Below are 57,671 nucleotides of genomic sequence, written 5' to 3'. Positions count from 1 at the left end.
CCGTCTGGCTATGACAAGTCCGCCGCTATTACCCCGCGGCATGGTCTGAAATTAGCGTTTGTCTTCTTAGTAACATAATGCCTCATCCCCTGACGCGCGCAGTACGGCGCACACGAAATCCAAACACATTGATATAGAGTCCAGCCATAATCAGTACTGCGCCCGCAAGCTGCATCCCGGTCAACGTTTCCCCGAGTAACACCGCGGCGCTCGCCAGCCCGACTACCGGCACCAGCAATGATAACGGCGCCACGCGCCAGGTCTCATAGCGCCCCAGTAACGCGCCCCAGATGCCGTAGCCAAGTATAGTGGCGACAAAAGCCAGATAAAGCAGCGACAATATCGTCGTCATATCGATGGTAATAAGGCTTTGCGTAATGTGATCCGCCCCCTCCAGTAGCAGCGATGACAGCAGGAACGGCAGGATCGGGATCAGCGCGCTCCAGACCACCAGCGACATCACCGCCGGGCGCGGACTATGTTGCATAATTTTTTTATTAAAGATATTGCCGCAGGCCCAGCTAAATGCCGCCGCCAGAGTCAGCATAAATCCCGACATCGCTATATGCTGTCCGTTGAGACTGGCTTCAATCAATACCAATACACCTATAATCGCCAGGGCGATCCCCGCTAACTGCTTACGTTGTAACCGCTCGCTAAAAACAAACGCCCCCAATGCCATGGTAAAAAAGGCCTGCGCCTGTAATACCAACGACGCCAGTCCTGCGGGCATACCAAACTTTATCGCGCAAAAGAGAAAGGCGAACTGCCCAAAGCTTATCGTCAGGCCATAGCCCAGCAACAGCGTAAGCGGGACTTTAGGCCGGGCGACAAAGAAAATTGCCGGAAACGCCACCAGTAAAAATCGTAATCCTGCCAGCAATAATGGCGGCATATGGTGCAGGCCTACTTTGATGACAACAAAATTGAGCCCCCATACGACAACCACCAGTAACGCCAAAAAACCGTCTTTACGCGACATCATCGGCCCCTGTCATTATTAAAATTTTGTAAAAAGGTAAGTTATCGGAAATCAGTGCGCCATAACAGGACTTTTCTTTTTACCGTGAGCATGGCATTGAACAACACACGATGGGCAAAATCCTGCGTTATGGTATGTTAAGACTACGCTATAGCGTACAGACATCATGCTTTTGCGGGCACGGTAGATTAAAACGTCCCGATACGTAACCTCCATTTCAGGCAGGAAAAATGAATCCAGGATTGAGACGTTCGACGTTGGCTCTACTCGCCTCATCGCTGTTATTGACAATTGGACGCGGTGCCACGCTCCCCTTTATGACCATCTATCTTAACCGTCAGTACGGTTTAGGCGTGGATCTGATTGGCTACGCGCTGACCAGCGCGTTAACGATCGGCGTCATCTTTAGTCTTGGCTTTGGGATTCTGGCGGACAAGTTTGATAAAAAGCGCTACATGTTACTCGCGATTATCGCCTTCGCCTGCGGATTTATCGCCATCCCAATGGTGCATAATGTCGTACTGGTTGTCCTGCTTTTTGCGCTTATTAACTGCGCCTATTCGGTTTTTTCTACCGTCCTGAAGGCCTGGTTCGCCGATAACCTCACCGCGACAACAAAAACACGGATTTTTTCGCTCAATTATACCGTACTCAATATCGGCTGGACGGTTGGCCCGCCGCTCGGCACGCTGCTGGTGATGCAAAGCATCAATTTACCCTTCTGGCTTGCCGCTATCTGTTCCGCATTTCCGCTGGTCTTCATTCAGGTATGGGTGACACGATCGGTTGCCGCCAGCGAGGGGAAAAATGCCGCTATCTGGTCTCCCTCCGTTCTGCTGCGCGACAAAGCACTATTGTGGTTTACGCTTTCGGCATTTCTGGCCTCCTTTGTGGGGGGTGCCTTTGCGTCCTGTATTTCACAGTACGTTATGGTCGTTGCCGATAGCGGCTTCGCGGAAAAAGTGGTAGCCGTCGTCCTGCCGGTTAATGCGGTTATTGTGGTCAGTTTGCAATACGCCGTGGGCCGTCGACTTACCGCCGTCAATATTCGACCAATGATGACGACCGGCACCGTCTTTTTTATCGCCGGGCTCATCGGATTTATTTTTTCAGGCGACAATCTGTTTTTTTGGGGGCTTTCAGCGGCAGTATTCACGATTGGCGAAATTATTTATGCCCCCGGCGAATATATGTTAATTGACAACATTGCGCCTGCCGGGATGAAAGCCAGCTATTTTTCAGCGCAATCGCTGGGCTGGCTGGGTGCGGCGGTAAACCCGCTGGCCAGCGGCGTCATCCTGACGACGCTTCCCGCCTGGTCGCTTTTCGTTGTCCTGATAATCACCATTGTGTTCGCCTGGGCACTGATGTTAAAAGGAATGCGGATTACCCCTACGCAACAGGCTATCACCTGTTAATTATCTGCAGCCAGTGATGTGCGCAGTTTCTGGCGCACTGGGTTAACCCTATATATTGCAGGCTAATTATCTGCTGTAACTGCGGTAATTCAGGAATATTCCTGGGCGCTGACGAAAATATTCTAATGCTTTACCCTTCCAGTAAAATAAATACGCAATTCAGACTTTGCTTAAGTATAAATTAGTACTATAGTCTGTACGAGGTTTTTTAAAAAAGAGGATGCACGCTAAAATAAGGAGAAACGAGATGTTAGGCAGTATTAACCTTTTTATCGTTGTATTAGGAATTATTTTATTTTCCGGATTTCTGGCCGCCTGGTTCAGTCACAAATGGGATGATTAATGAACGGAGATAATCCCTCGCAGAGCCGGCCCCTTGCTGCATCGTTGCGCAAGGGGCCGCTTTTGTCTGGATGGCAGGCAAAAAAAAACCGCCGGTTCACCAGCGGTAAATGCTTGCATGGATAGATTTGTGTTTTGCTTATACGCTACCGGGCAAATTCTTGCGAGGATAACGGATCGCTAACGACTGTAGCACCGTCAATATCAATGAAGCTTAAACGATACGCAACCAGACCTGAATAAGACATTATGGGACCTTTTGTCCCCAGGGCGCTTTTACAAGACCCATGGTATCAGGCCAGCCGCGTACCCCGTATGGCTGACCTGGAGATTGTCGGTAAGCGCGCGTTATTTTTGCAGTCGGTTCACGCGAACAAGCGGTTCCTTCGCTTTCTTGTCCAGACTACCGTTAATGTTGATCATTTGATCCGGCTGAACTTCCCGCCCATCAAATACGGCGGAAGGAATTATCACGTTAATCTCGCCGGATTTATCACGAAATACATAGCGATCGTCGCCTTTATGATCAATAAGGTTGCCGCGCAGCGAAACGGTCGCGCCATCATGCAGGGTTTTTGCCTGTTCGATGGTCATTTTTTCTGCATCATCCGTACCGCGATAACCATCCTCAATAGCATGAGGCGGCGGCGGTGCCACGTCTTTTTTTAATCCCCCCTGATCTTCCGCTAGCGCGTAAGGCATTATCAGAAAACTTAAAAATGCAGCCACCTGTAGTTTCATGCTCTCTCCTTAATAACGTCTATTTGACGTATTAAGTCTGGCCGCTATTTTTAGTTTTTACAAACATGAATTTACCCGCAGAATATTAAGCAATAAAATCAACCCATCCGGATTAATATGCAACCGACATCAGCGCCGGTGAGCGCGAAAGCGTAACGGCGTAATAGTTAACTTGCCACATAGCTGAAGTCATATGCTTCAACGTCTGGATAGCAATTCAGAATAATCGGCTTTATTTTTTGAGGATAATGGCCTTACGCATAATCAATGACAGTCATCGCCGCAGAAAAGTAAGCAAGATATGCAACAGCGGGTTTGTTGGTAAGTGGATAAAATAATCATTCACTGACAATGTCATAAAATAAATATGCCATACTTGAGAAGAACGAACAGATTTCTTTTGTCTCTGGTAACGGAAAAATAAACGATGAGATTAGAACAGCACGATATTGTCACCCTTGATGAAGCCGAATCCGTCGATAGCCTGACAAAAAAACTTGGTGATTTACTGGTTAACCAGAAACTCCGTCTGACCACTGCAGAATCCTGCACTGGCGGGAAACTGGCTTCAGCATTGTGCGCAGCAGAAGATACGCCCTCATTTTACGGTGTGGGTTATGTCACCTTTACTGATGAAGCCAAAGCAAAAATCTTACGCGTACAACGCCACAGTCTTGCCGAACATACCGCCGTCAGCGAAGCGGTCGTTACTGAAATGGCAAAGGGCGCTAAGGATCAGGCTGAGGTCAATATCAGCATAGCGATCAGCGGCTATGGCGGTCCGGAAGGCGGCGAAGATGGCACGCCGGCGGGCACCGTTTGGTTTGCCTGGAATATTAACAATACAACTTTTACAAGCCGACAACATTTCAACGGAGATTGTCAGGAAGTATTGGAAAAATGCGTACGCTTCGCCCTCGCTGAATTGCTTTTTCTGTTAACGAAGAAAGCATAAACAATAATTTCATCTGACCGGTCAGAATAACTCTCGGTCAGAATAAAAAAATGCGAGCCTATGGCCCGCATCGTATGCGCAATATTTCAGAATATATTTACGAAATATCAGGAGTAAAATTAATTGCCGGATTTCCGTCCGCCACTGTGGCTGTTCTGGCCACCTTTTTTACCCGCTTCAGATGCACGCTGTGGGTCGTTTTTAAAGTTCCCACCGCTATGCTGGCCGCCTTTACGACCTGCTTCTGAGGCTTTCTCTTTATCTTCTGCAAAATTACCGGAACCGCCGCGATGTTCTGCCATAATATAATCCTCATGATGATGTTGCGTTTTAAATATGATATGTCTTCTCATATCATGTGATACAGTTCTAAATCTAGTCGCCCTGTGCGCAGTGTCAAATTCATTTCTGCATTATTTACATAATACAGACGCATGGCGGAAAATATATTTTTTGAAAACGTTAATAGCGAAGCGGTAATAAATCTTTGGCAATCAAGCCACCACAGGAAAATAAGTAGAAAAATCCGAATGCATGCCCTCTTTATATTCAGACAATTTAACCCCATAAATTTAACTGGCTGTCATCAGAAGTGCAGGATTCATTTTCAGGCGGTTGTTCGACAGTGCCGAACAACCGTATCAGCTTAGCGATCGAGCCCTCGATATTGCAACATGGGGTCAATATGCGGTTCATGTCCACGCCAGGCTGAATAAAGCGTTTCTAAATCAGTACTATTCCCCCGGGAAAGGATAGCATCACGAAAACGCTGCCCGTTTTCACGCGTCAGGCCGCCCTGCTCTACAAACCATTGATAACCGTCATCCGCTAACATTTGCGTCCACAGGTAGGCGTAGTATCCCGCTGCGTAGCCGCCGCCGAAGATATGGGCAAAATAACTGCTGCGATAGCGGGGCGGCACTGCCGGTAAATCAAGATGCTCGGCGGCCAGCGTCTGCTGCTCGAACTCAGCGACAGACTGCTCTGCTACGCTCTCCTCCAGCATATGCCAGCGCATATCCAGCAATGCGGCGCCGAGCAATTCAATCATATCGTAACCTTTATTAAATAAACTCGCCTTGCGCATTCTTTCCTGTAAATCAGCAGGCATTTTTTCACCGCTGTCGACATGACGCGCGTAGCGTTCGAACACACGCGGATGGCTCGCCCAATGCTCATTAATCTGGGAGGGAAACTCAACAAAGTCGCGGGGCGTATTGGTACCTGAAAGCGTGGCATAGCGTTGGACGGCAAACAAACCATGTAACGTATGACCAAACTCATGGAAGAGCGTAATAACGTCGTCCCAAAGCAGTAATGCAGGCTGCCCATCAACCGGTTTCTGATAGTTACATACGTTGTATATAACGGGCCGGGTTTCGTTGAGTGTGGATTGCTCGACAAAATTCCCCATCCACGCGCCACCGCTTTTCGAGTCCCGCGCGAAGAAGTCGCCATAAAATAACGCCATGCCGACACCATCGGAGTCGAAAATCTCCCACACCCGAACATCAGGGTGGTACACCGGAATGTCAAAACGCTCGACGAAGGTGATGCCGAATAGCTGGTTGGCGGTCCAGAAAACCCCCTCTTGCAACACCGTATTTAAGGCAAAATAGGGTTTCAGTTGCGCTTCATCTAACGCATATTTTTCCCGTCGTACCTGTTCGGCATAGAACATCCAGTCCCAGGCCTGAACGGTGTAGCCGCCCTGCTCACCATCAATGACGTTCTGAATTTCCGCCTGTTCATTGAGTACCCGCTGACGCGCTGGCGGCACAATGCCACGCATAAAGCTCAGTGCGGCTTGCGGCGTTTTCGCCATCTGATCGGCCATTTTCCATGCGGCATAATTGGGGAAACCCAGCAGTTTTGCCTGACAGCGACGAATCTCTACCAGACGCTGAACGATAGCGCGGGTATCGTGGGCATCTCCTTTTTCCGCCCGAGTCCATGACGCTGCGAATAAATTTTCGCGGGTCTGGCGATCGCGCAGCGTAGCAAGCGCAGGCTGTTGCGTCGTATTAAGGAGCGGAATGAACCAGCGCTCCTCCAGGCCTTTTTCACGCGCCGCTTCAGCAGCGACGGTCATTTCTTCCGGGCTTAATCCTGCCAGGCAATGCGCGTCATCGACCGCCAGCCCGCCCGCTTTACTTGCCGCCAGCAGACGCTGATTAAACTGACTCATTAAGGTCGCGGATTCAGTATTCAATACCTTCAGTCGCGCTTTATCCTCTTCGGCCAGCTGCGCGCCTGCCAACACAAAACGCTGATGGATAACATCGACCAACCGTAGCGACTCATCATCCAGCCCCAGTGAGTGACGCTGTTGCCAGACGGCATCCACGCGAGCGAATAACGCGCTATTCAGATAAATATCGTTGGAGAGCGCCGCCAGCTCGGCAGAAAAGGCCTCATCCAACCGCTGGAGTTCATCGTTAGTGTGCGCGGCCGTCATTGCAAAAAAAACGCTGGTGACGCGTGACAGAAGCGCCCCGCTTTGCTCCAGCGCCAGAAGCGTATTCGTAAAGTCAGGGGCCGCCGGATGATTGACGATGGCCTCGATTTCCACGCGTTTTTGCCGCACGCCCTCATCAAAAGCAGGACGATAATGGCAATCTTTGATCCGATCAAAACGCGGTGCCTGATAGGGCAACATACTCTGGTCTAACAAAGGATTCGTCGACATTTTTCACTCCTGAAAATAGGTTGATCATAAGAGTAAGCTTCCCCCTATGCTGACCGCAACCGTGTTAACCAGGATTACCCTTTCATAAACGCCGCGTGCTATGGTAATACAACACAAAAAGCGTTGAGGAACTGTGTGATGATCGTTTTAGTAACTGGAGCAACCGCAGGGTTTGGCGAGTGTATTGCACGCCGTTTTGTTGAGAATGGACATAAAGTCATTGCCACGGGACGTCGTCATGAACGCCTGCAAGCGTTAAAAGATGAGCTTGGCGAGAACGTATTGACCGCCCAACTGGACGTGCGCAACCGCGCGGCCATCGAAGAGATGATGGCCTCTCTGCCTGCGCAGTGGCGCGATATTGATGTGCTGGTCAATAACGCCGGTCTGGCGCTGGGTCTTGAACCGGCGCATAAGGCCAGCGTAGAAGACTGGGAAACTATGATCGATACTAATAATAAAGGCTTAATTTATATGACCCGCGCCGTGCTGCCAGGAATGGTCGAACGTAATCGCGGTCATATCATTAACATCGGTTCGACCGCCGGCAGTTGGCCTTATGCTGGTGGCAATGTCTATGGCGCGACGAAAGCCTTTGTGCGCCAGTTTAGCCTGAATTTGCGCACGGATTTACACGGCACGGCGGTTCGCGTGACCGACATTGAACCGGGTCTGGTTGGCGGTACCGAGTTTTCCAGCGTCCGTTTCAAAGGCGACGATGAGAAAGCGGGTAAAACTTACGAAAATACCACCGCGCTCACACCAGAAGACATTACCGAAGCGGTATGGTGGGTGGCCACGCTCCCCGCGCATGTGAATATTAATACCGTTGAAATGATGCCTGTTACCCAATCCTTCGCAGGGCTCAGCGTCCACCGTAGCTAAGGGGTTATACCCGGTCTGCGGGCCGGGTAATCCCTGGCAAACGTATCTGCAACCAGAAACATGAAAGGTATAGACCACCACGGAAAAGTGGTAGAGTATCCGGGTCAACCGCCTAAAAAGTAAGAATGAATGACCGTCGAAACGCAGCTTAACCCTACACAGCCAGTCAACCAGCAAATTTACCGTATTCTTCGGCGTGATATCGTGCATTGTCTGATCCCGCCTGGCACGCCGCTATCAGAAAAAGAGGTCTCAACCCGTTTTAACGTTTCGCGTCAACCGGTGCGCGAGGCTTTTATAAAGCTGGCGGAAAATGGGTTGATTCAAATCCGCCCTCAGCGCGGTAGTTATGTAAATAAGATTTCGCTTTCTCAGGTACAGAATGGCTGCTTTGTTCGGCAGGCGATCGAATGCGCGGTGGTCCGCCGTGCGGCGGCGATGATCACCGACAACCAGTGCTATCAACTGGCGCAAAATCTGCACCTGCAACATATTGCTATCGAGCGCAAACAGATTGATGATTTTTTCCAGCTTGATGACGATTTCCACCAAAAGCTGGCGCAGATCGCCGATTGCCAGTTAGCGTGGGATACCATTGAAAATATCAAAGCGACAATCGACCGGGTTCGCTATATGAGTCTGGATCATGTTTCTCCGCCAGAGATGTTGTTGCGCCAGCACCATGATATTTTCTCCGCGCTGGAAAATCGTGACGGCAATGCGGTTGAGAGCGCAATGACCCAGCATTTGCAGGAAATTAGCGAATCCGTCCAGCTTATCCGTCAGGAAAACAGCGGCTGGTTTAGCGAAGAGTAACTCCCTTTAACGTCGGGGTGAGACGCCTTCTCCGCTTTCTCACCCTGCACATTCCCGCCTAAAAAGCCGTGAGCTTGATCAAAAACAAAAAAAATCCGTAACGATAAGCGTATTTATATGTCGCCCGTCATGCGGGGAAACCTGCGGGCTTTGGCAGTAAGTTTGAAAGGAGAAAACACCATGATGACATACGATCGTAACCGTAACGCAATCACTACCGGTAGCCGGGTCATGATCAGCGGCACGGGCCATACCGGGATTATCAAAGCCATTGAGAGCGAAGGTCTGGATGCAGGTCAAATTCGCCGCGGCAAAACGGTGATTGTCGAAGGTTGTGAAGGTAAATTCGCGCCGGTCGAACTGATTCGTCTTGGTATGAACTGATACCACTGGCCGCTAAGAACCGCCCCGGCCTTCCCGGTAGCATAATGCTACCGGGTCTCTGTTGCGCTATTTCAACCGCTCGGCATATTTCGCCACGCTCGCTTTCGCGCCATATCTCAGTAAACTGTCATAGGCTTCTTGCACTTTTTGCGTAAACCGCGCCGCCTGCGGCAAATCGTTGCCGAAAATTTCAGCCATTCCCAGCAGCGCCTTAACACGACTGGCGCCTTCTTCACTGTTTGCCACGGCGCGCTGAATAACCGGCAATAGCGGATCGCTAATGTCGATCGCCTTGCCCTGTTCATCCACGCCGCCAACGTAACGCATCCACCCCGCCACGCCCAGCGCCAGCAAATCAAAATCGCTATGATTAGCAAGATGCCAGCGAACGGAGTCCAGCATACGCTGCGGAAGTTTCTGGCTACCATCCATCGCAATCTGCCAGGTACGATGACGCAGCGCCGGATTACAGTAACGCGCAATCAACTGATCGGCATAACGCTGTAAATCTACCCCCTGGACTTTCAGCGTGGGCGCCTGCTCGCGTAACATTAACGCCTGCGCGGTCAGACGATAGTTGTCGTCAGCCATGCAGTCATTAATATGCTGATAGCCGGCAAGATACCCCAGATAAGCCAGGAAAGAATGACTGCCGTTAAGCATTCGCAGTTTCATCTCTTCAAACGGAATCACGTCGGCGACCAACGTCGCGCCCGCGTTTTCCCACTGCGGACGACCCGCCACAAACGTATCTTCTATCACCCACTGACGAAACGGCTCACAGGCGACGCCCGCCGGATCGCGCACGCCGGTCAGTTGTTCGATTTTATCCAGCGTCTCCGGCGTGACCGCAGGGACAATCCGGTCAACCATCGTTGACGGAAATGTCACGTTTTGCTCGATCCATATCGCCAGTTCCGCATCCACCTTCCGGGCATAAGCCGTCACAACCTGACGCGTCACATGCCCATTTTCCGGCATGTTATCGCAGGACATCACGGTAAATGCCGGTAAGCCTGCGGCTTTACGACGCGCTAATGCTTCAACAATAATACCCGGTGCCGTTAGCGGTTGATGCGGATTTTGCAGGTCGGCGGCAATCATGGGATGTTCCAGCAGAAGTTGGCCCGTGGCTGGCGAATGACAATACCCTTTCTCGGTAATGGTCAGAGACACAATCGCTATTTGCGGTTCGCACATCGCCGCCAGCACACGTTCCAGACCATCAACCTGGACATGCAACGCCGCTTTGACGACGCCCACCACTCGCGCCGTCCAGGCTTCCGCCGACATCTCCGCCACGGTATAGAGGTTATCCTGCTGCTTTAGATCGGCAATCTGCTGTTCGCCGCCAATAAGGTTAACCTCATAATAACCCCAGTCGCTATGCTGCTCCGCAGCCAGAATATCTGTATAAACCCCCTGATGCGCGCGATGAAACGCGCCAAAACCGAGATGGACCATCCGCGCCGCCAGCGCCGCGCGATCGTAATCAGGAAGCGTCGCCTTTGCTGATAAAAGCCTGTTTTGCATTTTATAACCTCTATATTCTGAAAGCGGAACAGTCGCAGAGTAACGCCTGCCCTGGTACATTTGGATTTACGCTAATGACATAAAAGTGACCTGACAGCATGGCCGAAACCGCATTAGCGTTCCGGCCATACCGTCGACACGATTTAACTCGTCTGGGTTACGGAGTGGCGTAACTTCTCTGCCGCTGTCGCTTCCGCCGCATCCTCAGGCAAACTCAGGTCGCGATCTCTGACCTCCGGCATCAACAGCGCAGAAATCAGACCAATACACGAGTAGAGCACCAGCATAATTAAGATGGGCAGCCAGGAATCGGTCATGTTACAAAAGATCCCTGCGAGGACGGGGCCAAAGCCAACCGCCACCAGCCCCCCTGCTTCTTTTGAAATCGCCATCCGGGTGAAGCGATTACGCGATCCGAAAATTTCCGCCATGGTGATGTTTTCCAGCGCAAATAATCCCAGCACGGCAAAGTTATGAATAACAATGAGCGCCGCCATAATTACGCCAGGGCTATACGTTTTATCTACCACAATAGACAGCATCGGCCAGGCGAGAATAATCGCGGAGATATTCAATATTATATACGGCAGCCGACGACCGTATTTATCGGACAACCACCCCAAGAGTGGGATAGTGATAAAACCAATTACGGAACTTATCATTAACGCATCGGTTGGGATAGATTTGTTAAATAATAACGTCTGAACTAAATATCCGGCAAGGAAGGTTTGAATAAGCCCCGAATTCCCAGCTTGTCCAAAACGTAAACCGGTGGCCAGCCAGAAAGATTTGCTGGTAAACATCGCGCCCAATGTATTTTCTGACGCAGGCGTTAACGCTGGCGATTTTTCGCCTTCGCTTACTTTTTCGAATACCGGGCTTTCTTTCAGATTCATTCGCAGCCAGATCGCAAATATCATGACAACGACGCTCGCCAGGAAAGGAATACGCCATCCCCAGGCGACCAGTTGTTCGCGGTCAAGCGCAAAGAACATCACCGCCCAGATCGCCGTTGCGCTTAATGTACCGCAGTTGGTGCCCATCGCGACCAGCGAGGAAATGATGCCACGCTTTCCTTTCGGCGCATACTCGGCCAGCATAGTACCTGCCCCGGAAATTTCCGCCCCGGCACCCAGCCCCTGTATAATGCGCAATGTCACCAGTAATACTGGCGCAAAAATGCCGATTTGCGCATACGTCGGCAGTACGCCAATCAGCGTGGTACAGATCCCCATCATGGTGATGGTAATAAACAATACTTTTTTTCTTCCGACCCGGTCGCCCATTTTGCCAAAAACAAAGGCGCCGATAATTCTGGCTATATAACCTGCACCATAGGTGCCCATTGCCAGAATAAGCGCCATCGCGGCAGACTGTTCCGGGAAAAATATTTCATGGAAGACCAGAGCCGCGCCTAGCGAATATAACTGAAAATCCATAAATTCAAGCGCGGTGCCTAACCAGCCAGATACGGCAGCGCGCACTAAATCCTGAGTCGATCGTTCATGCTTTATTTGTGTCATATAGGCAATCTCTAAGAGGTAAGATGCGTACTACTTACTCGCAATTATTTATATTATTTCGCAAACGTGAGTAAGACTTTGCAGCATTGACGCTGGTCTTTCTCGAAAAGCTCAATCGCATCAGTAACATGTTGATAATCAAATGTATGCGTTATCAGCTTATCCGGATCAATAAGCCCTTTATTCAGCCAGTCAATCACGACCGGGAATTTATTGGCATTAAGACGCGATGAATAAATAGCCAGCTCTTTTCCGGTAATACCCTGCTGTACAATCTCACACGGGTCGCTGGAAAATCCCATCAGGACAATGCGTGCCGCAGGCGATGCAAGGGTAATCGCCTCTTGCAGGATAGCGGGATGACAGGCGGCATCGACAATCAAGGTCGGTTTTAGCGCCTTCTGCTGTAGAAATTCCGCCAGTGAATGTTGACCATTATTGAGGGTCCAGTCAGCGCCGCTCTGCTTCGCCATCGCTAAACGCTCTTCAATGCGATCAACGACGATGACCGTTTTAACCTGATAAACCCCCTTCAGCGCCTGTACGGTCGTCAATCCCATCGGGCCTGCGCCATAGATAAGCGCCACGTCCTGCTCGGTCGGATTCACCTGCCCCGTCACATTTGCCGCAATGGTAAACGGCTCAACCATGACGGCATGATGATCTGCGATGTTGTCCGGTATGCGATGAGCATTACGGGCCGGCGCCACCGCATACTCGCTGAAACCGCCGTCACGATGCACGCCCAGCACCACCAGCGAGGTACACACATTGGGTTTACCGACTGAACAAGGGTAACAATGCCCGCAACTGATCACCGGATCGACGGATACGCGTTCTCCTATCCGGTCACGATTGACGTTGTCGCCTACCGCGTCGATGACACCGAAAAATTCATGGCCTATGACACGGGGATATTTTGCAAAGGGATTATGTCCCCGATAAATATGACTGTCGGAACCGCAGATACCCGCCAGTTTCACTTTAATACGAACTTCACCCGGCGCAGGCTGCGGAAGCGCGCGCGTTTCGATAGTTAATGTATTCGGTTTTTCGATTACGATGCTTTTCATTCTTCGCTCCTTACCAGTTCCACAGTGTGCCGTCTTCCAGGCGGGCCACCGGCAAATAGGCTGGATCGTACGGATATTTCGCCGCCAGTTTTTCATCGAACTCAATGCCCAGTCCTGGCTTGTCGCCCGGATGCATATAGCCGCCCTCGAACGTCCAGTTATGCGGGAAAACCTCCAGCATCTGTTCGGAGTAGCCCATATACTCCTGCACGCCAAAGTTAGGCACCCACAGGTCGAAATGTAATGCCGCGGCCATACAAACCGGCGACAGATCGGACGGCCCATGCGAACCGGTACGCACCTGGTAGAGCGAGGCAAAATCGGCAATGCGGCGCATCCCGGTAATACCACCGGCATGGGTAATCGTGGTGCGGATATAGTCAATCAATTGCTCTTCAATGAGCTGTTTGCAATCCCAGATACTGTTAAAGACTTCGCCTACCGCAATCGGCGTGACCGTATGCTGGCGGATGAGGCGGAAGCACGCCTGATTTTCAGCCGGCGTCGGATCTTCCATCCAGAACAAACGATAGTCTTCAATACATTTGCCAAAGCGGGCAGCCTCAATAGGTGTCAGCCGGTGATGCATATCGTGCAGAAGATGTTCATTAAAACCAAACGTATTACGCACGGCGTCAAACAGCTTTGGCGTAAAATCGAGATACTTTTCCGTTGACCACAATTGTTCTTCCGGCCACTGGCCTTTTGTCGCGGGCTCATAGGCCAGCCCCTTGCCTTTCGCCATGCCGTAGGTGGTTTTCATCCCCGGAACGCCGCACTGCACGCGGATTGCTTTGAACCCTTGCTCTTTATGACGCGCGTAGTCTTCCAGCACATCGTCGATGGTGTGGCCTGTGGTATGGCAATACACCATGACGCCTTCACGAGAAGCGCCGCCGAGTAACTGATACAACGGCATATTGGCGGCTTTGGCTTTAATATCCCATAGCGCCATATCAACCGCGGAAATGGCGGACATGGTGACAGGGCCACGGCGCCAGTACGCGCCTTTGTAGAAGAACTGCCAGATATCTTCGATGCGGCGAGCATCCCGCCCGATGAGCTGTGGGCACAGGTGATCGGTAAGGTACGAGGCCACCGGGAGCTCGCGTCCGTTCAGGGTGGCATCCCCCAGACCGGTGATCCCGTCTTCCGTGGTTATCTTTAAGGTGACGAAGTTACGCCCTGGACACGTAACAAAAACTTCAGCCCCTACAATCTTCATGTTTATTCCTTACATCGCATTATGGGATGCAGGAAATTTACCCAACTGAGCTACTACCATACAAGTATATTAATGTAAAAAGCGCTGCCAGATCACAAAATGTTCTGGTCGCGCGGCAATGTTACGTACGTCCCCATCCGACGACGATAATCAGCATTCCACACAGCGCGATCAGCGCGCCGCACCAGTCATAAACCGTGAGCCGGACGCCATCGACAACACGTAACCACAGGAGCGCAGTACAGACATATACCCCACCGTAAGCCGCATAAACCCGCCCACTCGCCGCCGGATGCAAGGTCAAAAGCCAGACGAATAACGCAAGTGACGCGGCGGCGGGCAGAAGCCACCACACGCTGGCGCCGCGCTTAAGCCATAGCCAGGGAAGAAAACATCCAATGATTTCACAGAGGGCGGTGACAAAGAAAAGCAGAGTCGTCTTTAGCATGAGATTCATTTGGTTACGAAATGATAAGTGATAATACAACAGAATATCGTTACGGTTATCCGGCCATTCTTGTGTATATGCCAGGCATAAGGATTGGTGTAGAATTTACAGGTGGTTTACCGCTTTTTCCCCTCTAATGAAAGGATGTTGTGATGAACAATACGCTGAGCAAACGCCTGTGCCTGACGGCAATGCTTACGTTGGCGGCCGTTGTATATACTACTTCCGCATTCGCTGAAACCAGTAAACTGGTGATTGAATCGGGAGATAGCGCACAAAGTCGTCAGGAAGCGGCGATGGAAAAAGAACAATGGAACGACACTCGCAGTCTGCGTCAGAAAGTGAATACCCGCGCAGAAAAAGAGTGGGACAAAGCCGATGCCGCCTTTGATAACCGCGATAAATGCGAGCAAAGCGCCAACATCAACGCCTATTGGGAACCCAATACGCTGCGGTGTCTGGATCGTCGTACAGGTCGCGTTATTACGCCCTGATGCAGGATAACTAAAAGGAAGTGTAAGGATACAGTATGACAAGTGACTACAAGGTCAGACTGCGCCCGCTTGAGCGTGAAGATTTACGATTTGTCCACCAGCTTGATAATAATGCCAGCGTTATGCGTTACTGGTTTGAAGAGCCATATGAGGCTTTTGTCGAACTGTCGGATCTCTACGACAAACACATCCACGACCAAAGCGAACGGCGCTTTGTCGTCGAATGTGACGGTGAAAACGCCGGGCTGGTAGAACTGGTGGAAATTAACCATGTGCATCGGCGGGCGGAATTTCAGATTATTATCTCGCCGGAGTACCAGGGAAAAGGCCTGGCGTCACGCGCGGCCAAACTGGCGATGGATTACGGATTTACCGTACTCAATCTCTATAAATTGTATTTGATCGTCGATAAAGAGAATGAAAAAGCGATTCACATCTACCGTAAACTCGGGTTTAGAGTAGAAGGCGAGCTGATTCATGAGTTCTTCATTAACGGCGAATACCGTAACACCATCCGCATGTGTATCTTCCAGCAGCAGTATCTGGATGAACATAAAACGTCCGGTTCTACGCTCCTGAAACCCACCGCGCAGTAAACGCGGCGCGGTAGTCACGGAGAATCGCACCGCGCCCGGTTTAGTAGTAATCGATACGATTTTTAATGGTGTAATGGTGGGACACTGCCGGCTTAACGCTCTCATCGACGATAACAAGCCGGCAGTCAACAGGGTTCGCGTACGCATCATATTCGCAGCTCTGTGTGACGTTGCCGACCTGTCGATCATCCACCCGGCTGACTGCCGTGTAATCCAGTTTTTTACGGGGGTCCGCGGAGGGTTGTGCCGTCACAGAGAGCGTATTCTGCGAGTTTATCGTTGTCTTACCTAGCGGATAGCCTTCGCTATCATAGCGGTACTCGACTTTCATCTCTTTGCCCGTCGCCGATACCACAAAACCGTTGTCGTCCGTCTCCCAGGTCACGCCCGCCGAAGGCAACGCCGCCAGCTGACACTTCCCCTGTAACTGCACCTTTTTTTCCAGCGTCTGAGCATCCCGGTAATAATTGGCATCCAGCACGAGCGCCAGCCCCGTGTTATTCTCCAGATCGTGTAACTCAAGCGTATCAAAACAGCCTTCCTGTGAAAGCGTACCGGTGACCTGCTTCGCCACTTCACCATTCTCACTCATCAATGTCTGGCTGAAATCCTTTACCGGACCACGTAATGGATCAAAATCAAATTCGTTCGAAAAACTGGCCATTTCCGGCGTAAAAGCCTCAGGGGATTTCGGATTATCACAACCTGCCAGTATCATGCACAATAACGTCAGTAAAAGGGGTTTCTTCACGCGTGTCACCAGGATGAAAAGATATTTATCATCATATTAGCAAATACAGTTATTTACACGAAAAATGCTAAGCTTAGAACATCGTCATTAATCACAGGAGTTCATGATGAAAATCGCAACTGCAATAGCCGCTCTGGCGTTAGTTAGCGCCCCCTCGCTGGTGATGGCGGCACCGGGATCGTGCGAGAGAGTAAAAAGCGATATTGAACAACGTATCATCAATAACGGCGTGCCGGCGGATAATTTTACGCTCACTATCGTTCCTAACGACCAGGCCGATCAGCCGGACTCACAGGTGGTGGGCCATTGCGCGAACGACACGCATAAAATTCTTTATACCCGCACCAGCAGCGGCAATGCGCCAGCCAATACCTCTCCCGCTCAGGACGGTTCATCCGCCGAACCGCAATAACTTCCTCCTGCCCTCCGGGTCCGGAGGGTAACGCTCTTTGACATGGATTAATAATACTTACTCCCAAAGGGGTAAACTCATTACATCATTAGCATGTTAATAATTTCGTTATAGTTATCAATATATAGCGAAACAATAACGACAATGGAGTGAGTGATGCCCGGAGAAAAGCAACAAACAGGCGTTAGCCGCAGGACGTTAGTGAAATCAGCGGCGCTTGGCACACTGGCGCTGGCTGCCGGAGGCGTATCTTTACCGTTTGGGATGCGTACCGCGGCCGCGGCGGTGCAGCAGGCCATGCGCAACGAAGAAGATAAAATCGTCTGGGGCGCCTGTTCGGTCAACTGCGGCAGTCGCTGCGCCCTGCGTCTGCATGTAAAAGATAATGAAGTCTGGTGGGTTGAAACTGATAACACTGGCGACGATGTCTACGGCAATCATCAGGTTCGCGCCTGTCTGCGGGGCCGTTCAATCCGTCGGCGCATTAACCATCCGGATCGCCTTAACTATCCCATGAAACGCGTTGGCCGCCGCGGCGAAGGCAAATTTGAACGCATTAGCTGGCAGGAAGCTCTGGACACCATTAGCGCCAGCCTGAAAAAGACCGTAGAGACCTACGGCAATGAAGCCGTCTATATCCACTATTCATCCGGCATCGTAGGCGGCAACATAACCCGCTCGTCGCCTGCCGCCTCGCCGGTGAAGCGCTTGATGAACTGCTACGGCGGTTCGTTGAATCAATACGGCTCATACAGTACCGCGCAAATTTCTTGCGCCATGCCCTACACCTATGGCTCCAACGACGGCAACAGCACGTCTGATATCGAAAACAGTAAACTGGTGGTCATGTTCGGCAATAATCCGGCTGAAACACGCATGAGCGGCGGCGGCATTACCTGGTTTCTGGAGCAAGCGCGTGAACGCTCAAATGCGCGCATGATCGTGATAGATCCGCGCTATACCGATACCGCTGCCGGACGTGAAGACGAGTGGATACCGATTCGCCCCGGCACCGATGCCGCGCTGGTGGCGGGAATTGCCTGGGTATTGATTAACGAAAATCTCGTTGACCAGCCTTTTCTCGACAACTATTGCATCGGCTACGATGAAAAGACCCTTCCGGCTGACGCGCCCCCCAATGGCCATTATAAGGCTTATATTTTGGGCCAGGGCGAGGACGGTATCGCCAAAACGCCGCAGTGGGCATCGCATATTACCGGCATCCCCGCCGATCGGATTATCAAACTGGCGCGCGAGATAGGTAGCGTCAAGCCGGCCTACATCTGTCAGGGTTGGGGCCCGCAGCGTCAGGCGAACGGCGAACAAACCGCTCGCGCCATCGCCATGTTACCGATTCTGACCGGCAACGTCGGCATTCATGGCGGTAATAGCGGCGCACGCGAATCCACTTACACCATTACCATTGAACGTCTGCCGGTCCTGGAGAATCCCGTTAAAACCGCCATCTCCTGCTTTAGCTGGACGGACGCCATTGCGCGCGGCCCGGAAATGACCGCCCTGCGCGACGGCGTACGCGGCAAAGATAAGCTGGATGTCCCGATCAAATTTCTATGGAACTACGCTGGCAACACCCTGATTAATCAGCATTCGGATATTAATAAAACCCATGAAATTCTTCAGGATGAAACGAAATGCGAAATGATTGTGGTCATCGACAATTTTATGACCTCTTCCGCGAAGTACGCCGATATTTTACTGCCGGATCTCATGACCGTCGAACAGGAAGATATCATCCCCAATGATTACGCCGGCAATATGGGATATCTGATTTTTATTCAACCGGCGACGACGCCTAAGTTCGAACGCAAGCCCATCTACTGGGTACTCAGCGAAATCGCCAGACGCCTCGGCGACGATGTGTATCAGCGGTTTACCGAAGGCCGTACCCAGGCGCAATGGCTGCAATATCTGTACGCCAAAATGCAGGCAAGAGATCCGGCATTGCCCGCGTATGACGAGCTAAAAAAAATGGGCATCTATAAACGCAAAGATCCCAACGGCCATTTTGTCGCCTATAAAAAATTTCGTGAAGATCCGCAGGCCAATCCGTTAAAAACACCGTCCGGTAAAATCGAAATCTACTCAAGCAAACTCGCCCACATCGCCAGTACCTGGGAGCTGGCGGAAGGCGACGTGATAAGCCCACTGCCGATTTATACCCCTACTTTTGAAGGATGGGACGATCCGAAACGGAGCACCTTCCCGCTACAGCTGTTTGGCTTTCACTATAAATCCCGTACCCATTCAAGCTACGGCAATATTGATGTTCTGCAGGCCGCCTGTCGCCAGGAGGTGTGGATAAATCCGCTCGATGCGCAAAAACGCGGTATCGCGAATGGCGATAAGGTTCGCGTCTTTAACGATCGTGGAGAGGTGCGTCTACCCGCCAAAGTCACGCCGCGTATTCTGCCGGGCGTCAGCGCGATGGGTCAGGGCGCATGGCATAATGCGGATATGGCTGGCGATAAAATTGATCACGGCGCCTGCATCAATACGCTCACGACGCTGCGTCCTTCCCCCCTGGCAAAAGGGAATCCTCAACATACAAATCTGGTGGAAATCGAAAAAATCTAAGCCGCCTGCTCCGGGACGTTTTTACGCGCCCGGAGCTCCCCGTTTTGCGAACACAACAACATTTAAAACTCTTTTTTTTTGGATGAGCATAGTGAGCTGTTATGAAAATCACCAACCCTGAGGCATTAATGGCGGCCAGTATCAGCCGACGAAGCCTGGTGAAAACCTCCGCTATCGGTAGCCTTGCGCTTGCCAGTAGCGCTTTCACCCTTCCGTTCTCCCGCATCGCCCACGCCGCAGCAGACCTCGCATCTGGCAATGTGGCAGAAAAAGCGGTCTGGAGTTCATGTACCGTTAACTGCGGCAGCCGCTGCCTGCTGCGCCTGCACGTAAAAGATGACACCGTATATTGGGTTGAATCAGATACCACGGGCAATGATGAATATGGCAACCATCAGGTACGCGCCTGCCTGCGTGGTCGCTCTATTCGTCGCCGGATGAATCATCCCGATCGCCTGAAATATCCGATGAAACGCGTTGGTAAACGTGGAGAAGGCAAATTCGAACGTATCAGTTGGGATGAAGCGTTGGATACCATCGGCGATAACCTGAAACGTATCCTCAAGGACTACGGCAACGAAGCGGTACATGTGCTTTACGGTACCGGCGTGGACGGCGGCAATATTACCAATTCTAACGTACCGTATCGCCTGATGAACGCCTGCGGCGGCTATCTCAGCCGTTACGGTAGCTACAGCACCGCCCAAATCAGCGCGGCCATGAGCTATATGTTCGGCGGCAACGACGGCAACAGTCCGGATGATATCGCCAATACAAAACTGGTGGTGATGTTTGGCAATAACCCTGCGGAAACACGTATGAGCGGCGGCGGCGTGACATACTATGTCGAACAGGCGCGCGAACGCTCCAACGCCCGGATGATCGTCATTGACCCGCGTTATAACGACACTGCCGCCGGCCGCGAAGACGAGTGGCTGCCGATTCGCCCAGGTACCGATGGCGCGCTGGCGGCGGCAATCGGCTGGGTGCTGATTACCGAAGATCTTATTGATAAACCGTTTTTGGATAAATACTGCATCGGCTACGACGAAACCACTCTGCCCGCCTCGGCCCCGCGTAACGCGCACTATAAAGCCTATATTTTGGGTCAGGGCGACGACGGTATCGCCAAAACGCCGCAATGGGCCGCGCAGATTACCAGTATTCCGGCGGAAAAAATCATTCAACTGGCGCGGGAAATCGGCTCGGCGAAACCGGCTTACATTTGCCAGGGCTGGGGACCGCAACGCCACTCTAACGGGGAGCAGACCGCACGCGCAATCGCCATGTTGTCTGTACTCACCGGTAACGTCGGCATAAATGGCGGTAATTCCGGCGTGCGCGAAGGCACCTGGGATCTGGGCGTCGAATGGTTTTCTATGCTTGAGAACCCGGTAAAAACCCAGATTTCGGTCTTTACCTGGACCGACGCTATCGATCATGGCGCGGAAATGACCGCCACACGCGACGGCGTGCGGGGAAAAGACAAGCTCGACGTGCCGATCAAATTTTTGTGGTGCTACGCCAGTAATACGCTGATCAATCAGCATGGCGATATCGCCCACACCCACGAGGTGCTTCAGGACGACAGTAAATGTGAAATGATCGTCGGCATCGAGCACTTTATGACCGCGTCGGCAAAATATTGCGACATTCTGCTGCCTGATTTAATGCCGACCGAGCAGGAAGATCTGATTTCCCACGAATCCGCAGGCAATATGGGCTATGTCATTCTTGGTCAGCCCGCCACCTCGCCGAAATTTGAAAGAAAGCCCATTTACTGGACGCTCAGTGAAGTGGCTAAACGGCTTGGTCCGGACGTATACCAGACCTTCACAGAAGGCCGCACGCAGCATGAGTGGGTCAAATACCTGCACGCAAAAACCAAAGCGCGTAACCCGGAAATGCCGGATTACGAAGAGATGAAACAGACAGGGATTTTCAAGAAAAAATGCCCGGAGGAGCACTACGTCGCTTTCCGCTCATTCCGCGAAGACCCTGCCGCCAACCCACTGAAAACGCCGTCCGGTAAAATCGAAATCTATTCCGAGCGTCTGGCAACCCTCGCCAACACGTGGGAGCTGAAGAAAGATGAGATTATCCATCCTTTACCCGCCTATACGCCAGGCTTTGACGGTTGGGACGATCCGCTTCGTCAGCGCTACCCGCTACAGCTAACCGGCTTCCACTATAAAGCGCGTACCCACTCCAGCTACGGCAATATCGACGTCCTGCAACAGGCGTGTCCGCAGGAGATCTGGATCAACCCGATTGATGCGCAAGCGCGCGGCATTCAGCATGGCGACACCGTGCGGGTCTTTAACCAGAATGGAGAGATGCTCATTCTGGCAAAAGTCACGCCGCGCATATTGCCTGGCGTCACCGCTATCGGCCAGGGCGCCTGGTTAAATGCCGACATGTTTGGCGACAAAGTCGATCGCGGCGGCTCCATTAACATTCTGACGTCGCACCGGCCTTCCCCACTGGCGAAAGGTAATCCGTCACACAGTAATCTTGTTCAGGTTGAAAAGGCGTAAGGAGTAACCGATGACAACCCAGTATGGATTTTTTATTGATTCCAGCCGTTGCACCGGTTGCAAAACCTGCGAACTGGCCTGCAAGGACTACAAAGATTTGACCCCGGATGTCAGCTTCCGCCGCATTTATGAGTATGCGGGCGGCGACTGGCAGGAAGATAACGGCGTCTGGCACCAGAACGTCTTTGCCTATTATCTCTCCATTTCATGCAACCACTGCGAAGACCCGGCCTGTACCAAAGTCTGCCCGAGCGGCGCGATGCACAAGCGCGATGACGGTTTTGTGGTGGTGAACGAAGAGGTCTGTATCGGCTGCCGCTACTGCCACATGGCCTGCCCGTACGGCGCGCCGCAGTACAACGCGGCCAAAGGTCATATGACCAAGTGCGACGGCTGTTATGACCGGGTGGCGGAAGGCAAGAAACCGATTTGCGTGGAATCCTGCCCGCTGCGGGCGCTGGATTTTGGCCCGATAGACGAACTGCGTAAAAAACACGGTGAGCTGGCTGCCGTCGCGCCGTTGCCGCGCGCGCATTTCACGAAGCCGAATATTGTGATTAAACCCAACGCCAACAGCCGCCCGACCGGGGACACTACCGGTTATCTGGCCAATCCGAAGGAGGTATAAGATGGGAAGTGGATGGCATGAATGGCCGTTGATGATCTTCACGGTCTTTGGTCAGTGCGTGGTCGGCGCGTTAATCGTTAGCGGACTGGGCTGGCTGACGGCAAAAGACGATACCATCGCCCGTCAGCGCATCGTGCGCAGCATGTTTTTTCTGTGGCTGGTGATGGGACTGGGATTCCTCGCGTCGATTATGCATCTCGGCTCGCCGATGCGCGCGTTTAACTCGCTTAACCGCGTAGGCGCTTCCGCACTGAGTAATGAAATCGCCGCAGGATCGGTGTTCTTTGCCGTAGGCGGCATCTGGTGGCTGGTGGCGGTACTCGGTAAAATGCCCCCAGCGCTGGGTAAAGTGTGGCTGCTGGTCAGTATGGCGCTCGGCGTTGCATTCATCTGGGCAATGACGCTCGTTTATCAGATAGATACCGTGCCAACCTGGTATAATGGCTACACCACGCTGGCCTTTTTCCTCACGGCATTCCTGTGCGGCCCGGTGTTTGCGGCGCTACTGCTACGCATCGCGCGCGTCCCATTTTGCAGCGTGACGTTTGCCAGTATTAGCGGCCTGGCGTTGGTGGTGTGCGTGGCGGTCATCGTACTACAAGGACTGTCTCTCTCAACCATTCACAGTTCCGTGCAACAGGCCAGCCATCTCGCACCGGATTACGGTATGCTACAGGTCTGGCGCATTGTCTTGCTTGCTGCCGGATTAGGCTGCTGGCTATGTCCGCTAATCCGTCGCCGCGAACCGCATACCGTTGGTTTGCTGCTCGGTGTCGTGCTGGTGCTGGCAGGCGAAATTATTGGCCGCGGACTTTTTTATGGCCTGCATATGACCGTAGGTATGGCCGTCGCAGGTTAATTTATGCGTGCGGGGCGACCCGCACCTTTCGGGATTGTTTGAATGACCACTTTTTTACAACGTGATGATTTTGCAGTAACGGCGCGTGTTCTTGGCGCGTTGTTTTATTATTCGCCGGAAAGCCACGAAACCGCTCCTCTGGTCCAGGCGCTATTAACCGACGACTGGCAGGCGCAGTGGCCGCTTGATGCCAAGGCGCTTGCGCCTGTGGCGGCTATGTTTAAGACCCATAGCGAAGAGTCGTTGCCACAGGCCTGGCAGCGTCTGTTTATCGGCCCTTACGCTCTGCCGTCTCCGCCGTGGGGTTCCGTCTGGCTGGATCGTGAGAGCGTATTATTTGGCGATTCTACGCTGGCGCTACGTCAGTGGATGCGCGAAAACGGAATTCAGTTTGAAATGCAGCAAAACGAGCCAGAAGATCATTTTGGGTCGCTGTTGCTGCTGGCGGCCTGGCTTGCCGAGAATGGCCGTCATCATAAATGCGAACAACTCCTGGCCTGGCATCTGTTTCCGTGGTCGTCCCGCTTTCTGGACGTATTTATCGATCATGCCGGGCATCCGTTTTATCAGGCGTTGGGGCAACTGGCGCGTCTGACGCTGGCGCAATGGCAAGCTCAACTCATTATTCCCGTCGCTGTAAAACCGTTATTCCGTTAATCCCCACAAAAGGCAGGATTTTACCTGCCTTTTCTCCCATTGCGGCCTATTTTTATCTACAAAAAGTGACAACGTCACACCCCGTTTCTATTTTTAAGATAATTCTTTATCGTGAATGTTCACCCTAAGCCGCATAAGGGCACAGCATAATTGTTAATAGATGTTTAATAGTGTTAAACATCACGCTTCGCTGGAATCCTTCCCAACCTGTTGCTATAGCTCAAAGCACCCTGCCGGAACATGGCATAACAACACGCGACTCTTAACGTCGCCATAACACATGCAAACAGGGAGACACACCGCAATGCACACCCTCACCCTAAAACGTGTACTTGGGTTCACTATCGTCATTTTGCTGTTACTGGCGCTGTTTATCTGGGGAATCGGTCTGGAGACGCTGAAAGCGCGTCAGGTCGATCTGCTGTATCTCGGACAACGGCATTTGATGCTGGTCTTTACGTCCATGTTTTTTGCTTTACTGGTCGGTATCCCGAGTGGGATTTTACTCAGCCGTCCTGCGGCAAAAGGATTTGCTGAATATGTCATGCAAATCTTTAATGTTGGTAATACCTTGCCGCCGCTGGCCGTTCTGGCCTTAGCGATGGTGATTATCGGGATCGGCGATACGCCCGCCATTGTCGCGCTATTTCTGGCCTCCCTTCTGCCTATCGTCCGCAATACCTATGCGGGCCTCTGTTCCGTTCCCGCCTCACTGATTGAAGCGGCGAACGGGATTGGGATGACAAAATGGCAGCGGCTTCGTCAGGTAGATCTACCTAATGCGTGGCCAGTGATGCTGTCCGGTATTCGCATCGCGACCGCCATCAATGTCGGCACCGCGCCGCTGGCCTTTCTGATCGGCGCCAGCAGCTACGGCGAGCTGATTTTTCCGGGGATTTATCTCAACGATTTTCCGACGTTGATCCTCGGCGCAACGGCCACGGCGTTATTCGCGCTGATTCTTGACACTCTGCTTGCCTGGTTTGGGCGACGCCTTAGCCCTCATACCGTCTGAACGCATAAATAACAATAAGGAGCGTTAAATGAGATTCAAAAAACACCTGTTGGGATGGCTTGCCGCAACGCTGTTGTTCAGTAGCCAAACGCAGGCCGCGCCGCTGGTTCTCGCCACCAAAAGCTTTACCGAGCAGCATATTCTTTCCGCTATGACCGTTCAGTATTTGCAGAAGAAAGGCTTTCAGGTTCAGCCGCAAACCAATATCGCCGCGGTGATTTCACGTAATGCGATGGTGAATAAACAAATTGATATTACCTGGGAATATACCGGTACATCGCTGATTATTTTCAACCGTATCGACAAGCGCATGAGTCCACAGGAAACCTACGACACGGTAAAACGCCTGGATGCGAAGCTGGGCCTGGTATGGCTCAAACCGGCTGACATGAACAATACTTACGCGTTCGCGATGCAGCGCAAACGCGCCGAGTCGGAAAATATCACCACCATCTCGCAAATGGTGGCAAAAATCGAACAAGTCCGGCAGAACGATCCTGACCACAACTGGATGCTCGGCCTCGATCTGGAATTTGCCGGGCGCAGCGACGGGATGAAGCCCCTTCAGCAAGCCTATCAGATGCAGCTTGATCGCCCGCAAATACGACAGATGGACCCAGGGCTGGTCTATAACGCCGTTCGGGATGGGCTGGTTGACGCCGGGCTGGTCTATACCACCGACGGACGGGTGAAAGGGTTTGATCTGAAAGTGCTGGAAGACGATAAAGGCTTCTTCCCAAGTTACGCTGTCACGCCAGTGGTGCGTAAAGAGGTGCTGGAAGCCAATCCTGGCCTTGATGACGCCTTAAACACCCTTTCCGGCCTGCTCAATAACGATGTGATATCGACCCTAAACGCCCAGGTCGATATCGAGCATCGCACGCCGCAACAGGTAGCCCATCAATTTTTGCAGGACAAAGGTCTGCTGTAAGGAGCGCCTATGGATACGATACATTATATGCTGGATAACGCAGGCTATCTCGCCAGCCTTACCTTTCAGCATCTCTGGCTGGTCGCGCTGGCCGTCGGTCTGGCGATTATCATCGGCGTACCGTTAGGCGTTTTGATTGTACGCCACAAATGGCTGGCAACGCCGGTATTGGGCGCCGCCACGCTACTTCTTACCATTCCGTCTATCGCGCTGTTTGGGTTAATGATCCCGCTCTTTTCGCTGATCGGACATGGTATTGGCGTTCTGCCCGCCGTGACGGCTGTTTTTCTCTACTCTTTACTGCCGATTGTCCGTAATACCCATACTGCGCTTGATAGTTTGCCGCCCGGTCTGCGTGAAGCGGGACGCGGCATCGGTATGACTTTCTGGCAACGGCTGCGTTGGGTCGAAATCCCAATGGCCTTGCCGGTTATTTTCGGGGGTATCCGCACCGCGGTAGTGATGAATATCGGCGTAATGGCGATTGCCGCGGTGATCGGCGCTGGCGGTCTGGGGCTGCTACTGTTAAACGGCATTAGCGGCAGCGATATTCGCATGTTAATTGCCGGCGCGCTGATGATCTGTCTACTGGCGATTGTGCTTGACTGGCTGTTGCATCGTCTGCAAGTCGTACTGACACCTAAGGGGATACGATAATGATAAAACTGGAAAATCTCACCAAACAATTTGTACAGAAAAAGGGTCAGCCGCTAAAAGCCGTCGACAACGTCAACCTGAACGTGCCGGAAGGCGAAATGTGCGTCTTACTCGGTCCCTCCGGCTGCGGCAAAACCACCACGTTAAAGATGATCAACCGGCTGATCGCGCCCAGCAGCGGTAATATTCTTATCAACGGCGAGAATACCAACGATATGGATACGGTAACGCTACGCCGCAATATTGGGTATGTTATCCAACAAATCGGCCTGTTTCCTAATATGACGATTGAAGAAAATATTACCGTTGTGCCGCGCATGTTGGGTTGGGACAAAGCGCGCTGCAAGCAACGCGCCGAAGAGTTGATGGACATGGTGGCGCTGGATGCCAGAAAATTTCTGCATCGCTATCCAAAAGAGATGTCCGGGGGACAGCAACAGCGTATTGGCGTGATCCGCGCTCTGGCCGCCGATCCGCCGGTACTGCTGATGGATGAGCCCTTCGGCGCGGTGGACCCTATTAACCGCGAAGTGATCCAGAACCAGTTTCTGGATATGCAGCGTAAGCTAAAAAAGACCGTGATGCTGGTCAGCCATGATATCGACGAAGCGCTAAAGCTCGGCGACCGTATCGCCGTGTTCCGTCAGGGGCGAATTGTACAGTGCGCCAGTCCTGATGAACTGCTGGCCAAACCGGCTAACGAGTTTGTCGGGTCGTTTGTCGGTCAGGACAGAACGTTAAAGCGTTTGCTACTGGTCTCCGCAGGCGATGTTACCGACCAACAGCCAACCATTACCGCGCGGCCTTCCACGCCGTTAAGCGAGGCGTTCGGCATTATGGATGATCACGATATTCGCGCCATTACCGTCATTGACAACGACGGTAAGCCACTGGGATTTGTGAAGCGACGGGAAGCGCGGAACGCCAGTGGAACCTGCGCCGATATCACCCATCCTTTCCGTATTACGGGCAAAGCGGAAGATAACCTGCGTATTGTGCTGTCCAGATTGTACGAAAGTAATACCAGCTGGATGCCGATCGTTGATGAAGACGGACGCTATAACGGTGAAATCTCTCAGGATTACATCGCCGACTATCTCAGCTCAGGCCGCACGCGTCGGGCGCTAAATATTCACGAAAGCAGCTAACGCTGCCGCCGGATGGCCTCTCGCTATCCGGCAATATCATTATTGTATGCAATATTATATCGCACATAGTGCTTTTGCGTCTGACGCCATTTCCCCGCAGAATAAGCTATCCTGAAACTCCCTGTTTACCCGCTTATGCATCATTTACACGCTTACCCGGATCTGCGCGCGATGTTTCGTCGCCTGCTGATCGCTACGCTCATCGGTATTCTCGCGGCGCTGGCTGTCGCCGCCTTCCGTCATGCGATGCAATTGCTGGAGTGGATTTTTCTGAGTAATGACACCGGCAGTCTGGTGAATGCGGCTGAGGGGCTTTCGCCCTGGCGACGGCTGATTACGCCAGTGCTTGGCGGCCTGGCCGCTGGTCTGTTGCTGTGGGGGTGGCAAAAAATGAACCAACAGCGCCCCCATGCGCCCACTGACTATATGGAAGCATTGCAAACCGACGGGCAATTTGACGTTGGCGCCAGTCTGGTGAAATCGCTGGCCTCGCTGCTGGTCGTGGTCAGCGGCAGCGCAATTGGTCGCGAAGGCGCAATGATCCTCCTCGCCGCGCTGGCGGCATCCAGCTTTGCCCGACGCTTCACGCCGCGTGAGGAATGGAAATTATGGATCGCCAGCGGCGCCGCTGCGGGCATGGCGGGCGCTTACCATGCGCCGCTGGCGGGCAGCCTGTTTATCGCGGAAATCCTGTTCGGTACCTTAATGCTGGCTTCCCTCGGCCCGGTTGTCGTTTCCGCCGTCGTCGCCCTGCTAACCACCCATGTATTAAACGGTAGCGATTCACTACTCTATACCGTGCATCTGACCGTTGATCTCCACGCGCGGGAGTACGTCATGATAGTCAGTACCGGCCTGGTCGCCGGTCTGTGCGGCCCGTTGCTGATGTGGCTGATGACGGCCAGCCATAAAAGTTTCTTACGCTTAAAACTGTCCCCGCCCTGGCAACTGGCGTTGGGGGGGCTTATTGTCGGATTACTGTCGTTACTCACGCCCACGGTATGGGGAAACGGCTATAGCGTCGTACAATCATTTTTGCTCTCCCCACCGCTATTCTCGCTGATTGGCGGAATTTTTGTGTGCAAAATCCTGGCGGTGCTCGCCAGCAGCGGGTCTGGCGCGCCGGGCGGCGTCTTTACGCCAACATTATTTATCGGATTATCAATTGGAATGTTGCTGGGTCGGATATGGGGATTCTGGCTGCCAGGCTCGGATGAAATAGCGATTTTATTGGGGCTGGCGGGTATGGCGACGCTACTGGCGGCGACAACCCATGCGCCGATAATGTCCACCCTGATGATTTGTGAAATGACCGGCGAGTATCAGTTACTCCCCGGTCTGCTGATTGCCTGTGTAGTCGCGTCAGTGCTCTCGCGAACGTTACGCCATGATTCTATCTACCGCCAGCACGCTGCCGAGCATTGACAAACGAATATACTGCCCCAGCTCGCGCTGCTCGGCACGCGGCAGGTACGGTAGCTCGCCAATCAGCGGCGCTGGCAGTTTTTTCCCAAGCACATCAATGATTTCAGCATAATGCGCCAGGCCAGGATTGATACGATTCGCTACCCAGCCAATTAATGGCAGTCCATCGTTAGCGACAGCTTGCGCAGTCAGTAGCGCATGATTAATGCACCCCTCCTGAATCCCTACCACCATCAATACCGGTAATTGTTCCTGTACCACCCATTCGGACAATGGACGTAAATCATTCATCAAACTACGCCAGCCGCCAGTGCCCTCCACGACAACGTGGTCCACTTTATCGCTCAGGCTTGCCAGACCGTTGGACAGCAAGGTGTAATTTATAGGACAGCTATGCGCGACGCTGCTTTCTTCTTCGCTTAACGCGATCGGATTAATCGCCTCATACGGCAATTCCAGCGAAGAGACGCTTTGCAATACCAGAGCGTCTTTGTTGCGCATCCCTTCTGGAGTCTCTTTGCTCCCTTTAGCGACAGGTTTATACCCTACAACGCTCTTACCACCCGACGCTAACGCTTGTAGTAATGCGCGGGAAACCACCGTCTTCCCAACAGAAGTGTCTGTACCTGTAATAAAGAAACGCTTCAGCATCACTAACTCCACCGTTATGCTTCGAAAATATAAACCAGGAAAATAATACAGTGGAGAAAGTCTAAGATATGGCAAGGGCAATCAGCTTGAGTTAGCGCAAATTTTTGTACAACAGTTAAAAAATGTTAACCCTGTAATAGACGAATCAACAAAGAGCCGTTATACATCGCGTCTTTTACCAACGCCGCCCCGGCCATCGTGCCCTGGTTGGTAAACTGCGTGCTTTCCACTACCGTGTTCCTACTGTAGGCGGGCAGCGCCTGTTGACGGATACTGTCAGCAATGGCCGGAAAAAGGATATCAGCCGCTTTACTTAGCGGCGAACCAATAAGAATTTTTTGCGGATTAAATAAATTCACCATGATAGCCAGAATGCGTCCGACATGCGCGCCAACGCCGCTAATAATATCTTTTGCTAATAGATCTCCCTGTATCGCCGCCTGACACAGTGAATCTACCGTTAACGGCTGGCCGTGCAACATTGAACTCATCGACTGATTAAGCCGAAGCTGCGTAAGTTCCAGCACGCTATCGACGCTGGCTATGGTCTCCAGACAGCCATGATTACCGCAATAACAGCGCTTACCATAAGGATCGACCTGGGTATGCCCAATCTCCACCAGACTGCTACTGCCCGCATGAAGCAAATGACCGTCGGTGATAACGCCCGCCCCCACAGTATGATCAATCACCACCTGGATAACGTCGCGCGCGCCGCGTGAGGCACCAAAAAGCGCCTCTGCCATCGTCCATGCGCTAATATCATGCTGAATGTAAACCGGTACGCCGGTGTGCCGCTCCAGCGCATCTCCCAAAGGCATCTCTTTGACATCTTCGTAATACGGCATCCGATGCACAACGCCGTTTTCGGTATCGATAATGCCCGGTAACGTAATGGCAATGGAGGTCAAACGCTCCAGTTTCTGCTGATGGCGGGTAAAAAACCGATCAACGTGCGTAATAATTCGCTCAAGCAACGGCGTGGCTTCGGTTAACGGCAGCGCCAGACACTCTTCTACCACCAGTTTGCTGCTAAGATCGCGCAGCGCAAGGAAAATTTCGCCACGGCTAATACGTATAGACAAATAGTGCCAGGCTTCCGTTTCCACCATTAGCCCGACGGCGGGACGTCCACGACTGCCCGCCTCTTTAATTTCAAGTTCCTGAACCAAATGCGCTTCCAGCATTTCGCGAACAATTTTCGTAATACTGGCAGGCGCCAACTGCGCCAGACGAGACAGGTCAATTCGCGATACCGGTCCGAGCTGATCAATCAGGCGATACACTGCGCCAGCATTGGTCTGCTTAATTTGATCGATATGCCCAGGCTGACTATCAGCAACCACCGCTCACTCCCTTTATTTTCGCGCTCCGAAATAATCTGTGTGCTATGGTGAAACACTTCAATACTCGCCGTCAACTTTTTGCTTAGCCGTGTGATTAACTGCACATTTTCACCCTTTTTAAGCGTAATTAATCCCGTCGGGCAGCCAGTAATAGCAGTTGGCAAAACCGCTGCACGGCATGACTCTGTTCATGATGCTTCGGCCATACCAGCCACATTTCAGATACGGCGTCCTCTTCTGCCAGGGGAACCCAGCGCATCTCGCTCATCTGTACACGCTTAAAGGATGCCGGCAGAATCGAGACACCCAGTCCCGCCGCCACCAGACCGATAATGGTCATTGCCTCGCCAACCTCCTGCGTGATGGTCGGCGACAGGTTATAGCGCCGCATCAGGCCGAGAATATCGTCGTAGAGGCCCGTCCCGACATGCGGATCGAAAAAGACGAAAGGTTCTTCCGCCAGTTCTGTCAGACTGACGACCGGCTTTTGCGCCAGCCGATGTTCGCGCGGGATCATGGCCATAAGCGGCTCATGCAAAATCACCTCGCGATTAAGTGTGTCGGGCAGCGGCGTATTCCGCAGCAAGCCAATATCCAGTACGCCTTCGTTGAGCGGCGCGATTTGCTCACGCGTATTCATTTCACGCGTTTGCATATGCACCCCCGGATAGGACTGGCGGAACAGCGAAAAGGTATGCGATACCGCCCGAATAAAAGGCGCTGAAGACGTAAAGCCAATACGGATTTCACCCGCTTCGCCCTGGTGCAACCGCTCGGCGCGAGCGGCGGCGTCGTTTACCAGACTCAGGATGTGTCGGCTATCCACCAGAAACTGTCGCCCGGCGGCGGTTAACGCTACGCTGCGGTTGGTCCGCGCCAGTAATCGCGCGCCGACCTGCTGCTCCAGAATTTGTATCTGCTGACTGAGCGGCGGCTGCGAGATATTGAGGCGCGCGGCGGCGCGACCAAAATGCAATTCTTCTGCTACCGCCACAAAGTAACGTAAATGACGTAATTCGATATTCATATTTTTAACGTCTTATTTGAGACAATTAATATATTAGACAGAATATTTTGCTTTTTCTATGCTTTACATGTCGGTTATACCCGTCTCCTGTTGACGGAGATGTAAAGCAAGGATTTCACGTGAGTCGTACAACTATTCTCGATGACGCCACGGCGAGCGATATCGATGAACAACGCCATTCTCAGCCGGTTCAATTTATTAAACGCGGTACAGCATCTTTTATGCGCGTCACGCTGGCCCTTTTTTCCGCGGGCCTGGCGACTTTCGCGCTCCTTTATTGCGTTCAGCCTATACTACCGGTACTTTCCCAGGAGTTTGGCGTCTCCCCCGCCAGCAGCAGCGTTTCACTTTCTATTTCTACCGCCATGCTGGCTATTGGCTTACTTTTTACCGGCCCGCTTTCTGATGCGATAGGCCGTAAACCGGTGATGGTCACCGCCTTGTTATTAGCCTCCTGCTGCACATTGTTATCAACCATGATGACCAGCTGGCATGGTATTCTGATTATGCGCGCGCTGATCGGTCTGTCGTTAAGCGGCGTCGCCGCGGTGGGAATGACCTACCTGAGCGAAGAAATCCATCCCAGCTTTGTCGCTTTCTCTATGGGGCTCTATATTAGCGGTAATTCCATCGGCGGGATGAGCGGGCGTTTATTAAGCGGCGTCATGACCGACTTTTTTAACTGGCGCATCGCGCTGGCGGCCATCGGATGCTTTGCGCTAGCGTCAGCGCTGATGTTCTGGAAGATTTTACCCGCCTCGCAACATTTCCGTCCCACGTCGCTACGGCCTAAAACGCTGTTTATTAATTTCCGTCTCCACTGGCGCGATCGGGGGTTACCTCTGCTGTTTGCGGAAGGCTTTTTACTGATGGGCGCGTTCGTCACCCTGTTTAACTACATTGGTTATCGCCTGATGCTCTCCCCCTGGGAATTAAGCCAGGCCGTGGTCGGACTGTTATCCGTAGCCTATCTCACCGGCACATGGAGTTCGCCGAAAGCTGGCGCAATGACCTCACGCTATGGCCGGGGGCCGGTGATGCTGTTCTCTACCGCAGTAATGCTGTGCGGGCTTTTACTGACGCTTTTTACCTCGCTTTGGCTGATTTTTGCCGGGATGCTGCTTTTTTCCGCCGGCTTTTTCGCCGCGCACTCCGTGGCCAGTAGTTGGATTGGCCCGCGTGCGCGCCGGGCGAAGGGACAGGCCTCGTCACTTTATCTTTTCAGCTATTATCTGGGGTCCAGTATCGCCGGGACGCTAGGCGGCGTATTCTGGCATAGTTATGGCTGGAACGGCGTAGGTGGTTTTATCGCGCTAATGCTGGTGCTGGCCATCCTGGTCGGGACGCGGTTACATCATCGTCTTCACGCCTGAAAAGAAATAATCCGGCGATAGCAACGTGCGCTATCGCCGGGCTGGTTTCACGCCACGACTCACTGTTCACCATAGACCTGTCAGGCTTGATACGCCCATAACTTCTCTGATTGCATCCAGCGCCAGAAGCGTAAATACCCCCCAGATTATCGGATTCATATACGGTGTGCCTGTTATTCTGGAGGGCGGATATTACCGACTCTGCGACCAAAAATAACGGCCGGTAACGTAAAGCTACCTATTATGGTGGGGGCTGACATCGCGTTACCGGGGGATTGTACATAGCGTTACATGCCGAAACCAATCACTCACGGAAGCCTTTTGATAACAGCGATATAGTCATTTCACCGGCCCCGCAGTGGGGTTGAATGAAAACCAAATCGAGGGTATCAAAATGAAAAAAGTATTAGCTCTGGTTGTTGCCGCTGCAATGGGTCTCTCTTCCGCAGCATTCGCGGCTGAGACTGCAACGCCTGCGAAAACCGCAGCGCCTGCCAAAACAACCCAGAACACCCAGCACCACAAAAAACAGCATAAAAAAACCGTTGAGCAAAAAGCGCAGGCGGCTAAAAAACACCAGAAAAAAGATGGCAAAAAAGCCCCAGCCAAATCTGTGTCAAAAACAACTTCGCAGCCGGCTGCGTAAGTCGTAACATGCTGCGGCGCGCCCCCGCGCCCGTTTTTACGGCGCTAAATTGTTCTGGTTTAGCGCCGCCTTCCGGGAGGGCAAAAAAGTGTCTCGCTACCGCTTTGAGCTCATTCTTATCGTGCTTATTTTATGCGCCGTTATTGCCACGCATTTCTATCTTTCCTGAGTGTAGTTATCTGATTTTACTCCCACTTTCTTACCGCCACGTCTATAGTAATACTGAGGGTTTGCTGTTAATAATCATAATTACCCACCAGAGTGTGATATGCATAAAACCATTGCTGTATTACTGGGCATAGTTTGTTTTTTACCGGTTATGGCGAAAGCCAGGGGGGCTGAAACAGACGCTACGGATGCCAGCGACGTCAAAACGCTTTTTTTTAACCATGACGATCGGGTGCCCGTCGCCGATCCTACCCAATCGCCGTGGGATGCCATCGGGCAACTAGAGACCGCCAGCGGTAATTTGTGTACGGCAACGCTTATCTCCCCGCATATCGCCCTGACAGCAGGTCACTGCCTGCTAACGCCACCGAAAGGAAAACCGGACAAAGCGGTTGCGCTGCGTTTTGTGGCGCGAAAAGGAGTATGGCGCTATGAAATCCACGGCATTGAAGGCCGCGTTGAACCGTCGCTGGGCCGACGCCTGAAAGCGGATGGCGATGGCTGGATTGTGCCACCTGCCGCGGCAAGCTGGGATTTTGGTCTGGTAATATTGCGCTACCCACCTTCCGGTATCACGCCAGTGCCTTTATTTACCGGCGATAAAGCGGCGCTCACTGCGGCGTTGAAAGCCGCAGACCGAAAAGTCACGCAGTCCGGTTATCCGGAAGATCATCTGAATGCGCTCTATTCCCATCAGGATTGCGTCGTGACCGGCTGGGCGCAGAATGCCGTACTCTCACACCAGTGCGACACGTTACCAGGCGACAGCGGCTCGCCGCTCTTATTGCACACGGATAGCGGATGGCAGCTTATTGGCGTACAAAGCTCCGCTCCTGCGGCTAAAGATCGCTGGCGCGCCGATAACCGCGCTATATCCGTCACCGGCTTTCGCGATAAGCTGAAAGCCCTGGCGCAGGACTAATACGCGAATCGCTGCCTGAGCGGCAGCGATCGTCTCAGGCAAATTTGATCATGACCATTCCGGCGAGCAGCAATATCACGCCAACCCAGCCTTTGGGGTTTAAGCGCTGGCCGAAGAGCACCCAGCCCGCCGCCAGCGTGGCGGCAATACCAAAACCGCCCCATAGCGCATACGCCACCGACAGGTCTATCCCTTTTACCGCCTGGGAAAGCGCGCTGAAGGCGGCCAGAACAGCGGCAAGCGATAAAATGCCATAACATTTACGGCGAAAACCGTCCGAAAACTTCAACAGTACGTTAGCCGCGATTTCCAGCATTATTGCCAGCCCAAGCCAGGCGCCGTGTATCCATTCAAATTGTTGCACGAGTCGCCCCCTTCACCGGTTTGCCGGGTTTACGCGTCCCTGATTTGATCAATACGATGCCGGCGACCAGCGTCAGCAAGCCGGCAATCTTCATGGTTGATAATGCTTCATCAAATAGCAGCACGCTAAAAATGGTAATAAATAAAATGCCGATCCCTTCCCATAAGGCATACGCCACACCCAGGGCAATCTTTTTTACCGCAAAAGAAAGAAATATATATGACAGCGTGATCATCACCAGCATTAAAATAAAACCCGCATTGCCATTACCCACGCTAGCCCATTTCATTGAGAGCGTGCCGGTAATTTCAGTCGCGATAGCCAGAGCTAATAAGATCCAGTAAAACATGACACTTCTCCTGCATGAGAATATACTCTTTCGAGTCTGCTGCACGCAGCAAACTAAAAAATAAAATCAGTTAGCACAGCGCGTTGCGCCAGCTCAGGCAGAAGTGAGAGACTAAAGCGCGTTACGCCAGTGCTGCTCGCCGATAAGCAGGAAAAAGGAGGTAGAGTGAAGATGCGTTTGCGTGGAGAAAAAAGCACTGAACATATTGTCCATAATATTACAATTATCCGCAGTGTTGCTTCTCGTCATCGCGGATGATAATTGTCCTCGGTAGTTGAACACGCCTGATTTGTATCATAAGCCAGGAATTAACTCAAAATATTTTCACTTCTTTACCTGAAGTGTTTGATTTTAACCAGAACAGGTCGACCGAAATCACATTATTATTCGTGTCGGCATCAGAAAACAGGGACTGATATGGCAAAACCGATCATCACGCTCAATGGTCTAAAAATCGTCATTATGCTGGGAATGCTGGTAGTTATTCTGAGCGGTATCCGCTTCGCCGCAGATATCATTGTTCCCTTTATTTTGGCGTTATTTATTGCAGTCGTTCTCAATCCCGTTGTGCAACGGATGACCCGATGCCGAATTCCGCGCGTTATCGCCGTATCATTGCTCATTGTGATTATTGTTATGTTAATGGTACTGCTACTGGCCTATTTGGGGACATCATTAAATGAACTGGCTCGTACCCTACCGCAATATCGCTCCTCATTGGTGATACCGTTGCAACGTATTGAACCGTGGTTACAGCGAGCAGGCATTGGCGTGTCGGTTGATGAGCTGGCGAAATATATCGATCCAAACGCCGCCATGACTCTGGTAACGAATCTGCTCACCCAACTGTCCAATGCCATGTCGTCCATCTTTTTATTGTTATTGACCGTGGTATTTATGCTGCTGGAGGTTCCACAATTGCCTGAAAAACTGCAGCAGATGATGAGCCGTCCGGTGGAGGGCATGGCGGCAATTCAACGCGCGCTTGATAGCGTTTCCCATTATCTGGTGTTAAAAACAGCGATCAGTATCGTGACGGGGCTGGTCGCATGGGGAATGCTGGCCGCGCTGGATGTCCGCTTCGCCTTTGTCTGGGGTCTGCTGGCCTTCGCGCTGAACTATATTCCTAATATTGGATCGGTGCTCGCTGCCCTGCCGCCCATTATTCAGGTGCTGGTATTTAACGGGTTTTATGATGCGCTGCTGGTGCTGGCAGGCTATCTGCTGATTAATCTGGTCTTCGGCAATATCCTTGAGCCACGTATCATGGGACGTGGTTTAGGCCTTTCAACCTTAGTGGTATTTTTGTCGTTAATTTTCTGGGGCTGGCTATTAGGTCCAGTGGGCATGTTGCTCTCCGTTCCGTTAACCATCATTGTCAAAATCGCCCTCGAACAGACCACCGGCGGGCAGAGTATCGCCGTTCTGCTTAGCGATTTAAACAAAAGATAAAACACAATATATACACAAAATTATTCAAGATGCATCGCGGCGGCAAGAGAAGAAATCCCCGGGAGCATAGATAACGATGTGACCGGCTTTTCTGAGCGCAGCCAACAAAGAGGCAGCTTAAAGGATGAAGTGTATAAAAACGGCCTCCGAAGAGGCCGCCGCACGTTTAAAAGATTAAAGCGCTTTCAGAATTGCATCCACGCTGGCTTTGGCATCGCCAAACAGCATTTGCGTATTCTCTTTAAAGAACAGCGGGTTCTGCACACCAGCATAACCGGTATTCATTGAACGTTTAAAGACCACGACATTCTGTGCTTTCCACACTTCGAGAACCGGCATACCGGCGATCGGACTGCGGGGATCGTCTTGCGCCGCCGGGTTCACCGTATCGTTCGCGCCAATCACCAGCACGGTATCGGTATCGGCGAAATCATCATTGATTTCGTCCATCTCCAGCACGATGTCATAAGGCACTTTCGCCTCCGCCAACAGCACGTTCATATGACCGGGCAGGCGACCCGCCACCGGATGAATGCCGAAACGCACGCTGATACCGCGCGCACGCAGTTTTTCGGTGATTTCCGCCACCGGATACTGCGCCTGCGCCACCGCCATCCCGTACCCCGGCGTAATAATGACGGAGTGGGAGTTTTTCAGCATCTCAGCGGTCTCTTCTGCCGTGATTTCGCGATGTTCGCCGGCTTCCTGATCGTCGCCCGTTGAGGAGCCGTCAGTACCGAACCCACCAGCAATAACGCTGATGAAAGAGCGGTTCATCGCTTTACACATAATGTAAGACAGGATCGCGCCTGACGAACCGACCAGCGCGCCGGTCACAATCAGCAAATCGTTGCTCAACATGAAGCCAGCCGCCGCGGCAGCCCAACCGGAATAGGAGTTCAGCATTGAAACAACCACCGGCATGTCCGCCCCGCCGATAGAAGCGACCAGATGCCAACCAAACGCCAGCGCGATAATGGTCATCAGCAGCAGCGCCAGAACCTGTAGACCCACGCTTTCGGTGCGGACAAAAACCAGCAGCAACAGGAAAGAAACAACCAGCGCCGCCAGGTTCATTTTGTGACGGTTAGGCAACATCAACGGCTTAGAAGAGATTTTGCCGCGCAGTTTACCAAACGCTACGATCGATCCGGTGAAAGTGACTGCGCCAATAAAGATACCGAGGAAGACTTCGGTCAGATGGATATTCACCAGCACCGGCGCCAGACTGGCGTCATGGTACAGATAGCTGTTAAAGCCAACCAGTACCGCAGCCAGGCCCACGAAACTGTGCAGAATCGCGACCAGCTCCGGCATCTCGGTCATCTCAACTTTTTTCGCCATGCGGATGCCAATCGCGCCGCCAATAATCATGGCGACCAGAATCCATGCCACGTTGCCGGTATCCGGCCCGAAAATGGTCGCCAGCAACGCGATCGCCATCCCGGCAATACCGAAGTTATTCCCCTGGCGGGACGTTTCATGCTTTGAAAGCCCGGCAAGACTGAAAATAAACAGGATCGCGGCAACAATGTATGCAGCTGTAACTAATCCTCCAGACATGTGTTACCCCTTAGTTTTTCCGGAACATTTTCAGCATACGCTGAGTCACGGTGAAGCCACCGAAAATATTAATGCTGGCGATAAGCACCGCGATAAAGCTCAGGAAGCTGACCCAGCCGCCCTGACCAATTTGCAATAATGCCCCGACAACAATAATCCCTGAAATTGCGTTGGTCACCGACATTAATGGCGTATGAAGCGCATGAGACACGTTCCACACCACGTAATAACCAACCACGCAGGCGAGCGCAAACACGGTAAAATGGCCGAGGAACTCTTTTGGCGCGACATCGGCCAGCCAGCCAAAAAGAATGATCGCCAGCGCCATTAACGCATATTTCCGCCAGGGTGAAGTGGGCTTTTCCGGCTCTTTTGGCGCAGGTGCTGCTTTAGGCGCGGCCTGTGGCTGCGCGGAAACCTGGATTGGCGGCGCAGGCCAGGTAATGTCGCCGTCGCGAATCACCGTCACGCCACGGATCACGACATCGTCAAAATCCACGTCAATATTGCCGTCTTTCTCTTTGCACAGCAGCTTCAGCAGGTTAACCAGGTTGGTGCCATAAAGCTGGGATGACTGCGTCGGCAAACGCCCCGGCAGATCGGTGTAGCCAATCACTTTCACGCCATTGTCCGTCGTCACAACCTGATTGGCGACGGTATATTCGCAGTTACCGCCATTCTGCGCGGCCAGGTCGACAATCACGCTGCCGGCCTTCATAGAATCGACCATATCGCGGGTAATCAGCTTCGGCGCAGGTTTGCCCGGAATCAACGCGGTGGTAACAATGATATCGACCTCTTTGGCCTGGGCGGCAAAGAGCGCCATTTCCGCTTTGATAAACGCCTCGGACATCACTTTGGCGTAACCATCGCCGCTACCGGCTTCCTCTTTAAAATCCAGTTCGAGGAACTCAGCCCCCATACTCTGGACCTGCTCTTTGACTTCAGGACGAGTGTCAAACGCGCGGACAATCGCCCCCAGGCTGTTTGCCGCGCCGATAGCCGCAAGACCGGCTACACCCGCGCCAATCACCATCACCTTCGCCGGCGGCACTTTCCCGGCGGCGGTGATTTGCCCGGTAAAGAAGCGTCCAAATTCATGCGCGGCCTCTACAATGGCGCGATAACCCGCGATATTCGCCATTGAGCTTAACGCGTCGAGCGACTGCGCGCGGGAAATACGCGGCACGGAGTCCATCGCCATCACCGTGACCTTACGTTCGGCAAGTTTCTCCATTAACCCAGGATTTTGCGCAGGCCAGATAAAACTGACCAGCGTAGTCCCGGGGTTCAGTAAAGCGATTTCATCTTCTTCAGGCGCATTAACCTTGAGAATAATTTCCGACTGCCAGATAGCATTGCCGTCTACAATATCCGCGCCAGCCTGCGCAAACGCTTTGTCGTCAAAACTTGCCAGTTGACCCGCCCCGCTTTCGATAGCGACGCTAAACCCCAGCTTCAGTAGCTGCTCTACCGTTTTCGGCGTCGCAGCGACACGGGTTTCATTGGGTAACCGCTCTTTTGGTATGCCAATTCGCATAAATGTTCCCTTCCATCGGTATTTTTGATGATGGTTTGTCAGTAAGCGCGAGAAGCGTACGCCTGCCCGCGTTTGAGGTAAATGTTACCCCAGCAGAATAAAACCGTTACAAACTCTCTATAACCTACTGAAAATAACGCCTGTGATCTAGCGCCAAAAAACAGAATTTTTTATCAAATTTGCAAAACATGAACGATTCAGCCGCTAAGCAGCCATAATGCCTTGAAAATGGCCTGCGAGGGCTGATAATTCGCTCAAATTTGACAGTAAAACATCATTAAACCTCTGTCGATATCAAGAAATTAACATTAAATTAACTTATTAAATTCATGCGCTTCATTAGCTTAGCCGCCCAGCCGCCGTTTTTTTCGACATATCGGTAAATGTTATCATCAAAGATAGGATACATGACACGATGCGTGAAAAATCCCGCAGACATCCATATGGTTTAAATGCAATAATCAGCCACGTTTCTAGTCAATAACAATACCAGTACCTGGTTTGCGCAAGGCGAAGGATTATTTTTATGAAGCTTAAGAACACTCTCCTGGCGTCGGCTCTGCTTTCTGCGGCTGCTTTTTCTGTCCATGCAGCAACAGAACTGACGCCGGAGCAAGCGGCTGCACTAAAACCTTATGACCGCATCGTTATTACCGGTCGTTTTAATGCTATTGGCGATGCGGTCTCCGCCGTGTCCCGCCGCGCAGATAAAGAAGGCGCAGCCTCCTTCTATGTTGTCGACACCTCGGAGTTCGGCAACAGTGGTAACTGGCGTGTTGTGGCGGACGTGTATAAAGCCGACGCGCCGAAAGCCGACGCGCCCAAAAATCGTGTCATTAATGGCATCGTGGAATTACCGAAAGACCAGGCCGTACAATTAGAACCGTATGACACCGTCACCGTTCAGGGCTTCTACCGTAGCCAGCCGGAAGTTAACGATGCCATTACGAAAGCGGCGAAACAGAAAGACGCATACGCTTTCTATATTGTTCGTCAGGTGGATGCGAATCAGGGCGGAAACCAGCGCATCACTGCATTTATCTATAAACAAGATGCGAAAAAACGCATCGTCCAGAGCCCGGACGCTATTCCGGCAGACTCTGACGCTGGCCGCGCCGCGCTGGCTCAGGGCGGCGAAGCTGCGAAGAAAGTCGAAATTCCAGGCGTCGCCACGTCAGCCTCGCCGAGCGCCGAAGTAGGCCGTTTCTTCGAAACGCAATCCACCAAAGGCGGGCGTTACACTGTCACACTTCCGGATGGCACAAAAGTTGAGGAGCTGAATAAAGCGACGGCTGCGATGATGGTGCCTTTCGACAGCGTTAAGTTCACCGGCAACTACGGCAATATGACAGAAATCTCCTACCAGGTCGCCAAACGCGCGGCGAAGAAAGGCGCTAAGTATTATCATATTACGCGTCAGTGGCAGGAGCGCGGCAATAACATCACCATCAGCGCCGACCTCTATAAATAAGGCGCGCGTCGCCATCAGGCTTTCTCGCCGGATGGCGGCATACCTGCCTTATCAGGCCTACACGATCGTTCAACGGCAGGACTGATAAGCCGCCATCCGGCACTTTCTCGCGGGATGCCAGTTCCGTCAAATATCGCGATGAATCTCACTTTTCGCTTTTTTGGCGATAAATCTTATCCAGGCCGTTGCATGCGGTCCCTTCTCTCCGTAAAATCCCGCGCCTTAGTGGCTTTCACCATTTTTATGCGTTTTGCCATAATAATTATTCTTCCAATTTCATTTTTATAGCTGGATACCAATGGAAAAAAAACTGGGACTGAGCGCGCTGACCGCGCTGGTTTTAAGCTCAATGCTTGGCGCAGGTGTTTTCAGCCTGCCCCAGAATATGGCCGCCGTTGCCAGTCCGGCTGCGTTGTTAATTGGCTGGTCCATTACCGGCGTGGGGATACTCTTACTGGCATTCGCCATGTTAATCCTTACGCGCATTCGCTCCGAGCTTGACGGCGGTATCTTTACTTACGCCCGCGAAGGCTTCGGCGAACTGATTGGCTTTTGTTCTGCCTGGGGCTATTGGCTGTGCGCGGTCATCGCCAACGTATCCTATTTGGTTATCGTTTTTTCAGCGCTGAGTTTCTTTACCGATACGCCTGCCCTGCGTCTGTTTGGCGACGGTAATACCTGGCAGGCTATTGTCGGCGCTTCAGTCCTGCTCTGGATTGTCCATTTCCTCATCCTGCGCGGCGTACAAACGGCAGCCAGCATCAATCTGGTCGCGACTCTGGCGAAACTGTTGCCGCTCGGCGCGTTTATTGTGCTGGCTATCATGATGTTCAAACTGGATACCTTCACACTGGACTTCACCGGTGTTGAACTCGGTATTCCCGTATGGGAACAGGTCAAGAACACCATGCTTATTACGCTGTGGGTGTTTATTGGCGTTGAAGGCGCCGTCGTCGTCTCGGCCCGAGCGAAAAATAAACGCGATGTAGGCCGCGCCACGCTACTGGCGGTACTCGCAGCGCTGGGAATATATCTCCTGGTCACGCTGCTTTCTCTTGGCGTTCTTGCGCGTCCGGAACTGGCGGAGATGCGCAACCCGTCGATGGCCGGTCTGATGGTGAAAATGATGGGGCCGTGGGGAGAAATTATTATTGCAGCGGGACTGATTGTGTCTGTCTGCGGGGCTTATCTAAGCTGGACTATCATGGCGGCGGAGGTGCCGTTTCTGGCGGCAGCCTATAAATCCTTCCCGGGCATCTTCGCGCGACAAAATGCGCAAGGCGCGCCTTCTGCGTCGTTATGGCTCACCAATATCTGTGTGCAAATCTGTCTGGTACTGATCTGGCTGACCGGTTCAGACTACAACACGCTATTGACGATTGCGTCAGAAATGATTCTGGTGCCCTACTTTCTGGTCGGCGCATTTCTGCTGAAGATTGCAACACGTCCCCTCCATCGGGCAGTCGGTATCGGAGCCTGTATTTATGGCTTATGGTTATTATATGCGTCGGGTCCCATACACCTGCTGCTGTCCGTCGTACTGTACGCGCCTGGATTACTGGTTTTCCTGTATGCGCGTCGGACGCACAAGCATGACAATGTATTAAATCGTCAGGAAGTCGTGCTGATTGGTTTATTGCTGGTCGCGGCGGTTCCGGCTACGTGGATACTGGTGGGTTAACAACCTCCCCATCGTAATATCCGTATGTATTACGATGGGGAAACCACGGTCTTTGCCAATATTAATGCCATTTAATCCAGCAAAAAATCAGCAGCCACGCGCTTAGCCCCCAGCAGACCACCGCACCGCCAAGCGCGACGGGCAGGCGCATCACGCCGCTGAAATACCATAGCGTTGCAAGATAAATGAAATAAGGAATGATCGACCACATGCTAAAGACGATGGTGGTACGCATCGCGTCGATGCCCCGCTCGCTGGCCACGATATAGTGCGCGATAAGCGCAAACGTTGGAAACAGAGGAATTAATCCGGCGATATAATAATTTTTCGTTTTTGACAGCAGACCAATCAATACGACGACCAGCGCCCCCAGGGCAGCTTTAATCACGAGTCCCATTACCTTGCCTTAACACGCTAATAACAACAGTGTGTAGCATAACGGAACCGCTCTCGTTTAGAAAAGATTTATGGAAGGGAAAACAGAGGCGGTGTATGTTGGCGTTTTCTATTCTCCATTTATAATATGAACCGCATTGTATTTGTTGAAGACGACGCTGAAGTGGGTTCTCTCATTGCCGCTTATCTGGCGAAACATGATATTGATGTCATTGTTGAGCCGCGTGGTGACCGGGCGGAGGATCTTATCCTCACCACTCAGCCCGATCTGGTTTTACTGGATATTATGCTTCCAGGTAAAGATGGCATGACGATATGCCGCGATTTACGCCACCGCTGGCAAGGCCCGATTGTCCTGCTCACCTCGCTGGACAGTGATATGAATCATATTCTGGCGCTGGAGATGGGCGCCTGCGACTACATCCTCAAAACCACGCCTCCGGCCGTTTTGCTGGCGCGTCTGCGCTTACACCTGCGGCAAAGCGAACAAACGCAACAGGCAAAAAGTCTTCAGGAGAGCGCGCTTACGCCGCATAAAGCGCTGCGTTTTGGTGCGTTAACCATCGATCCCCTTAACCGGGCGGTCCAGCTCAACGGCGATTTCATATCGCTCTCCACCGCCGATTTTGAATTGCTCTGGGAACTGGCGACACATGCCGGACAAATTATGGATCGCGACGCGTTGCTAAAAACGCTGCGCGGCGTCAATTATGATGGTCTGGATCGCAGCGTGGATGTGGCGATTTCCCGCTTGCGTAAGAAACTGCTGGATAGCGCTGCTGAGCCCTATCGTATAAAGACCATTCGCAATAAAGGCTATCTTTTTGCCCCTCATGCCTGGGACGAAACGACGGGATAAGTTAGCCGACAGATTTTACCTGCCTTTATCAAGTCACAGTGGCGATGCTGATCACCGCCACTGTTCAAAAAACAGACATTGTATACATCAATGCTATTTTTATTAGTCGGAACGGCCCCTTTATTACCGTTTTCTCTGCGTTGCGGTTCATCATTACGTCTTTTTCGCCCCAAAAAATTAAATTAAAAAACTCGAAGCCAGTTCACAAAATTGATAACAGAATGTCTGCCCGGCGCTATATTGCCGTCTTTTTTCGCAAATTGTGAAATCAAACAAATCATAATCATGAATATATAATAACAAATACATTCATCATAAACATATGCGTTTCCGATAGTAACTTTTGTATTAATTAATAACATATAAGAAAAGTTAGCATTTGCTGAAATAATATTATTCAGATTAGGATGCCTTTGATTCAACGAATCTGTAGAAGTTCAATCTTTTGCAAATAAGTTAAGTTTTTAAGGATAAAAAATGAAAAGAAAAGTATTGGCACTTGTCATCCCGGCTCTGCTGGCTGCTGGCGCGGCACACGCCGCTGAAATTTATAACAAAGACGGCAACAAACTGGACCTTTACGGGAAAGTAGACGGCCTGCACTATTTCTCTGATGACTCTTCTAAAGATGGCGATCAGACCTATATGCGTTTCGGCTTTAAAGGCGAAACACAGATTAACGACCAACTGACCGGTTACGGCCAGTGGGAATATAACGTTCAGGCTAACACTACCGAAGGCGAAGGCGCTAATTCCTGGACTCGTCTGGCATTCGCCGGCCTGAAATTCGGCGACTACGGCTCATTCGACTATGGTCGTAACTACGGCGTCCTGTACGACGTGGAAGGCTGGACCGATATGCTGCCTGAGTTCGGCGGCGACTCCTATACTTACGCTGACAACTACATGACCGGTCGTGCTAACGGCGTGGCCACCTACCGTAACACTGATTTCTTCGGTCTGGTAGACGGTCTGAACTTCGCGTTGCAATATCAGGGTAAAAATGAAAGCCAAAGCGCTGACGATGTAAATATCGGTACCAATAACCGTAATAATGGCGACGATATTCGTTACGATAACGGTGATGGCTTCGGTATTTCTACTACCTATGATATTGGCATGGGCTTCAGCGCAGGCGCTGCGTATACCACTTCCGATCGTACTAATGAGCAAGTCAATGCTGACGGCACGATTGCTGGCGGCGACAAAGCGGATGCCTGGACAGCTGGCTTGAAATATGATGCCAACAACATCTATTTAGCGACTATGTATTCTGAAACCCGTAATATGACGCCTTATGGTAAAACGGACGCGGGTTATGCTGGCGGCGTAGCAAACAAAACGCAAAACTTCGAAGTTACAGCCCAATATCAATTTGATTTCGGTCTGCGCCCGGCGGTTTCTTTCCTGATGTCTAAAGGTAAAGATCTGACCTATAACAACGTTAATGGCGATGATAAAGACCTGGTTAAATATGCTGATGTAGGTGCTACCTACTATTTCAACAAAAACTTCTCCACCTATGTTGATTATAAAATCAACCTGCTGGATGATGACGACCCGTTCTATAAAGATGCCGGTATCAGCACTGATGATATCGTCGCGCTGGGTATGGTTTACCAGTTCTAATCATTCATTAATTCTTCTCAAGCCCGCCGTTTCGGCGGGCTTTTCTTTTTCTATCACCACCGTTCTAAAAACAGAACGCACTGTTCCCTGGGCACAGATTGAACAATTCTTGTTCGCTCTCTATGGTTTGCTTATCGCCTGACAAAAGGAACATGCTAATGATCAGTCTCGTCCCGTCTCTGATTTCCAGAACCGCGCTTCTCTTTCTGCTCACGGCCACAGGCGCAGCCACCGCCGCCCGCCCGGCAGCGGATATTATTTTGCATAATGGTAATATCATCACTCTGAATGATGCCCAGCCGCAGGCCAGCGCGCTGGCGATTTTCGGCTCGCGGATTGTGGCGATTGGCGATGATACGGCGACAAATGAATGGCGCGGCGACCATACCCGTACCATCGATTTACAGGGTAAAACCGTGATACCCGGCCTGACCGATACCCACATCCACGCCATTCGCGGCGGACAAACCTGGACATTCGAAACCTACTGGTATGACAGCCCTTCGCTTAAAGACGCGCTGGATAAATTACGCGCCGAGGCTAACCGTCGTCCCCGCGATCAATGGGTAGCCGTAGTGGGATCGTGGATACCGGCACAATTTACAGAAAACCGGGCGCCGACGGTAGCCGAACTGAGCCACGCCCTTCCCGATCATCCGGCTTATATTCAGTATCTTTACGACTATGCGTTAGTGAATCAGCGCGGTATAGACGTACTTGGCCTTAACGACACCCCTCCTCCTGATTTAGCGGGAATCCGCGTAGAGCGCGACGCAAAAGGTAGCGCCACGGGGAAATTATTTGGTGGCATCGCAGCGTTCAATCAGCTTTTTGCCAGCATAAGTAGTAACGCCGATCGCGAGGGTGGTCTGCGGCAATTTTTCGCTGATATGAACGCTCGCGGCGTGACCGGCATCATTGACCCCTCTGCCGGGCCTGCCGCCGCTTATGAGCCTTTATTTGCAATGCGAAACCAGGGGGATTTACCGCTGCGCGTGGGGTATCGCATTCCGGTACAGCCGGAAGCGAAAGGTCATGAAGCACAGTGGTTCAGCAACCTGATGGCCTTTCGCCCGGCGCGTGCCGATGACGGACAACTGGCTTTTCTTGGCCTGGGAGAAAGCCTGGTGGCCGGAATGAATGACGGCGTGCGGATGGCCCCAGGATTTTCTTCCTCAGAGCAGGACAAAACCGCGCTTCGCCAGGTCGCGACGTTTGCGGCAAAACGGGGAATACCGCTTGAGATCCACGCCTATACCGATGACAGCGCCGACGCGATATTGACGATTTTTGAGCAGGTAGCGCAGCAGTACGATCTGCGCCCTCTCCGCTGGTCTATTGCGCATCTGAATACCGGTTCGCCACAGACGCTTGAGCGAATGCGTAAGCTCGGCCTGGCATACACGGTGCAAATGGGGCCTTACTTTGAGGGGCTTGCCATCCGTGACGCCAATCCACCCGGCGCGACGGACAATTCGCCGCCGGTTCGACTGGCGCTGGATAAAGGGCTTGTCGTCGCTGGCGGCACCGATTCGACGCGTATTGGCATTGCCGGTGTCTGGCACGCTATCGAATATCATATCACCGGTATAGCGTCAGGCGGTTCCGTGCGTAAACCCGCCAGCGAGCGGCTCACGCGTCTGGAAGCGCTAGCGTTATATACACGTCATGCCGCCTGGCTCGCCTTTGCCGAACAACACCGGGGCCAGCTTAGCGTCGGAAAACAGGCCGATCTGGCGGTACTCAATCAGCCATTTATGACGATGCCGGAAGACAGAATTAATACCATTCGCGCTGTTTTGACGCTTGTCGATGGACGCATTGTTCACGAAAGTCCGGACCTTAACGCCGGACAATGAGGTTGTCAGTTGACGCAAAGCCTGCTTTTATAACCCACCGGCGGCGCTGACGGGAAATCTTTTCCGCCAGCGCCGCGATAGAGCTAATGTATTGAGATCCGGTGGGCGTTGATGAAAAAGCTGTTTGTGCAGTTTTACCTTTTGCTGTTCGTCTGTTTTCTGGTCATGACGTTATTGGTCGGACTGGTGTACAAATTCACCGCCGAACGCGCGGGCAGGCAATCGCTCGACGATCTGATGAAAAGTTCGCTCTATCTGATGCGCAGCGAACTGCGGGAAATTCCGCCGCGTGAATGGGGGAAAACGTTAAAAGAGATGGACCTGAACCTCTCTTTCGATTTACGCGTTGAACCGTTAAATCACTATAAGCTTGATGCCGCCACCACGCAACGGCTGCGTGAAGGCGATATTGTCGCGCTTGACGATCAATACACCTTTATTCAGCGTATCCCGCGCAGCCATTACGTTCTGGCGGTCGGCCCGGTTCCCTATCTCTATTTCCTGCATCAAATGCGACTGCTGGATATCGCCTTAATGGCGCTCATTGCCTTTTCTCTCGCCTTTCCTGTGTTTATCTGGATGCGCCCGCACTGGCAAGAAATGCTCAGGCTCGAATCCGCCGCGCAGCGCTTTGGCGAGGGTCATTTGACTGAACGCCTGCATTTCGATAATGGCTCCAGTTTCGAACGTCTGGGCGTCGCGTTCAACCAGATGGCGGATAACATTAATGCTCTGATCGCCAGTAAAAAACAGCTGATTGACGGTATCGCCCATGAGCTTCGCACGCCGCTGGTACGTTTACGCTATCGGCTTGAAATGAGTGAAAATCTGACACCGCCGGAATCACAGGCGCTCAATCGCGATATTGGTCAACTGGAAGCGTTGATTGAAGAACTGCTCACCTATGCGCGCCTTGACCGACCGCAAAATGAACTGATGTTGACCGAACCCGACCTCCCCGCCTGGTTGCTCGCGCATTTGCAGGATGTGCAGAGCGTGAACCCGGAACGCGCCGTAAACCTTCTCACATCTGTAATCGGCGATTATGGCGCGCTTGATATGCGGTTAATGTCGCGAGTGCTGGATAACCTGCTGAATAATGCGTTGCGCTACAGTCATACCACCGTTCAGGTCAGTCTGTTACTCGACGGTAGTCAGGCAACGCTGATAGTCGAAGATGATGGCCCCGGCATTGAAGCGGATGCGCGAGAGCGCGTATTTGAACCTTTTGTCAGACTCGACCCCAGTAGAGACCGGGCGACAGGCGGCTGCGGGCTTGGACTCGCCATCGTACACTCTATCGCCCTGGCGATGGGCGGTAGCGTCGTCTGTGACGAGAGCGAACTGGGCGGCGCAAAATTTAGCTTTCGCTGGCCGGTCTGGCACGCGATGCCCGACATGACCGCTGCCTGACGTATTTTGCACGCTGGTTGAGCAGCGGGAACTGTGCTATACAGATAGTATGTTGTAACTAAAGTGAGTGATACCATGTCCCGCTACGATCTCGTTGAACGCCTGAATGGCACTTTTCGCCAGATAGAACAACACCTGGCGGCGCTGACGGATAATCTACAGCAGCATTCGCTACTTATCGCCCGTGTTTTTTCACTGCCGCAGGTGACCAAAGAGGCGGAACATGCGCCGCTGGATACTATCGAGGTAACGCAACATCTGGGGAAAGAGGCCGAAGCGCTGGCGCTACGTCACTATCGCCATTTGTTTATTCAACAGCAGTCCGAAAACCGTAGCAGTAAAGCCGCCGTCCGCCTGCCTGGCGTCTTATGCTATCAAGTGGATAATGCGACACAGTTAGATCTGGAAAATCAGATACAGCGCATTAACCAGTTGAAAACCACCTTCGAGCAGATGGTTACGGTAGAGTCCGGTCTTCCCTCAGCGGCACGTTTTGAGTGGGTGCATCGGCATCTACCCGGCTTAATTACGCTGAACGCTTACCGCACGCTGACGCTTATCAATAACCCCGCTACCATACGTTTCGGCTGGGCAAATAAACATATTATTAAAAATTTAAGCCGGGATGAGGTTCTGAGCCAGTTGAAAAAAAGCCTCGCGTCGCCGCGCAGCGTCCCGCCGTGGACGCGCGAACAATGGCAATTCAAGCTGGAACGGGAATATCAGGATATCGCTGCCTTACCGCAGCAGGCCCGACTCAAGATTAAGCGTCCGGTTAAAGTACAGCCGATCGCCCGCATCTGGTATAAAGGCCAGCAGAAACAGGTGCAACACGCCTGCCCCACGCCGATTATCGCGTTAATCAACACGGACAGCGGCGCTGGCGTGCCGGATATTGGCGGGCTGGAAAACTATGACGCCGATAATATTCAGCACCGTTTTAAACCACAGGCGCAGCCACTGCGACTGATTATTCCGCGACTGCACCTGTATGTGGCGGATTAACGTCCCGGCGTCATACTGCCAACCATTAACTCCGGACGTACCCAGGCGTCGAACTCCTCGTCGCTAAGGTATCCTAATGCCACGGCTGAGGCTTTGAGGGTCAGCCCTTCTTTATGCGCCTTCTTCGCAATCTCCGCCGCTTTATCGTAACCGATGTGCGTATTGAGCGCAGTGACCAGCATCAGCGACTCATTCAGCAACTGCGTAATACGCTCGCGGTTTGGCTCGATTCCTGACGCACAGTGTTGATTGAAACTCGCCATGCCATCGGCCAGCAGGCGCACCGTTTGCAGAAAATTATGAATAACCATCGGACGATAGACGTTGAGCTCAAAGTTGCCCGATGCGCCCCCCATATTGATGGCCACATCGTTACCCATCACCTGGCAACATAGCATCGTTACCGCTTCACACTGGGTCGGGTTCACTTTACCAGGCATAATGGAACTGCCTGGCTCATTTTCCGGGATAGCAATCTCGCCAATGCCGCAGCGCGGACCGGACGCCAGCCAGCGAACATCGTTGGCGATTTTCATCAGCGAGGCCGCCAGCCCTTTTAATGCGCCATGCGTCTGTACCAACGCGTCACAGGTCGCCAGCGCTTCGAATTTATTCGGGGCGGTAACAAACGGCGCCGCGGTAATCGTCGCCAGTTCCTCGGCCACGCGCCGGGCATATTCCGGGTGGGTATTAAGCCCTGTCCCTACTGCGGTTCCGCCGAGCGCCAGTTCCGCGACGTGCGGTAAACTGTGCTCAATGTGCCTGAGGTTATGTTCCAGCATGGCTACCCAACCGGAAATCTCCTGGCCTAAGGTGAGCGGCGTCGCGTCCTGCAGGTGAGTACGGCCAATTTTGACAATATCGGCGAAAGCGTGGGATTTATCGCGAAGCGTATCCGTTAATGCGGATAATTGCGGGATAAGGTGTTCGCGTAACGCCAGTAACGCCGCCACGTGCATGGCGGTTGGGAACACATCGTTTGAGCTTTGACTCTTATTGACGTCATCATTGGGATGCACTTTGCGTTCCATACCGCGAACGCCGCCCAAAATTTCACTGGCGCGGTTCGCTAACACTTCATTCATATTCATGTTGCTTTGCGTACCGGACCCGGTCTGCCAAATCGCCAGCGGAAACTCATCAGCATGTTTTCCCGCCAGCACTTCATCAGCCGCCTGGATAATCGCGCTGGCTTTTTCCGCCGCCAACAACCCTAAGTCCTGGTTGACCTTCGCAGCGGCACGCTTGGTCAACGCCAGAGCGTGAATGAGCGAGACGGGCATTTTCTCCGTGGAAATCCGAAAATGCTCCAGCGAACGTTGAGTCTGCGCCCCCCACAGTTTATCTGCCGGGACGTCAATCGCGCCCATTGAATCTTTCTCGCGGCGTACCGTTACCATTACCTGCTCCTTACTCAAGTTGATGAGATCATGTGTCGACATTGCTCACATGTTTGCGGTCTTATGAGTATTAACGATAACAACACAACGGTGTAGACCGGATAAGGCGCTTGCGCCGTTCTCCGGCAAAATAGCGAATCATGTTACCGCCCCGCAGGGCGGCGACATTACTTAACGCAGCGCGCGCACTGCGATGACTGAATCTGCTGGAAGAAATCGTTACCTTTATCATCCACCAGAATAAAGGCCGGAAAATCCTCCACTTCAATTTTCCAGATAGCCTCCATACCCAGTTCAGGATATTCCACGCACTCCAGGCGCTTGATACTGCCCTGCGCCAGAACGGCTGCCGGGCCGCCGATACTGCCCAGGTAGAAGCCGCCATGTTTCTTACAGGCATCGGTCACCTGCTGGCTGCGGTTGCCTTTCGCCAGCATGATCATACTGCCGCCCTGCGACTGGAGCTGATCAACATAAGAGTCCATCCGTCCTGCGGTAGTCGGCCCAAGCGACCCGGAGGCGTACCCTTCCGGCGTTTTTGCCGGCCCCGCATAATAGATAGGATGATCTTTGATGTACTGCGGCAAACCTTCGCCTCTGTCCATCCGTTCTTTCAGTTTAGCGTGCGCGATGTCGCGGCCCACAATAATCGTGCCGTTCAGCGACAGGCGCGTTGATACCGGATACTGCGACAGTTGTTGCAGTATCTCGCTCATGGGACGGTTAAGATCAACGCGCACCGCCTCGCCCTCTCCCGCCTGGCGCAGCGCCTCTGGAATATATTTACCGGGATTGCGCTCCAGCTTCTCGATCCAGATCCCTTCCCGGTTGATCTTCGCTTTAATGTTTCGATCCGCGGAGCAGGACACGCCCATACCTACCGGACACGATGCCCCGTGGCGCGGCAATCGGATGACACGAATATCGTGAGCGAAATATTTGCCGCCGAACTGCGCGCCTAAGCCAAGATTTTGCGCCTCAAGCAACAATTCTTTTTCCAGTTCAATATCGCGGAAGGCCTGCCCGTGTTCATTGCCTTCGGTCGGTAGCGCATCATAGTATTTTGCCGAGGCCAGCTTAACGGTCTTCAGGTTCGCTTCCGCCGAGGTGCCGCCAATGACAAACGCAATGTGATACGGCGGACAGGCGGCGGTGCCCAGCGTACGCATCTTATCGACGAGATAATTTTTGAGCTTACCCGGCGTCAGAAGCGCTTTTGTCTCCTGATAGAGGTAGGTTTTATTCGCCGATCCGCCGCCTTTAGCGATACAGAGGAATTTATATTCATCGCCATCGACGCTGTAGAGATCGATCTGCGCCGGCAGGTTAGTACCGGTATTGACCTCTTTGTACATATCCAGCGCCGCGTTCTGCGAATAGCGCAGGTTATCTTCGATATAGGTGTTATATACGCCGCGAGCCAGCGCCGCTTCATCACCTCCGCCAGTCCAGACGCGTTGGCCTTTTTTGCCGACAATAATGGCCGTACCGGTATCCTGGCAGGTGGGCAACACGCCCTTGGCCGCGATATCGGAGTTTCGCAGGAATTGCAGCGCGACATATTTGTCGTTTTCACTGGCCTGCGGATCGCGCAGAATATCCGCCACCTGCTGCTGATGCGCGGGACGTAGCATAAAAGACGCATCGTGGAAGGCCTGACGCGCCAACAACGTTAGCGCTTCCGGCGCGACTTTCAGGATCTCTTGTCCTTCGAATTCGGCGACGGAAACATGTTCGCTGGTCAACAAGTAGTACTCGGTATCGTCCTTTTTGAGGGGAAAAGGGTCTTGATAAAAGAAGGGTTTGTTTGACATTGTGCTCTCACTTACCGCTCGGTATGGTTATTCTCTGGGCAGGTGTTCCATTGCCCGACTCAAAGCGAGTAACACTATCCTACACAATTTTTTAACAAAAACTGAGACAAGTACGACTTTTTACGCGCGGAGGTTACTTCATGCGGGTTTCTTGGTTTAATACCTCCCATTGATCTCCACATTGAAACAGGGCTTGATAATGCAAAAACTCATTAACTCAGTGCAAAACTATGCCTGGGGAAGTAAAACTGCGTTAACGGAACTTTATGGCATCGCCAATCCGCAGCAGCAGCCAATGGCTGAACTCTGGATGGGCGCGCATCCCAAAAGCAGCTCGCGAATCACCACCGCCAACGGCGAAACCGTCTCCCTGCGTGACGCCATCAAAAAGAATAAAACCGCCATGCTGGGCGAAGCGGTAGCCAACCGTTTCGGCGAACTGCCGTTTCTGTTTAAAGTACTGTGCGCCGCGCAGCCGCTCTCTATTCAGGTGCACCCGAATAAGCGCAATTCCGAAATCGGTTTCGCGAAAGAAAATGCGGCGGGTATCCCCATGGATGCCGCAGAGCGGAACTATAAAGATCCTAACCATAAACCAGAGCTGGTTTTTGCCCTGACGCCTTTCCTGGCGATGAACGCGTTCCGCGAATTTTCTGACATTGTCTCTTTACTGCAACCTGTCGCCGGCGCGCATTCCGCTATCGCCCACTTTTTGCAGGCGCCGAATGCTGAACGTCTGAGCCAGCTTTTCGCCAGCCTGTTGAATATGCAAGGCGAAGAAAAATCCCGCGCGTTAGCCGTACTCAAAGCGGCGCTTAACAGCCAGCAAGGTGAACCGTGGCAAACGATCCGCGTGATTTCAGAGTATTATCCTGACGACAGCGGGCTTTTCTCTCCTTTGTTGCTGAATGTGGTCAAACTTAATCCCGGCGAGGCGATGTTCCTGTTTGCCGAAACGCCTCATGCTTATCTGCAGGGCGTTGCGCTGGAAGTCATGGCAAACTCCGATAACGTTCTGCGCGCTGGCCTTACGCCAAAATATATCGACATCCCTGAGCTGGTCGCGAACGTGAAGTTCGAACCTAAGCCTGCCGGCGAGTTGCTAACTGCCCCGGTAAAAAGCGGCGCGGAGCTGGACTTCCCAATTCCGGTTGACGATTTTGCTTTTTCACTGCACGACCTGGCGCTTCAGGAGACGAGCATAGGCCAACACAGCGCCGCGATTCTGTTCTGCGTTGAGGGTGAGGCGGTGTTACGTAAAGATGAACAGCGTCTGGTACTGAAGCCGGGTGAATCTGCCTTTATCGGCGCGGATGAGTCTCCGGTTAACGCCAGCGGCACGGGCCGTTTAGCGCGTGTTTATAACAAGCTGTAGCAACGTACTGAATTTTTTAACAACTCTTGCTAAGCTTATAACAGACGTAAAACTCCTCCAGGCGGTTTAATCCGCCTGGTTTCATTTTTATGGACAATTGATATGAAAAAAACACTGGTAGCTGCAGGTGTAGTAATTGCACTTGGCATCGTCTGGACAGGCGGCGCCTGGTATACGGGGAAAAAGCTGGAGAACCATCTTGCAGAAATGGTGACTCAGGCCAATGAACAGCTCAAGCGTACTGCGCCGGAGGCCGGTGTCGAATTAAGTTATCAAAACTACCAGCGTGGCGTGTTCAGTAGCCATCTGCAACTGGTTGTCAAACCGGTTGCCGGCGCAGACACTACCTGGTTGAAGCCCGGGCAAAGCATTGTGCTGGACGAGTCCGTTTCACATGGCCCCTTCCCGCTCGCCCAGCTCAAAACGCTCAATCTGATCCCTTCTATGGCGTCGGTAAAAACCACCCTGGTGAATAACGATGCGGCAAAACCCCTCTTTGATATCGCGAAAGGCGACACGCCCTTTGTTATCAATACCCGCATTGGTTATGGCGGCGATACCCGCTCCGATATCTCTCTCAAGCCGTTAAACTACGAGAATGCCGGTGAAAAGGTCGCCTTTAGCGGCGGCGAGTTCCAGCTTAACGCCGATAAAGACGGTAATGTGGTTTCGCTGTCAGGCGAAGCGCAGAGCGGCCTTGTCGATGCCGTTAACGAATATAATCAGAAGGTCCAACTCACCTTTAATAATTTGAAAACCGACGGTACCAGTAAGCTGGCAAGCTTTGGCGAACGTGTGGGCGACCAAAAGTTAACGCTGGATAAACTGTCCATCGCCATTGAGGGTAAAGAGATGGCGGTGCTGGAAGGGATGGAAATTGCCGGCAAGTCCGATCTCGTCAACGACGGAAAAACCATTAACAGCCAGTTGGATTACTCGCTTAACAGCCTGAAAGTGCAGAATCAGGATTTAGGCAGCGGTAAATTAACGCTGAAAGTCGGTCAAATCGACGGCGAAGCCTGGCACCAGTTTAGTCAGCAATATCATGCGCAAACGCAGGCGCTGCTGAATCAGCCGGACGTGGCGCAGAATCCTGAGCTTTATCAGCAAAAAGTCACCGAAGCGTTCTTTAGCGCTCTCCCCGTGCTGTTAAAAGGCGATCCGGTACTGACTCTGGCGCCGCTTAGCTGGAAAAACGCCAAAGGGGAAACCACGCTGAATCTGTCGCTGTTCCTCAAAGATCCGGCAACCACAACGGCACAACCACAAACGCTGGCGCAGGAAGTCGACCGCTCCGTGAAATCGCTGGATGCGAAACTGGCAATTCCGATGGACATGGCGGTCGAGTTTATGACGCAGATAGCAAAACTGGAAGGCTATCAGCAGGATGATGCGGAAAAACTGGCAAAACAGCAGGTGCAGGGGCTGTCCGCAATGGGTCAGATGTTCCGACTGACAACGCTGAAGGATAATACTATCGCCTCCAGTTTGCAGTACGCCAATGGCCAGATCACGCTCAACGGACAAAAAATGCCGTTGGAAGACTTTGTCGGCCTGTTTGGAATGCCAGCGCTTTCCGTACCGGACGTTCCGGCGCTGCCTCAACAATAATCGCCTTGCCGGGTGTCGCGACGCAGCACCCGGTCTGC

At 52.3% G+C, this 57,671-nt stretch carries 53 protein-coding genes; 32 read left to right on the top strand and 21 right to left on the bottom strand.

All coding sequences use genetic code 11. From position 1 onward, the window contains the following. Positions 1 to 82: 82 nt before the first annotated feature. Positions 83 to 985: an O-acetylserine/cysteine exporter gene (gene eamA, locus ACLD4K_RS01140; RefSeq protein ID WP_000987750.1), complete on the bottom strand. Its 903-nt coding sequence runs from the start codon at positions 983 to 985 to the stop codon at positions 83 to 85. Positions 986 to 1,212: 227 nt separating this feature from the next. On the opposite strand from eamA, the gene ydeE reads away from it, so the two are divergent. Both ydeE and mgtS read left to right on the top strand, forming a co-directional pair. Beyond that, the gene (gene ydeE, locus ACLD4K_RS01135; RefSeq protein WP_411011244.1) at positions 1,213 to 2,400 is read left to right on the top strand and encodes an efflux MFS transporter YdeE; all 1,188 of its coding nucleotides are present in this window, start codon (positions 1,213 to 1,215) and stop codon (positions 2,398 to 2,400) included. A gap of 247 nt (positions 2,401 to 2,647) precedes the next feature. After that, positions 2,648 to 2,743, top strand: a complete 96-nt coding sequence (gene mgtS / locus ACLD4K_RS01130) for a protein MgtS (protein WP_000901531.1) — start codon at positions 2,648 to 2,650, stop codon at positions 2,741 to 2,743. Positions 2,744 to 3,090: 347 nt separating this feature from the next. Here mgtS and ACLD4K_RS01125 read toward each other — a convergent pair whose 3' ends face one another. Then, a complete protein-coding gene (locus ACLD4K_RS01125) occupies positions 3,091 to 3,483 on the bottom strand; it encodes a YdeI family stress tolerance OB fold protein (protein ID WP_000776351.1) in 393 nt (130 codons plus the stop codon). Between the two features lie 427 nt (positions 3,484 to 3,910). Here ACLD4K_RS01125 and ACLD4K_RS01120 point away from each other — a divergent pair, with 427 nt between their 5' ends. Continuing rightward, positions 3,911 to 4,438 (top strand): 2-oxo-tetronate isomerase, encoded by a 528-nt coding sequence (locus tag ACLD4K_RS01120; protein WP_115286038.1) that lies wholly within the window; start codon positions 3,911 to 3,913, stop codon positions 4,436 to 4,438. A 119-nt stretch (positions 4,439 to 4,557) separates the two neighbouring features. On the opposite strand, the gene ACLD4K_RS01115 is transcribed toward ACLD4K_RS01120, so the two are convergent. Both ACLD4K_RS01115 and dcp read right to left on the bottom strand, forming a co-directional pair. Then, complete coding sequence (locus ACLD4K_RS01115; RefSeq protein ID WP_000807642.1) at positions 4,558 to 4,740, bottom strand: general stress protein; 183 nt, start codon at positions 4,738 to 4,740, stop codon at positions 4,558 to 4,560. Between the two features lie 344 nt (positions 4,741 to 5,084). Next, positions 5,085 to 7,127, bottom strand: coding sequence for a peptidyl-dipeptidase Dcp (gene dcp / locus ACLD4K_RS01110; protein WP_411011243.1), 2,043 nt, complete (start codon positions 7,125 to 7,127; stop codon positions 5,085 to 5,087). A gap of 138 nt (positions 7,128 to 7,265) precedes the next feature. Here dcp and ydfG point away from each other — a divergent pair, with 138 nt between their 5' ends. The 3 genes from ydfG to ydfZ all read left to right on the top strand — a co-directional run bounded on the left by ydfG (position 7,266) and on the right by ydfZ (position 9,212). Further along, on the top strand, positions 7,266 to 8,012 hold the full coding sequence (gene ydfG / locus ACLD4K_RS01105) for a bifunctional NADP-dependent 3-hydroxy acid dehydrogenase/3-hydroxypropionate dehydrogenase YdfG (protein WP_000636564.1): 747 nt from the start codon (positions 7,266 to 7,268) through the stop codon (positions 8,010 to 8,012). Positions 8,013 to 8,141: 129 nt separating this feature from the next. Beyond that, positions 8,142 to 8,828 carry a GntR family transcriptional regulator gene (locus ACLD4K_RS01100; RefSeq protein WP_000215563.1) on the top strand — a complete coding sequence of 229 codons (687 nt, stop codon included), beginning with the start codon at positions 8,142 to 8,144 and terminating at the stop codon, positions 8,826 to 8,828. A gap of 180 nt (positions 8,829 to 9,008) precedes the next feature. Beyond that, positions 9,009 to 9,212, top strand: coding sequence for a putative selenium delivery protein YdfZ (gene ydfZ / locus ACLD4K_RS01095; RefSeq protein ID WP_000989267.1), 204 nt, complete (start codon positions 9,009 to 9,011; stop codon positions 9,210 to 9,212). A gap of 66 nt (positions 9,213 to 9,278) precedes the next feature. Here the strand turns inward: ydfZ and ACLD4K_RS01090 are convergent, their stop codons facing one another. The 5 genes from ACLD4K_RS01090 to ACLD4K_RS01070 form a co-directional block, all read right to left on the bottom strand. Beyond that, the gene (locus ACLD4K_RS01090) at positions 9,279 to 10,745 is read right to left on the bottom strand and encodes a mannitol dehydrogenase family protein (RefSeq protein ID WP_183059146.1); all 1,467 of its coding nucleotides are present in this window, start codon (positions 10,743 to 10,745) and stop codon (positions 9,279 to 9,281) included. Positions 10,746 to 10,888: 143 nt separating this feature from the next. After that, positions 10,889 to 12,268, bottom strand: a complete 1,380-nt coding sequence (locus ACLD4K_RS01085; protein WP_183059147.1) for an MFS transporter — start codon at positions 12,266 to 12,268, stop codon at positions 10,889 to 10,891. Between the two features lie 53 nt (positions 12,269 to 12,321). Beyond that, positions 12,322 to 13,341 carry a Zn-dependent oxidoreductase gene (locus tag ACLD4K_RS01080; protein WP_000836494.1) on the bottom strand — a complete coding sequence of 340 codons (1,020 nt, stop codon included), beginning with the start codon at positions 13,339 to 13,341 and terminating at the stop codon, positions 12,322 to 12,324. A gap of 10 nt (positions 13,342 to 13,351) precedes the next feature. Continuing rightward, positions 13,352 to 14,566: a starvation-sensing protein RspA gene (rspA, locus tag ACLD4K_RS01075; RefSeq protein ID WP_115396055.1), complete on the bottom strand. Its 1,215-nt coding sequence runs from the start codon at positions 14,564 to 14,566 to the stop codon at positions 13,352 to 13,354. A gap of 121 nt (positions 14,567 to 14,687) precedes the next feature. Next, positions 14,688 to 15,014 (bottom strand): YnfA family protein, encoded by a 327-nt coding sequence (locus tag ACLD4K_RS01070; protein WP_000921389.1) that lies wholly within the window; start codon positions 15,012 to 15,014, stop codon positions 14,688 to 14,690. A gap of 152 nt (positions 15,015 to 15,166) precedes the next feature. Here ACLD4K_RS01070 and ACLD4K_RS01065 point away from each other — a divergent pair, with 152 nt between their 5' ends. Then, a complete protein-coding gene (locus tag ACLD4K_RS01065) occupies positions 15,167 to 15,508 on the top strand; it encodes a DUF1283 family protein (RefSeq protein ID WP_001066440.1) in 342 nt (113 codons plus the stop codon). A gap of 35 nt (positions 15,509 to 15,543) precedes the next feature. Next, positions 15,544 to 16,104 carry a spermidine N1-acetyltransferase gene (gene speG, locus ACLD4K_RS01060; protein ID WP_000199997.1) on the top strand — a complete coding sequence of 187 codons (561 nt, stop codon included), beginning with the start codon at positions 15,544 to 15,546 and terminating at the stop codon, positions 16,102 to 16,104. A gap of 40 nt (positions 16,105 to 16,144) precedes the next feature. Here the strand turns inward: speG and ACLD4K_RS01055 are convergent, their stop codons facing one another. Further along, positions 16,145 to 16,855 (bottom strand): YnfC family lipoprotein, encoded by a 711-nt coding sequence (locus ACLD4K_RS01055; RefSeq protein ID WP_411011242.1) that lies wholly within the window; start codon positions 16,853 to 16,855, stop codon positions 16,145 to 16,147. A 103-nt stretch (positions 16,856 to 16,958) separates the two neighbouring features. Between ACLD4K_RS01055 and ACLD4K_RS01050 the strand changes: the two genes are divergently transcribed. The 11 genes from ACLD4K_RS01050 (at position 16,959) to clcB (ending at position 29,719) form a co-directional block, all read left to right on the top strand. After that, positions 16,959 to 17,267 carry a DUF1161 domain-containing protein gene (locus tag ACLD4K_RS01050; RefSeq protein ID WP_000975516.1) on the top strand — a complete coding sequence of 103 codons (309 nt, stop codon included), beginning with the start codon at positions 16,959 to 16,961 and terminating at the stop codon, positions 17,265 to 17,267. Between the two features lie 156 nt (positions 17,268 to 17,423). Next, a complete protein-coding gene (gene ynfE / locus ACLD4K_RS01045) occupies positions 17,424 to 19,862 on the top strand; it encodes a selenate/tellurate reductase subunit YnfE (protein ID WP_411011241.1) in 2,439 nt (812 codons plus the stop codon). Positions 19,863 to 19,963: 101 nt separating this feature from the next. Continuing rightward, the gene (ynfF, locus tag ACLD4K_RS01040; RefSeq protein WP_411011240.1) at positions 19,964 to 22,399 is read left to right on the top strand and encodes a selenate/tellurate reductase subunit YnfF; all 2,436 of its coding nucleotides are present in this window, start codon (positions 19,964 to 19,966) and stop codon (positions 22,397 to 22,399) included. Positions 22,400 to 22,409: 10 nt separating this feature from the next. Then, complete coding sequence (gene dmsB / locus ACLD4K_RS01035; RefSeq protein WP_000213069.1) at positions 22,410 to 23,027, top strand: dimethylsulfoxide reductase iron-sulfur subunit DmsB; 618 nt, start codon at positions 22,410 to 22,412, stop codon at positions 23,025 to 23,027. 1 nt (position 23,028) lies between these two features. Beyond that, positions 23,029 to 23,886, top strand: coding sequence for a dimethyl sulfoxide reductase anchor subunit family protein (locus tag ACLD4K_RS01030; protein WP_000534698.1), 858 nt, complete (start codon positions 23,029 to 23,031; stop codon positions 23,884 to 23,886). Positions 23,887 to 23,928: 42 nt separating this feature from the next. Next, complete coding sequence (gene dmsD / locus ACLD4K_RS01025) at positions 23,929 to 24,543, top strand: Tat proofreading chaperone DmsD (RefSeq protein ID WP_411011239.1); 615 nt, start codon at positions 23,929 to 23,931, stop codon at positions 24,541 to 24,543. Positions 24,544 to 24,847: 304 nt separating this feature from the next. Beyond that, on the top strand, positions 24,848 to 25,558 hold the full coding sequence (gene osmY, locus ACLD4K_RS01020) for an osmoprotectant ABC transporter permease OsmY (RefSeq protein WP_411011238.1): 711 nt from the start codon (positions 24,848 to 24,850) through the stop codon (positions 25,556 to 25,558). 28 nt (positions 25,559 to 25,586) lie between these two features. After that, positions 25,587 to 26,489 carry an osmoprotectant ABC transporter substrate-binding protein OsmX gene (gene osmX / locus ACLD4K_RS01015; protein WP_001211193.1) on the top strand — a complete coding sequence of 301 codons (903 nt, stop codon included), beginning with the start codon at positions 25,587 to 25,589 and terminating at the stop codon, positions 26,487 to 26,489. Between the two features lie 9 nt (positions 26,490 to 26,498). After that, positions 26,499 to 27,146, top strand: a complete 648-nt coding sequence (gene osmW / locus ACLD4K_RS01010; protein WP_000379677.1) for an osmoprotectant ABC transporter permease OsmW — start codon at positions 26,499 to 26,501, stop codon at positions 27,144 to 27,146. Beyond that, positions 27,146 to 28,294, top strand: coding sequence for an osmoprotectant ABC transporter ATP-binding protein OsmV (osmV, locus tag ACLD4K_RS01005; protein ID WP_000593095.1), 1,149 nt, complete (start codon positions 27,146 to 27,148; stop codon positions 28,292 to 28,294). Before osmW ends, osmV begins: the two co-directional genes overlap by 1 nt. 135 nt (positions 28,295 to 28,429) lie before the next feature. Next, the gene (clcB, locus tag ACLD4K_RS01000) at positions 28,430 to 29,719 is read left to right on the top strand and encodes a voltage-gated ClC-type chloride channel ClcB (protein WP_411011237.1); all 1,290 of its coding nucleotides are present in this window, start codon (positions 28,430 to 28,432) and stop codon (positions 29,717 to 29,719) included. On the opposite strand, the gene bioD is transcribed toward clcB, so the two are convergent. The 3 genes from bioD to ACLD4K_RS00985 all read right to left on the bottom strand — a co-directional run bounded on the left by bioD (position 29,675) and on the right by ACLD4K_RS00985 (position 32,743). After that, the gene (gene bioD, locus ACLD4K_RS00995; RefSeq protein ID WP_076726530.1) at positions 29,675 to 30,370 is read right to left on the bottom strand and encodes a dethiobiotin synthase; all 696 of its coding nucleotides are present in this window, start codon (positions 30,368 to 30,370) and stop codon (positions 29,675 to 29,677) included. The two genes, clcB and bioD, sit on opposite strands and share 45 nt — an antisense overlap. Positions 30,371 to 30,495: 125 nt before the next feature. Then, on the bottom strand, positions 30,496 to 31,716 hold the full coding sequence (mlc, locus tag ACLD4K_RS00990; RefSeq protein WP_411011236.1) for a sugar metabolism global transcriptional regulator Mlc: 1,221 nt from the start codon (positions 31,714 to 31,716) through the stop codon (positions 30,496 to 30,498). Positions 31,717 to 31,843: 127 nt separating this feature from the next. Beyond that, on the bottom strand, positions 31,844 to 32,743 hold the full coding sequence (locus ACLD4K_RS00985) for a LysR family transcriptional regulator (protein WP_001019577.1): 900 nt from the start codon (positions 32,741 to 32,743) through the stop codon (positions 31,844 to 31,846). Between the two features lie 119 nt (positions 32,744 to 32,862). On the opposite strand from ACLD4K_RS00985, the gene ACLD4K_RS00980 reads away from it, so the two are divergent. Then, the gene (locus ACLD4K_RS00980; RefSeq protein ID WP_411011235.1) at positions 32,863 to 34,116 is read left to right on the top strand and encodes an MFS transporter; all 1,254 of its coding nucleotides are present in this window, start codon (positions 32,863 to 32,865) and stop codon (positions 34,114 to 34,116) included. Positions 34,117 to 34,182: 66 nt separating this feature from the next. Here the strand turns inward: ACLD4K_RS00980 and ACLD4K_RS00975 are convergent, their stop codons facing one another. Further along, positions 34,183 to 34,275 (bottom strand): KPN_01571 family protein, encoded by a 93-nt coding sequence (locus ACLD4K_RS00975; protein ID WP_023218294.1) that lies wholly within the window; start codon positions 34,273 to 34,275, stop codon positions 34,183 to 34,185. Between the two features lie 235 nt (positions 34,276 to 34,510). Between ACLD4K_RS00975 and asr the strand changes: the two genes are divergently transcribed. Both asr and ACLD4K_RS00965 read left to right on the top strand, forming a co-directional pair. Next, entirely contained in the window at positions 34,511 to 34,762 is a 252-nt protein-coding gene (gene asr / locus ACLD4K_RS00970) for an acid resistance repetitive basic protein Asr (RefSeq protein WP_058116173.1), read from the top strand. Between the two features lie 268 nt (positions 34,763 to 35,030). Continuing rightward, positions 35,031 to 35,852 carry a trypsin-like serine peptidase gene (locus ACLD4K_RS00965; RefSeq protein ID WP_000549649.1) on the top strand — a complete coding sequence of 274 codons (822 nt, stop codon included), beginning with the start codon at positions 35,031 to 35,033 and terminating at the stop codon, positions 35,850 to 35,852. Positions 35,853 to 35,886: 34 nt separating this feature from the next. Here the strand turns inward: ACLD4K_RS00965 and mdtI are convergent, their stop codons facing one another. Together mdtI and mdtJ are read right to left on the bottom strand one after the other, a co-directional pair. Continuing rightward, positions 35,887 to 36,216, bottom strand: a complete 330-nt coding sequence (gene mdtI, locus ACLD4K_RS00960; protein WP_001183821.1) for a multidrug/spermidine efflux SMR transporter subunit MdtI — start codon at positions 36,214 to 36,216, stop codon at positions 35,887 to 35,889. Beyond that, entirely contained in the window at positions 36,203 to 36,565 is a 363-nt protein-coding gene (gene mdtJ / locus ACLD4K_RS00955) for a multidrug/spermidine efflux SMR transporter subunit MdtJ (RefSeq protein ID WP_094964514.1), read from the bottom strand. Before mdtJ ends, mdtI begins: the two co-directional genes overlap by 14 nt. 417 nt (positions 36,566 to 36,982) lie before the next feature. Between mdtJ and ACLD4K_RS00950 the strand changes: the two genes are divergently transcribed. Further along, complete coding sequence (locus ACLD4K_RS00950) at positions 36,983 to 38,017, top strand: AI-2E family transporter (RefSeq protein WP_001118268.1); 1,035 nt, start codon at positions 36,983 to 36,985, stop codon at positions 38,015 to 38,017. 174 nt (positions 38,018 to 38,191) lie between these two features. On the opposite strand, the gene pntB is transcribed toward ACLD4K_RS00950, so the two are convergent. Together pntB and pntA are read right to left on the bottom strand one after the other, a co-directional pair. Beyond that, positions 38,192 to 39,580 (bottom strand): Re/Si-specific NAD(P)(+) transhydrogenase subunit beta, encoded by a 1,389-nt coding sequence (gene pntB, locus ACLD4K_RS00945; protein WP_411011234.1) that lies wholly within the window; start codon positions 39,578 to 39,580, stop codon positions 38,192 to 38,194. Positions 39,581 to 39,590: 10 nt separating this feature from the next. Then, on the bottom strand, positions 39,591 to 41,120 hold the full coding sequence (gene pntA / locus ACLD4K_RS00940; protein WP_001219355.1) for a Re/Si-specific NAD(P)(+) transhydrogenase subunit alpha: 1,530 nt from the start codon (positions 41,118 to 41,120) through the stop codon (positions 39,591 to 39,593). Between the two features lie 526 nt (positions 41,121 to 41,646). On the opposite strand from pntA, the gene ydgH reads away from it, so the two are divergent. Together ydgH and ACLD4K_RS00930 are read left to right on the top strand one after the other, a co-directional pair. Beyond that, complete coding sequence (gene ydgH, locus ACLD4K_RS00935) at positions 41,647 to 42,591, top strand: DUF1471 family protein YdgH (RefSeq protein ID WP_411011233.1); 945 nt, start codon at positions 41,647 to 41,649, stop codon at positions 42,589 to 42,591. A 298-nt stretch (positions 42,592 to 42,889) separates the two neighbouring features. Beyond that, positions 42,890 to 44,272, top strand: a complete 1,383-nt coding sequence (locus ACLD4K_RS00930) for an amino acid permease (RefSeq protein ID WP_411011232.1) — start codon at positions 42,890 to 42,892, stop codon at positions 44,270 to 44,272. 61 nt (positions 44,273 to 44,333) lie between these two features. Here the strand turns inward: ACLD4K_RS00930 and ACLD4K_RS00925 are convergent, their stop codons facing one another. After that, positions 44,334 to 44,669 (bottom strand): GlpM family protein, encoded by a 336-nt coding sequence (locus ACLD4K_RS00925; protein WP_000524877.1) that lies wholly within the window; start codon positions 44,667 to 44,669, stop codon positions 44,334 to 44,336. Between the two features lie 126 nt (positions 44,670 to 44,795). Between ACLD4K_RS00925 and rstA the strand changes: the two genes are divergently transcribed. The 5 genes from rstA (at position 44,796) to tus (ending at position 51,433) form a co-directional block, all read left to right on the top strand. Next, entirely contained in the window at positions 44,796 to 45,527 is a 732-nt protein-coding gene (gene rstA / locus ACLD4K_RS00920; protein WP_001080048.1) for a two-component system response regulator RstA, read from the top strand. 477 nt (positions 45,528 to 46,004) lie between these two features. Continuing rightward, positions 46,005 to 47,156 (top strand): porin OmpS2, encoded by a 1,152-nt coding sequence (gene ompS2 / locus ACLD4K_RS00915; RefSeq protein WP_411011231.1) that lies wholly within the window; start codon positions 46,005 to 46,007, stop codon positions 47,154 to 47,156. Positions 47,157 to 47,308: 152 nt separating this feature from the next. Beyond that, a complete protein-coding gene (locus ACLD4K_RS00910) occupies positions 47,309 to 49,015 on the top strand; it encodes an amidohydrolase (protein WP_411011230.1) in 1,707 nt (568 codons plus the stop codon). 111 nt (positions 49,016 to 49,126) lie between these two features. Continuing rightward, positions 49,127 to 50,428, top strand: coding sequence for a two-component system sensor histidine kinase RstB (gene rstB, locus ACLD4K_RS00905; RefSeq protein ID WP_001523881.1), 1,302 nt, complete (start codon positions 49,127 to 49,129; stop codon positions 50,426 to 50,428). 75 nt (positions 50,429 to 50,503) lie between these two features. Beyond that, positions 50,504 to 51,433: a DNA replication terminus site-binding protein gene (tus, locus tag ACLD4K_RS00900; protein ID WP_411011229.1), complete on the top strand. Its 930-nt coding sequence runs from the start codon at positions 50,504 to 50,506 to the stop codon at positions 51,431 to 51,433. On the opposite strand, the gene fumC is transcribed toward tus, so the two are convergent. Together fumC and fumB are read right to left on the bottom strand one after the other, a co-directional pair. Further along, entirely contained in the window at positions 51,430 to 52,833 is a 1,404-nt protein-coding gene (gene fumC, locus ACLD4K_RS00895) for a class II fumarate hydratase (RefSeq protein WP_411011228.1), read from the bottom strand. The genes tus and fumC overlap by 4 nt on opposite strands. Before the next feature lie 167 nt (positions 52,834 to 53,000). Then, entirely contained in the window at positions 53,001 to 54,647 is a 1,647-nt protein-coding gene (gene fumB, locus ACLD4K_RS00890) for a class I fumarate hydratase (RefSeq protein ID WP_000066609.1), read from the bottom strand. A gap of 199 nt (positions 54,648 to 54,846) precedes the next feature. Between fumB and manA the strand changes: the two genes are divergently transcribed. Together manA and ACLD4K_RS00880 are read left to right on the top strand one after the other, a co-directional pair. Continuing rightward, positions 54,847 to 56,022, top strand: coding sequence for a mannose-6-phosphate isomerase (gene manA, locus ACLD4K_RS00885; RefSeq protein ID WP_411011227.1), 1,176 nt, complete (start codon positions 54,847 to 54,849; stop codon positions 56,020 to 56,022). 102 nt (positions 56,023 to 56,124) lie between these two features. Continuing rightward, on the top strand, positions 56,125 to 57,633 hold the full coding sequence (locus ACLD4K_RS00880; protein ID WP_000753334.1) for a YdgA family protein: 1,509 nt from the start codon (positions 56,125 to 56,127) through the stop codon (positions 57,631 to 57,633). Positions 57,634 to 57,671: the final 38 nt, after the last annotated feature.

It is taken from the genome of Salmonella sp. 741265055_HSA, from assembly GCF_046569525.1.
In the GTDB taxonomy this organism is placed as follows: Bacteria; Pseudomonadota; Gammaproteobacteria; order Enterobacterales; family Enterobacteriaceae; genus Salmonella; species Salmonella enterica.
The sequence above is the reverse complement of the archived record's forward strand: the minus strand, read 5'-3'. Positions and strand labels throughout refer to the sequence as shown.

Coding starts and splice junctions, on each gene's coding strand:
- eamA (WP_000987750.1), bottom strand. CDS start 985: ATGATGTCGCGTAAAGACGGTTTTTTGGCGTTACTGGTGGTTGTCGTA.
- ydeE (WP_411011244.1), top strand. CDS start 1,213: ATGAATCCAGGATTGAGACGTTCGACGTTGGCTCTACTCGCCTCATCG.
- mgtS (WP_000901531.1), top strand. CDS start 2,648: ATGTTAGGCAGTATTAACCTTTTTATCGTTGTATTAGGAATTATTTTA.
- ACLD4K_RS01125 (WP_000776351.1), bottom strand. CDS start 3,483: ATGAAACTACAGGTGGCTGCATTTTTAAGTTTTCTGATAATGCCTTAC.
- ACLD4K_RS01120 (WP_115286038.1), top strand. CDS start 3,911: ATGAGATTAGAACAGCACGATATTGTCACCCTTGATGAAGCCGAATCC.
- ACLD4K_RS01115 (WP_000807642.1), bottom strand. CDS start 4,740: ATGGCAGAACATCGCGGCGGTTCCGGTAATTTTGCAGAAGATAAAGAG.
- dcp (WP_411011243.1), bottom strand. CDS start 7,127: ATGTCGACGAATCCTTTGTTAGACCAGAGTATGTTGCCCTATCAGGCA.
- ydfG (WP_000636564.1), top strand. CDS start 7,266: ATGATCGTTTTAGTAACTGGAGCAACCGCAGGGTTTGGCGAGTGTATT.
- ACLD4K_RS01100 (WP_000215563.1), top strand. CDS start 8,142: ATGACCGTCGAAACGCAGCTTAACCCTACACAGCCAGTCAACCAGCAA.
- ydfZ (WP_000989267.1), top strand. CDS start 9,009: ATGATGACATACGATCGTAACCGTAACGCAATCACTACCGGTAGCCGG.
- ACLD4K_RS01090 (WP_183059146.1), bottom strand. CDS start 10,745: ATGCAAAACAGGCTTTTATCAGCAAAGGCGACGCTTCCTGATTACGAT.
- ACLD4K_RS01085 (WP_183059147.1), bottom strand. CDS start 12,268: ATGACACAAATAAAGCATGAACGATCGACTCAGGATTTAGTGCGCGCT.
- ACLD4K_RS01080 (WP_000836494.1), bottom strand. CDS start 13,341: ATGAAAAGCATCGTAATCGAAAAACCGAATACATTAACTATCGAAACG.
- rspA (WP_115396055.1), bottom strand. CDS start 14,566: ATGAAGATTGTAGGGGCTGAAGTTTTTGTTACGTGTCCAGGGCGTAAC.
- ACLD4K_RS01070 (WP_000921389.1), bottom strand. CDS start 15,014: ATGCTAAAGACGACTCTGCTTTTCTTTGTCACCGCCCTCTGTGAAATC.
- ACLD4K_RS01065 (WP_001066440.1), top strand. CDS start 15,167: ATGAACAATACGCTGAGCAAACGCCTGTGCCTGACGGCAATGCTTACG.
- speG (WP_000199997.1), top strand. CDS start 15,544: ATGACAAGTGACTACAAGGTCAGACTGCGCCCGCTTGAGCGTGAAGAT.
- ACLD4K_RS01050 (WP_000975516.1), top strand. CDS start 16,959: ATGATGAAAATCGCAACTGCAATAGCCGCTCTGGCGTTAGTTAGCGCC.
- ynfE (WP_411011241.1), top strand. CDS start 17,424: ATGCCCGGAGAAAAGCAACAAACAGGCGTTAGCCGCAGGACGTTAGTG.
- ynfF (WP_411011240.1), top strand. CDS start 19,964: ATGAAAATCACCAACCCTGAGGCATTAATGGCGGCCAGTATCAGCCGA.
- dmsB (WP_000213069.1), top strand. CDS start 22,410: ATGACAACCCAGTATGGATTTTTTATTGATTCCAGCCGTTGCACCGGT.
- ACLD4K_RS01030 (WP_000534698.1), top strand. CDS start 23,029: ATGGGAAGTGGATGGCATGAATGGCCGTTGATGATCTTCACGGTCTTT.
- dmsD (WP_411011239.1), top strand. CDS start 23,929: ATGACCACTTTTTTACAACGTGATGATTTTGCAGTAACGGCGCGTGTT.
- osmY (WP_411011238.1), top strand. CDS start 24,848: ATGCACACCCTCACCCTAAAACGTGTACTTGGGTTCACTATCGTCATT.
- osmX (WP_001211193.1), top strand. CDS start 25,587: ATGAGATTCAAAAAACACCTGTTGGGATGGCTTGCCGCAACGCTGTTG.
- osmW (WP_000379677.1), top strand. CDS start 26,499: ATGGATACGATACATTATATGCTGGATAACGCAGGCTATCTCGCCAGC.
- osmV (WP_000593095.1), top strand. CDS start 27,146: ATGATAAAACTGGAAAATCTCACCAAACAATTTGTACAGAAAAAGGGT.
- clcB (WP_411011237.1), top strand. CDS start 28,430: ATGCATCATTTACACGCTTACCCGGATCTGCGCGCGATGTTTCGTCGC.
- bioD (WP_076726530.1), bottom strand. CDS start 30,370: ATGCTGAAGCGTTTCTTTATTACAGGTACAGACACTTCTGTTGGGAAG.
- ACLD4K_RS00985 (WP_001019577.1), bottom strand. CDS start 32,743: ATGAATATCGAATTACGTCATTTACGTTACTTTGTGGCGGTAGCAGAA.
- ACLD4K_RS00975 (WP_023218294.1), bottom strand. CDS start 34,275: ATGAATCCGATAATCTGGGGGGTATTTACGCTTCTGGCGCTGGATGCA.
- asr (WP_058116173.1), top strand. CDS start 34,511: ATGAAAAAAGTATTAGCTCTGGTTGTTGCCGCTGCAATGGGTCTCTCT.
- ACLD4K_RS00965 (WP_000549649.1), top strand. CDS start 35,031: ATGCATAAAACCATTGCTGTATTACTGGGCATAGTTTGTTTTTTACCG.
- mdtJ (WP_094964514.1), bottom strand. CDS start 36,565: ATGTTTTACTGGATCTTATTAGCTCTGGCTATCGCGACTGAAATTACC.
- ACLD4K_RS00950 (WP_001118268.1), top strand. CDS start 36,983: ATGGCAAAACCGATCATCACGCTCAATGGTCTAAAAATCGTCATTATG.
- pntB (WP_411011234.1), bottom strand. CDS start 39,580: ATGTCTGGAGGATTAGTTACAGCTGCATACATTGTTGCCGCGATCCTG.
- pntA (WP_001219355.1), bottom strand. CDS start 41,120: ATGCGAATTGGCATACCAAAAGAGCGGTTACCCAATGAAACCCGTGTC.
- ydgH (WP_411011233.1), top strand. CDS start 41,647: ATGAAGCTTAAGAACACTCTCCTGGCGTCGGCTCTGCTTTCTGCGGCT.
- ACLD4K_RS00930 (WP_411011232.1), top strand. CDS start 42,890: ATGGAAAAAAAACTGGGACTGAGCGCGCTGACCGCGCTGGTTTTAAGC.
- ACLD4K_RS00925 (WP_000524877.1), bottom strand. CDS start 44,669: ATGGGACTCGTGATTAAAGCTGCCCTGGGGGCGCTGGTCGTCGTATTG.
- rstA (WP_001080048.1), top strand. CDS start 44,796: ATGAACCGCATTGTATTTGTTGAAGACGACGCTGAAGTGGGTTCTCTC.
- ompS2 (WP_411011231.1), top strand. CDS start 46,005: ATGAAAAGAAAAGTATTGGCACTTGTCATCCCGGCTCTGCTGGCTGCT.
- ACLD4K_RS00910 (WP_411011230.1), top strand. CDS start 47,309: ATGCTAATGATCAGTCTCGTCCCGTCTCTGATTTCCAGAACCGCGCTT.
- rstB (WP_001523881.1), top strand. CDS start 49,127: ATGAAAAAGCTGTTTGTGCAGTTTTACCTTTTGCTGTTCGTCTGTTTT.
- tus (WP_411011229.1), top strand. CDS start 50,504: ATGTCCCGCTACGATCTCGTTGAACGCCTGAATGGCACTTTTCGCCAG.
- fumC (WP_411011228.1), bottom strand. CDS start 52,833: ATGGTAACGGTACGCCGCGAGAAAGATTCAATGGGCGCGATTGACGTC.
- fumB (WP_000066609.1), bottom strand. CDS start 54,647: ATGTCAAACAAACCCTTCTTTTATCAAGACCCTTTTCCCCTCAAAAAG.
- manA (WP_411011227.1), top strand. CDS start 54,847: ATGCAAAAACTCATTAACTCAGTGCAAAACTATGCCTGGGGAAGTAAA.
- ACLD4K_RS00880 (WP_000753334.1), top strand. CDS start 56,125: ATGAAAAAAACACTGGTAGCTGCAGGTGTAGTAATTGCACTTGGCATC.